Annotated in this window: 60 protein-coding genes and 1 other RNA gene (2 of these 61 running past the window's edge); 39 read left to right on the top strand and 22 right to left on the bottom strand. The window is 56.9% G+C overall.

Features of this window, described 5'->3' with window-relative positions; all coding sequences use genetic code 11:
• Positions 1-362 carry the 3' end of an enoyl-CoA hydratase-related protein gene (locus ACR0FG_RS06350; protein WP_480891198.1) on the top strand. Its footprint begins 415 nt before the window's first position, so the window shows 362 of its 777 coding nt (coding positions 416-777); its start codon lies beyond the left edge, outside the window; it ends in the stop codon at positions 360-362.
• A gap of 9 nt (positions 363-371) precedes the next feature.
• Here the strand turns inward: ACR0FG_RS06350 and bmt are convergent, their stop codons facing one another.
• Both bmt and ACR0FG_RS06340 read right to left on the bottom strand, forming a co-directional pair.
• Complete coding sequence (gene bmt, locus ACR0FG_RS06345) at positions 372-1,388, bottom strand: betaine--homocysteine S-methyltransferase (RefSeq protein ID WP_170711436.1); 1,017 nt, start codon at positions 1,386-1,388, stop codon at positions 372-374.
• A gap of 122 nt (positions 1,389-1,510) precedes the next feature.
• Positions 1,511-1,831, bottom strand: coding sequence for a DUF1476 domain-containing protein (locus ACR0FG_RS06340; RefSeq protein WP_170711437.1), 321 nt, complete (start codon positions 1,829-1,831; stop codon positions 1,511-1,513).
• Positions 1,832-2,018: 187 nt separating this feature from the next.
• On the opposite strand from ACR0FG_RS06340, the gene purC reads away from it, so the two are divergent.
• The 6 genes from purC to ACR0FG_RS06310 all read left to right on the top strand — a co-directional run bounded on the left by purC (position 2,019) and on the right by ACR0FG_RS06310 (position 10,280).
• A complete protein-coding gene (gene purC, locus ACR0FG_RS06335) occupies positions 2,019-2,774 on the top strand; it encodes a phosphoribosylaminoimidazolesuccinocarboxamide synthase (protein ID WP_170711438.1) in 756 nt (251 codons plus the stop codon).
• Between the two features lie 99 nt (positions 2,775-2,873).
• Positions 2,874-3,104, top strand: coding sequence for a phosphoribosylformylglycinamidine synthase subunit PurS (purS, locus tag ACR0FG_RS06330; RefSeq protein ID WP_170374301.1), 231 nt, complete (start codon positions 2,874-2,876; stop codon positions 3,102-3,104).
• Between the two features lie 26 nt (positions 3,105-3,130).
• Positions 3,131-3,799 (top strand): phosphoribosylformylglycinamidine synthase subunit PurQ, encoded by a 669-nt coding sequence (gene purQ, locus ACR0FG_RS06325; RefSeq protein WP_480891195.1) that lies wholly within the window; start codon positions 3,131-3,133, stop codon positions 3,797-3,799.
• Positions 3,800-3,835: 36 nt separating this feature from the next.
• Positions 3,836-5,614, top strand: a complete 1,779-nt coding sequence (locus tag ACR0FG_RS06320; RefSeq protein WP_170711440.1) for an ATP-binding protein — start codon at positions 3,836-3,838, stop codon at positions 5,612-5,614.
• Positions 5,615-5,626: 12 nt separating this feature from the next.
• Complete coding sequence (locus ACR0FG_RS06315) at positions 5,627-6,961, top strand: sigma-54-dependent transcriptional regulator (protein ID WP_170711441.1); 1,335 nt, start codon at positions 5,627-5,629, stop codon at positions 6,959-6,961.
• A 508-nt stretch (positions 6,962-7,469) separates the two neighbouring features.
• Complete coding sequence (locus ACR0FG_RS06310) at positions 7,470-10,280, top strand: Rne/Rng family ribonuclease (protein WP_480891495.1); 2,811 nt, start codon at positions 7,470-7,472, stop codon at positions 10,278-10,280.
• A gap of 56 nt (positions 10,281-10,336) precedes the next feature.
• Here the strand turns inward: ACR0FG_RS06310 and ACR0FG_RS06305 are convergent, their stop codons facing one another.
• Positions 10,337-10,570 (bottom strand): sulfurtransferase TusA family protein, encoded by a 234-nt coding sequence (locus ACR0FG_RS06305; RefSeq protein WP_170711442.1) that lies wholly within the window; start codon positions 10,568-10,570, stop codon positions 10,337-10,339.
• 106 nt (positions 10,571-10,676) lie between these two features.
• Between ACR0FG_RS06305 and ACR0FG_RS06300 the strand changes: the two genes are divergently transcribed.
• The 4 genes from ACR0FG_RS06300 (at position 10,677) to ACR0FG_RS06285 (ending at position 15,006) form a co-directional block, all read left to right on the top strand.
• Positions 10,677-11,429, top strand: a complete 753-nt coding sequence (locus ACR0FG_RS06300) for a cytochrome c biogenesis CcdA family protein (protein WP_480891190.1) — start codon at positions 10,677-10,679, stop codon at positions 11,427-11,429.
• A gap of 77 nt (positions 11,430-11,506) precedes the next feature.
• Positions 11,507-12,715, top strand: a complete 1,209-nt coding sequence (locus ACR0FG_RS06295) for a hypothetical protein (protein ID WP_480891189.1) — start codon at positions 11,507-11,509, stop codon at positions 12,713-12,715.
• Complete coding sequence (locus ACR0FG_RS06290; protein WP_480891187.1) at positions 12,712-14,052, top strand: cytochrome P450; 1,341 nt, start codon at positions 12,712-12,714, stop codon at positions 14,050-14,052. Before ACR0FG_RS06295 ends, ACR0FG_RS06290 begins: the two co-directional genes overlap by 4 nt.
• 72 nt (positions 14,053-14,124) lie before the next feature.
• Positions 14,125-15,006 carry a fructose bisphosphate aldolase gene (locus ACR0FG_RS06285; RefSeq protein WP_170711446.1) on the top strand — a complete coding sequence of 294 codons (882 nt, stop codon included), beginning with the start codon at positions 14,125-14,127 and terminating at the stop codon, positions 15,004-15,006.
• Positions 15,007-15,011: 5 nt separating this feature from the next.
• On the opposite strand, the gene ACR0FG_RS06280 is transcribed toward ACR0FG_RS06285, so the two are convergent.
• The 4 genes from ACR0FG_RS06280 to fumC are packed head-to-tail and all read right to left on the bottom strand — an operon-like array spanning position 15,012 to position 17,461.
• Complete coding sequence (locus ACR0FG_RS06280) at positions 15,012-15,614, bottom strand: DNA-3-methyladenine glycosylase I (protein ID WP_480891185.1); 603 nt, start codon at positions 15,612-15,614, stop codon at positions 15,012-15,014.
• 58 nt (positions 15,615-15,672) lie between these two features.
• The gene (locus ACR0FG_RS06275) at positions 15,673-15,894 is read right to left on the bottom strand and encodes a ribbon-helix-helix domain-containing protein (RefSeq protein WP_480891182.1); all 222 of its coding nucleotides are present in this window, start codon (positions 15,892-15,894) and stop codon (positions 15,673-15,675) included.
• Positions 15,891-16,067, bottom strand: a complete 177-nt coding sequence (locus tag ACR0FG_RS06270; protein WP_170711449.1) for a DUF4169 family protein — start codon at positions 16,065-16,067, stop codon at positions 15,891-15,893. Before ACR0FG_RS06270 ends, ACR0FG_RS06275 begins: the two co-directional genes overlap by 4 nt.
• Positions 16,064-17,461 (bottom strand): class II fumarate hydratase, encoded by a 1,398-nt coding sequence (gene fumC / locus ACR0FG_RS06265; protein WP_480891180.1) that lies wholly within the window; start codon positions 17,459-17,461, stop codon positions 16,064-16,066. The genes ACR0FG_RS06270 and fumC overlap by 4 nt, the downstream gene beginning before the upstream one ends.
• 205 nt (positions 17,462-17,666) lie before the next feature.
• On the opposite strand from fumC, the gene ACR0FG_RS06260 reads away from it, so the two are divergent.
• Positions 17,667-18,230 carry a hypothetical protein gene (locus tag ACR0FG_RS06260; protein WP_480891178.1) on the top strand — a complete coding sequence of 188 codons (564 nt, stop codon included), beginning with the start codon at positions 17,667-17,669 and terminating at the stop codon, positions 18,228-18,230.
• Between the two features lie 27 nt (positions 18,231-18,257).
• Here ACR0FG_RS06260 and ACR0FG_RS06255 read toward each other — a convergent pair whose 3' ends face one another.
• From ACR0FG_RS06255 to ACR0FG_RS06225, 7 genes are all read right to left on the bottom strand, one after another.
• Positions 18,258-18,719 carry a ClpXP protease specificity-enhancing factor SspB gene (locus ACR0FG_RS06255; protein ID WP_170711452.1) on the bottom strand — a complete coding sequence of 154 codons (462 nt, stop codon included), beginning with the start codon at positions 18,717-18,719 and terminating at the stop codon, positions 18,258-18,260.
• A 76-nt stretch (positions 18,720-18,795) separates the two neighbouring features.
• Positions 18,796-20,046 carry a chromate efflux transporter gene (gene chrA, locus ACR0FG_RS06250; RefSeq protein WP_480891176.1) on the bottom strand — a complete coding sequence of 417 codons (1,251 nt, stop codon included), beginning with the start codon at positions 20,044-20,046 and terminating at the stop codon, positions 18,796-18,798.
• Positions 20,043-20,858, bottom strand: coding sequence for a chromate resistance protein ChrB domain-containing protein (locus ACR0FG_RS06245; protein ID WP_480891175.1), 816 nt, complete (start codon positions 20,856-20,858; stop codon positions 20,043-20,045). The genes chrA and ACR0FG_RS06245 overlap by 4 nt, the downstream gene beginning before the upstream one ends.
• Before the next feature lie 129 nt (positions 20,859-20,987).
• On the bottom strand, positions 20,988-21,419 hold the full coding sequence (locus ACR0FG_RS06240; RefSeq protein ID WP_170711455.1) for an ester cyclase: 432 nt from the start codon (positions 21,417-21,419) through the stop codon (positions 20,988-20,990).
• Between the two features lie 97 nt (positions 21,420-21,516).
• Positions 21,517-21,864: a transfer-messenger RNA gene (ssrA, locus tag ACR0FG_RS06235) on the bottom strand.
• A gap of 36 nt (positions 21,865-21,900) precedes the next feature.
• Complete coding sequence (locus tag ACR0FG_RS06230; RefSeq protein ID WP_480891171.1) at positions 21,901-22,263, bottom strand: DUF4345 family protein; 363 nt, start codon at positions 22,261-22,263, stop codon at positions 21,901-21,903.
• A gap of 95 nt (positions 22,264-22,358) precedes the next feature.
• A complete protein-coding gene (locus ACR0FG_RS06225; RefSeq protein ID WP_480891168.1) occupies positions 22,359-23,090 on the bottom strand; it encodes a FadR/GntR family transcriptional regulator in 732 nt (243 codons plus the stop codon).
• Positions 23,091-23,176: 86 nt separating this feature from the next.
• On the opposite strand from ACR0FG_RS06225, the gene ACR0FG_RS06220 reads away from it, so the two are divergent.
• From ACR0FG_RS06220 to ACR0FG_RS06140, 17 genes are all read left to right on the top strand, one after another.
• Entirely contained in the window at positions 23,177-23,968 is a 792-nt protein-coding gene (locus ACR0FG_RS06220; protein WP_480891167.1) for a DUF2182 domain-containing protein, read from the top strand.
• Between the two features lie 4 nt (positions 23,969-23,972).
• Entirely contained in the window at positions 23,973-24,677 is a 705-nt protein-coding gene (locus ACR0FG_RS06215) for a DUF1326 domain-containing protein (protein WP_480891164.1), read from the top strand.
• 140 nt (positions 24,678-24,817) lie between these two features.
• Positions 24,818-25,921, top strand: a complete 1,104-nt coding sequence (locus ACR0FG_RS06210; protein ID WP_170711460.1) for a dimethylsulfoniopropionate demethylase — start codon at positions 24,818-24,820, stop codon at positions 25,919-25,921.
• Positions 25,922-26,026: 105 nt separating this feature from the next.
• Positions 26,027-27,022, top strand: a complete 996-nt coding sequence (acuI, locus tag ACR0FG_RS06205; protein WP_480891160.1) for an acryloyl-CoA reductase — start codon at positions 26,027-26,029, stop codon at positions 27,020-27,022.
• Positions 27,023-27,198: 176 nt separating this feature from the next.
• Positions 27,199-27,762 (top strand): ribosome recycling factor, encoded by a 564-nt coding sequence (gene frr / locus ACR0FG_RS06200; RefSeq protein ID WP_170711462.1) that lies wholly within the window; start codon positions 27,199-27,201, stop codon positions 27,760-27,762.
• A 9-nt stretch (positions 27,763-27,771) separates the two neighbouring features.
• Positions 27,772-28,503, top strand: coding sequence for an isoprenyl transferase (locus ACR0FG_RS06195; RefSeq protein WP_480891158.1), 732 nt, complete (start codon positions 27,772-27,774; stop codon positions 28,501-28,503).
• Positions 28,500-29,282: a phosphatidate cytidylyltransferase gene (locus ACR0FG_RS06190; protein WP_170711464.1), complete on the top strand. Its 783-nt coding sequence runs from the start codon at positions 28,500-28,502 to the stop codon at positions 29,280-29,282. Before ACR0FG_RS06195 ends, ACR0FG_RS06190 begins: the two co-directional genes overlap by 4 nt.
• Entirely contained in the window at positions 29,282-30,454 is a 1,173-nt protein-coding gene (dxr, locus tag ACR0FG_RS06185; RefSeq protein WP_480891156.1) for a 1-deoxy-D-xylulose-5-phosphate reductoisomerase, read from the top strand. Before ACR0FG_RS06190 ends, dxr begins: the two co-directional genes overlap by 1 nt.
• Before the next feature lie 5 nt (positions 30,455-30,459).
• Positions 30,460-31,812, top strand: coding sequence for an RIP metalloprotease RseP (rseP, locus tag ACR0FG_RS06180; protein WP_480891155.1), 1,353 nt, complete (start codon positions 30,460-30,462; stop codon positions 31,810-31,812).
• Positions 31,813-31,886: 74 nt separating this feature from the next.
• Entirely contained in the window at positions 31,887-32,030 is a 144-nt protein-coding gene (locus tag ACR0FG_RS06175) for a hypothetical protein (protein WP_480891152.1), read from the top strand.
• A 128-nt stretch (positions 32,031-32,158) separates the two neighbouring features.
• A complete protein-coding gene (bamA, locus tag ACR0FG_RS06170) occupies positions 32,159-34,519 on the top strand; it encodes an outer membrane protein assembly factor BamA (RefSeq protein WP_480891149.1) in 2,361 nt (786 codons plus the stop codon).
• A gap of 6 nt (positions 34,520-34,525) precedes the next feature.
• Positions 34,526-35,110: an OmpH/Skp family outer membrane protein gene (locus ACR0FG_RS06165; protein WP_480891146.1), complete on the top strand. Its 585-nt coding sequence runs from the start codon at positions 34,526-34,528 to the stop codon at positions 35,108-35,110.
• A gap of 72 nt (positions 35,111-35,182) precedes the next feature.
• Positions 35,183-35,656 (top strand): 3-hydroxyacyl-ACP dehydratase FabZ, encoded by a 474-nt coding sequence (gene fabZ / locus ACR0FG_RS06160; RefSeq protein WP_480891144.1) that lies wholly within the window; start codon positions 35,183-35,185, stop codon positions 35,654-35,656.
• Complete coding sequence (gene lpxA, locus ACR0FG_RS06155; protein ID WP_480891141.1) at positions 35,653-36,435, top strand: acyl-ACP--UDP-N-acetylglucosamine O-acyltransferase; 783 nt, start codon at positions 35,653-35,655, stop codon at positions 36,433-36,435. The genes fabZ and lpxA overlap by 4 nt, the downstream gene beginning before the upstream one ends.
• Before the next feature lie 4 nt (positions 36,436-36,439).
• A complete protein-coding gene (locus tag ACR0FG_RS06150) occupies positions 36,440-37,234 on the top strand; it encodes an LpxI family protein (RefSeq protein ID WP_480891138.1) in 795 nt (264 codons plus the stop codon).
• Positions 37,234-38,391 (top strand): lipid-A-disaccharide synthase, encoded by a 1,158-nt coding sequence (lpxB, locus tag ACR0FG_RS06145; RefSeq protein WP_480891136.1) that lies wholly within the window; start codon positions 37,234-37,236, stop codon positions 38,389-38,391. The genes ACR0FG_RS06150 and lpxB overlap by 1 nt, the downstream gene beginning before the upstream one ends.
• Complete coding sequence (locus tag ACR0FG_RS06140) at positions 38,391-38,972, top strand: hypothetical protein (protein WP_480891134.1); 582 nt, start codon at positions 38,391-38,393, stop codon at positions 38,970-38,972. The genes lpxB and ACR0FG_RS06140 overlap by 1 nt, the downstream gene beginning before the upstream one ends.
• Here ACR0FG_RS06140 and mnmA read toward each other — a convergent pair.
• Positions 38,969-40,114 (bottom strand): tRNA 2-thiouridine(34) synthase MnmA, encoded by a 1,146-nt coding sequence (gene mnmA, locus ACR0FG_RS06135; protein WP_170711473.1) that lies wholly within the window; start codon positions 40,112-40,114, stop codon positions 38,969-38,971. The genes ACR0FG_RS06140 and mnmA overlap by 4 nt on opposite strands.
• A gap of 129 nt (positions 40,115-40,243) precedes the next feature.
• Here mnmA and sciP point away from each other — a divergent pair, with 129 nt between their 5' ends.
• The 5 genes from sciP to ACR0FG_RS06110 all read left to right on the top strand — a co-directional run bounded on the left by sciP (position 40,244) and on the right by ACR0FG_RS06110 (position 46,029).
• On the top strand, positions 40,244-40,537 hold the full coding sequence (gene sciP / locus ACR0FG_RS06130; RefSeq protein WP_480891130.1) for a CtrA inhibitor SciP: 294 nt from the start codon (positions 40,244-40,246) through the stop codon (positions 40,535-40,537).
• Positions 40,538-40,619: 82 nt separating this feature from the next.
• Entirely contained in the window at positions 40,620-41,336 is a 717-nt protein-coding gene (ctrA, locus tag ACR0FG_RS06125) for a response regulator transcription factor CtrA (protein ID WP_480891126.1), read from the top strand.
• Between the two features lie 119 nt (positions 41,337-41,455).
• Positions 41,456-43,708: an NAD-dependent DNA ligase LigA gene (gene ligA / locus ACR0FG_RS06120; RefSeq protein ID WP_480891123.1), complete on the top strand. Its 2,253-nt coding sequence runs from the start codon at positions 41,456-41,458 to the stop codon at positions 43,706-43,708.
• Positions 43,705-45,795, top strand: coding sequence for an ATP-dependent DNA helicase RecG (gene recG, locus ACR0FG_RS06115; RefSeq protein ID WP_480891120.1), 2,091 nt, complete (start codon positions 43,705-43,707; stop codon positions 45,793-45,795). The genes ligA and recG overlap by 4 nt, the downstream gene beginning before the upstream one ends.
• A 111-nt stretch (positions 45,796-45,906) precedes the next feature.
• Complete coding sequence (locus ACR0FG_RS06110) at positions 45,907-46,029, top strand: hypothetical protein (RefSeq protein WP_480891119.1); 123 nt, start codon at positions 45,907-45,909, stop codon at positions 46,027-46,029.
• Positions 46,030-46,261: 232 nt separating this feature from the next.
• Here the strand turns inward: ACR0FG_RS06110 and ACR0FG_RS06105 are convergent, their stop codons facing one another.
• Positions 46,262-46,714 (bottom strand): iron-sulfur cluster assembly scaffold protein, encoded by a 453-nt coding sequence (locus tag ACR0FG_RS06105; RefSeq protein ID WP_480891117.1) that lies wholly within the window; start codon positions 46,712-46,714, stop codon positions 46,262-46,264.
• A 48-nt stretch (positions 46,715-46,762) separates the two neighbouring features.
• Here ACR0FG_RS06105 and hisI point away from each other — a divergent pair, with 48 nt between their 5' ends.
• Positions 46,763-47,152, top strand: a complete 390-nt coding sequence (gene hisI, locus ACR0FG_RS06100) for a phosphoribosyl-AMP cyclohydrolase (RefSeq protein ID WP_170711479.1) — start codon at positions 46,763-46,765, stop codon at positions 47,150-47,152.
• 56 nt (positions 47,153-47,208) lie between these two features.
• Here hisI and gluQRS read toward each other — a convergent pair whose 3' ends face one another.
• The 4 genes from gluQRS to ACR0FG_RS06080 form a co-directional block, all read right to left on the bottom strand.
• Positions 47,209-48,090: a tRNA glutamyl-Q(34) synthetase GluQRS gene (gluQRS, locus tag ACR0FG_RS06095; protein WP_480891115.1), complete on the bottom strand. Its 882-nt coding sequence runs from the start codon at positions 48,088-48,090 to the stop codon at positions 47,209-47,211.
• A complete protein-coding gene (locus ACR0FG_RS06090) occupies positions 48,087-48,701 on the bottom strand; it encodes a class I SAM-dependent DNA methyltransferase (RefSeq protein WP_480891113.1) in 615 nt (204 codons plus the stop codon). The genes gluQRS and ACR0FG_RS06090 overlap by 4 nt, the downstream gene beginning before the upstream one ends.
• A 37-nt stretch (positions 48,702-48,738) precedes the next feature.
• Positions 48,739-50,079, bottom strand: a complete 1,341-nt coding sequence (gene trmFO, locus ACR0FG_RS06085) for a methylenetetrahydrofolate--tRNA-(uracil(54)-C(5))-methyltransferase (FADH(2)-oxidizing) TrmFO (protein ID WP_480891110.1) — start codon at positions 50,077-50,079, stop codon at positions 48,739-48,741.
• 251 nt (positions 50,080-50,330) lie between these two features.
• The gene (locus ACR0FG_RS06080; protein WP_480891108.1) at positions 50,331-51,116 is read right to left on the bottom strand and encodes an enoyl-CoA hydratase; all 786 of its coding nucleotides are present in this window, start codon (positions 51,114-51,116) and stop codon (positions 50,331-50,333) included.
• 57 nt (positions 51,117-51,173) lie between these two features.
• Between ACR0FG_RS06080 and ACR0FG_RS06075 the strand changes: the two genes are divergently transcribed.
• Entirely contained in the window at positions 51,174-51,617 is a 444-nt protein-coding gene (locus tag ACR0FG_RS06075) for a PaaI family thioesterase (RefSeq protein ID WP_480891106.1), read from the top strand.
• Between the two features lie 62 nt (positions 51,618-51,679).
• Here the strand turns inward: ACR0FG_RS06075 and ACR0FG_RS06070 are convergent, their stop codons facing one another.
• Complete coding sequence (locus tag ACR0FG_RS06070; RefSeq protein ID WP_480891103.1) at positions 51,680-51,907, bottom strand: DUF1127 domain-containing protein; 228 nt, start codon at positions 51,905-51,907, stop codon at positions 51,680-51,682.
• A gap of 99 nt (positions 51,908-52,006) precedes the next feature.
• Here ACR0FG_RS06070 and ACR0FG_RS06065 point away from each other — a divergent pair, with 99 nt between their 5' ends.
• On the top strand, positions 52,007-53,410 hold the full coding sequence (locus ACR0FG_RS06065) for an aminotransferase-like domain-containing protein (RefSeq protein ID WP_480891101.1): 1,404 nt from the start codon (positions 52,007-52,009) through the stop codon (positions 53,408-53,410).
• A 4-nt stretch (positions 53,411-53,414) separates the two neighbouring features.
• Here the strand turns inward: ACR0FG_RS06065 and ACR0FG_RS06060 are convergent, their stop codons facing one another.
• The gene (locus ACR0FG_RS06060) at positions 53,415-53,777 is read right to left on the bottom strand and encodes a nuclear transport factor 2 family protein (RefSeq protein WP_480891098.1); all 363 of its coding nucleotides are present in this window, start codon (positions 53,775-53,777) and stop codon (positions 53,415-53,417) included.
• A 239-nt stretch (positions 53,778-54,016) separates the two neighbouring features.
• Between ACR0FG_RS06060 and rplM the strand changes: the two genes are divergently transcribed.
• Together rplM and rpsI are read left to right on the top strand one after the other, a co-directional pair.
• Positions 54,017-54,475 carry a 50S ribosomal protein L13 gene (gene rplM, locus ACR0FG_RS06055; RefSeq protein ID WP_039536983.1) on the top strand — a complete coding sequence of 153 codons (459 nt, stop codon included), beginning with the start codon at positions 54,017-54,019 and terminating at the stop codon, positions 54,473-54,475.
• A gap of 6 nt (positions 54,476-54,481) precedes the next feature.
• Positions 54,482-54,549: the start of a 30S ribosomal protein S9 gene (gene rpsI, locus ACR0FG_RS06050; RefSeq protein WP_480891097.1), read on the top strand. 418 nt of this gene lie beyond the right edge of the window; 68 of the gene's 486 nt are visible here — the first part of the coding sequence; its start codon is at positions 54,482-54,484; its stop codon lies beyond the right edge, outside the window.

The raw sequence follows: 54,549 nt of genomic DNA, 5'->3' as shown, positions 1-54,549 counted from the left end.
CGGACGCGGGCGGTACTTGGTTCATGCCGCGTCAGATGGGATTCGCCAAGGCGATGGGGGCAGCTTTGTTTGCCGACAAGATCAGCGCGCGTCAGGCAGATGATTGGGGTCTGATCTGGGAGGCCGTTCCCGACGAAGAATTTGAAGCGCATTGGCGCAATCGGGCGGCGTATCTGGCAAATGGGCCCACTGCAGGTTTCTCCGCGATCAAGCAGGCAATCCGGGGGTCATACGACAAAACACTGCGGCAACAGCTCGAGGTCGAGGCGGATTTGCAGGAACATTGCGGACACACACGGGATTTTGCCGAAGGCGTGGTCGCCTTTCTGGAAAAACGACCCCCGAAATTCGAGGGTCGCTAAAAGGACAGCTCAGGCGCGCCTGCGTCGCCGTGTGCGGCGCTCTGGCAGGACGCCAGCGTCTTCGGTTCCATCCGACTCGGACGAAAACGGACCAAGCGCCGCTGTGATCTGATCCAGTGTCGGTCGCAGGCCGCGGGGCATTGTGTCCAGCGCCTCGCGCATTTTGCGCAGATGGGCGGGCATTGTTCCGCAGCAGCCACCGATGATCGAGGCTCCGGCGTTTCTGGCCATGATTGCATACTGGGCCATCAAATCAGGCGTTCCGTCATAGTGGATGTGGCCATCGACGTATTTCGGAATGCCCGCGTTGCCTTTAGAGATCACAGGGCGTTCCGTGCCCTGCGCGGCAAACCCAAGGACCGTTCGCAGAATATCAGATGCGCCGGTGCCGCAATTCGCACCAAATGCAACCGGAGGGTTGGGCAGCGTTTCAACGATCATCGCAAGATCAGCTGATGTCACACCCATCATCGTGCGACCGGCTGTGTCAAAACTCATGGTTCCGCACCATGGCATGTCTGCCAGGGCAAACGCCTCGGCAGCGGCTCGGAATTCCTCGGGTGCGCTGATGGTTTCCAGCCACAGCACGTCGGCTCCGCCCTCTTTCAGGGCTTCGGCTTGTTCGTGAAACATTTCGACGGCATCGCTGTGAGTCAGGCTGCCGACTGGTTCCATGATTTCGCCGGTCGGGCCAACTGATCCGGCTACGATCACGGTGCGCCCTGCCTGATCCGCAACCTCTCGACCAAGCTCGGCACCGATCCGGTTCAATTCAGCGACCCGGTTTTGCGCATCGTGCAGTTTCAGCCGCGCAGCCGTTCCGCCAAAGGTATTGGTCAGAAACAGATCGCTGCCCGCGTCAACCGAGCCTTTATACAGGTCTCGAATCTTGTCCGGGGCCTCAACGTTCCACAATTCGGGTGCGTCGCCCGATTGCAGCCCCATGTTGAACAGGTTGGTGCCGGTTGCGCCGTCCGCCAGAATGGCATCCGTGGTTTCCAGAAGTTTGCTGAGCGCGTTTGTCATAGGAATAGTCCGAAAACAGGCCAATAAGGCCGATCAAAATAGAGATACCCCGTGTCTCACGACCGGGGCATCAAATCAAACTCATAAAACTCATGAAGATCATGAGTTTTCTATGCTAGGTATCAGGTTTCGGCTTCGGCCATGACCTGTTCTTTGGCTTCAACCAGAAGCTCAGCCATCTTTTCGCGGATTTTCTGTTCGTCAGCCAGATCGCCCAGATAGCCTTTTACGGCTTCGACCACATCGTCTTCGCTGACATTCTGCAGGTCGGTGTGCACCAGTTCCTGTCCGTATTTCCGCGCCTGTTCAACGGTTTCACCTTTCAGGGCCGACGCCCATACTGCCATGAACCGATTACGGCGCATCCGGGCGATGAATTGCATCTTTTCATCATGGGCGAATTTGTTTTCAAACGCGGCTTCACGTTCATCAAATGTGGTCATTGGTAGGGGACCCCTTGGATTACATGCTGTTTGATGAAGATATGACGACAGGAGGCGGCAGGTGCAAGGGATTTACACTGCGTCAAAGCCCCTCGGTCCGGTGAACTTGCGAGAAAGCGGGGCTTGCACTATGAGGGCGCCAACGAGAAGGGACTCATTCCCTTTCGCCTGTCTGGAAAGGTCGCTTATGGCGCGTCGCAAGAAGATATACGAAGGTAAGGCCAAGATTCTGTATGAAGGTCCCGAACCGGGCACGATCGTGCAGTACTTCAAGGATGACGCCACCGCGTTCAACGCGGAAAAGAAAGACGTGATCGACGGCAAGGGTGTGCTGAACAACCGCCTGTCCGAGTTCTTCATGACCGGCCTGACCCAGATCGGCGTGCCCAACCACTTTATCCGCCGCCTGAACATGCGCGAGCAACTGGTACGGAATTGCGAGATCGTGCCGCTGGAAGTGATCGTGCGGAATTATGCTGCCGGAACGATGTCAAAACGTCTGGGCATTGCGGAAGGCACGCAATTGCCGCGCCCGATTGTCGAATACTGCTACAAGGACGATTCCCTGGGCGATCCGCTTGTAACCGAAGAACACATCGCGGCCTTTGGCTGGGCCAGCCAGCAGGATATGGACGACATCCTAAGCCTTGCCCTGCGCGTGAATGATTTCATGAGCGGTGTGATGCTGGCGGTCGGCATTCGTCTGGTCGATTTCAAGATCGAGATTGGCCGTGTGTTCGAGGGCGACTATCAGCGCTTGATCGTCGCTGATGAGATCAGCCCGGACAGCTGTCGTCTTTGGGATATCGAGACCGGACAAAAGCTGGACAAGGATGTGTTCCGCCGCGATCTAGGGAGCCTGACGGACGCCTATTCCGAGGTTGCGCGCCGTCTTGGGGTTCTGCCGAAAACCAACGTCACAAAACCGACGCTGATCAACTGACCCTGTCCTGCTAGGGCAGGGTTGTCCGATACGTCCAAGCGGGGTATCCCGCGCACAACGAAACGGACCGGCAAGCGGTCCACGACTGGAGTTCTCAAGATGAAGGCACGTGTGCATGTGATGCTCAAGAACGGGGTGCTTGACCCGCAGGGCGAGGCGGTGCGACACGCATTGGGTGCGATGGGCTTTGATCAGGTCGAGGGTGTGCGTCAGGGCAAGGTGATCGACCTTGAACTGGCAGAAGGCGCAACCGAGGCCGATGTGACCGAGATGTGCGAAAAGCTTTTGGCCAATACGGTCATCGAACGTTACGAGATCGAACTGGTCTGAGGGTTCCAAGTCAAGGAGGGTCCGCCATGCGCGCCGCCGTCATCGTATTTCCCGGGTCCAACTGTGACCGCGATCTTGCCGTTGCTTTCGAACAGGCCGGGTTCTCGGTCGATATGGTTTGGCACAAGGATGCCACGCTGCCCGAGGGCGTTGATATCGTCGGTGTGCCAGGTGGTTTTTCATATGGTGACTATCTGCGCTGCGGTGCAATCGCCGCCCAGTCGCCGATCTGCAAAGCGGTCGCTGAGCACACCGAGCGTGGTGGATATGCCTTTGGGGTTTGCAATGGATTTCAGGTTCTGACCGAAACCGGCATTCTTCCCGGTGCGCTGCTGCGTAATGCAGGGTTGAAATACATCTGCCGCACGGTCGGTCTGAAGGTTCAGACCAGCAACAGCGCCTTCACTGCAGGGTACAACGCAGGCGAGGTAATCGATATTCCGATCGCGCACCACGACGGCAACTATTTTGCCGACGACGAAACGTTGGCCGAGTTGAAGGATCAGGATCGAATCGCATTCACCTATGCCGAGAATCCGAACGGTTCGCGCGACGATATCGCCGGAATTCTATCGCACAACCGGCGCGTGTTGGGGATGATGCCACACCCTGAACGGGCGGCGGATTCGGGCCACGGCGGCACCGATGGGGCGGCGCTCTTCCGCGCATTGTCAGGTGTCCTGACGCCGGCGTGACTTGAGGTCATCGTCGCAGGCGCGTAGCGTCAGGAAATGAGTTCAGACGTTCAATCAGACGGCCCCGGTTTCTTAAAACGGCTCCGAGGGGCGCCACTTGGCTGGCGCCTGCGTCTGGCTATTGCGGTGTTGCTTGTTGCCACTGTATCGACCGTCTGGGTGACGAACAGTCTGCTCACAAGCCGGTTTACTGAATCCACCCGTAACCGGGCCGAATTGCGTCTGGCTCTTTATTCCGGCAATTTGCTGAGCGAATTGCGCCGCAACGCCATTGTGCCTCAGTTGCTGGCGCGGGATCCGACCTTGATTTCGGCGCTACAATCCAGCGACTATACCCTGTCCAGCCAACGATTGATTTCCTTTGTCGAAGAAATTGGTGCTGCATCGCTAGTCTTGCTGGACGGTGACGGGTTGACGGTCGCTGCAACGGACCGCAATCGCCTGCAGGAAAGCCACCGCAATACGGCGTATTTCATTGATGCCATCCGGTCGAACGCCACGATTTTCTCGGTTATCCCAACTGAATCCGGGGCCTACAGTTTTGTCTACTCGCGGCGCATCGAGGCCAATTCAGAAATCCTCGGCGTGATTGTGGTCGAAGTCGACCTGCAAAAGTTCGAGCGCGCCTGGGCTGGCATTTCGGACGCAGTCATGGTCACCGACAGCACTGGCGCGATCATCCTGTCGACCGAACCTCAATGGCGTGGTTTGGATGAGCAAGCTGCAATGCTGCGGCAGCCACCTCAGGGCGCCATTCAGCGCGCGATCCGGGCGACCACCGACTGGACGGCTCTGCCGCCGGATGCCTATCTGCAGGGCGAGGCGGTGATGCGGATGGAAACGCGTATTCCTTTCCGTGGTTGGCAGATGACGTCGTTCACAACCTATTCCTCGATCCGGGAAAAGGTGAACAGCGTGCTGGCGTTGGAAATCATGGGTTTTGCGATTCTTCTGGCGCTGGCCTTCTATGCACTCAGCCGCAGGGCAACCTTGCGTATGACGTTGTTCCAGCGCGAGTCGGCGGAGCTTCGCGCACTGAATGCCCGACTACAGCGGGAAATTGCTGAGCGCGAAAGGGTTGAAAAGACGCTGGAAGTTGCTGAACAGACCCTTGCCCAAAGCTCCAAACTCGCGGCTCTTGGTGAGATGTCTGCGGCGGTCAGTCACGAACTGAATCAACCGCTGGCTGCGATGAAAACCTATCTTGCCGGCGCCCGTCTTCTGCTGCGCCGCGACAGATCCGAAGAGGCGCTTGCCAGCTTTGGCCGCATCGACGGGTTGATTGAGCGGATGGGTGCGATCACGCGGCAGCTGAAATCCTATGCTCGCAAGGGTGCGGACGCGTTTTCCCCTGTAAATCTTGGCGAAGCACTGGCTTCGAGCTTGTCGATGATGGAACCGCAGCTGAGGCAGCGCCATGTCAAGATTACGCAGATTTTACCCGAAGAACCTGTTATAGTGATGGGGGATCGGATGCGGATTGAGCAGGTGATGGTCAACCTGTTGCGTAACGCATTGGATGCCACCAAATCAGTCGCAGAACCGGATGTGGAAATCATCCTTGCGGCGGGGGACACGGCGGTATTGACCGTTCGGGACAACGGCCATGGTATCGAAGACATCGAGAACCTGTTCGAGCCGTTCTACACCACCAAGCGACCCGGTGACGGGGTCGGACTGGGGCTTGCCATCTCGTCCGGGATCGTGAACGACCATGGCGGACGGCTGACTGCGCGCAACGGCCAACACGGCGGCGCGGTGTTTGAGATGCAACTGCCGATACTGGGAAGCGACGGCCTTGAGGCCGCTGAGTAACGAGGAATGAATATGGCACAGGCCATGAAAATCGCCATCGTCGACGACGAACAGGACATGCGCCAATCGATCAGTCAGTGGCTGGCGCTGTCAGGTTACGACACCGAAACCTTTTCGAGCGCCGAAGATGCGCTCAAGGTATTGGGGCCGGAATATCCAGGAATCGTGATTTCCGACATCAAGATGCCGGGGATGGATGGCATTCAGCTGCTGAAAAAGCTGATGGGGGCCGACAGCACCTTACCGGTCATCATGATTACCGGTCACGGCGATGTTCCGATGGCGGTCGAGGCGATGCGGGTTGGGGCGTTTGATTTTCTTGAAAAGCCGTTCAACCCCGATCGTATGTCCGAACTGGCCAAACGCGCCAGCAACGCGCGTCGTTTGACGCTGGATAACCGGGCGCTGCGACGCGAACTGTCTGGCGGCACGCAGATCATGAACAAGTTGATCGGGGCCAGCCCGGTGATGGAGCGTTTGCGTGAGGATATTCTGGATCTGGGGCAGGCGGACGGTCATGTTCTGATCGACGGTGAAACCGGTACCGGAAAGACGTTGGTTGCACACGCGCTGCATGCAGTCGGCAGTCGGGCGGGTAAGAAATTCGTTTTGGTGTCCTGCGCGGCGCTGGAAGAGGACGCGCTGTCGAAACGTCTGTTCGGTCCGATGATGCCCGAAGACACGCAGCTGCCTGCGATCGAGGAAGCGCGCGGCGGCACGCTGGTGCTGGAAGACGTCGAGGCGCTGAGCGATACTCTGCAAGCCCGCTTGCTGAGCGTGATGAATGAGCAGGGAACCCCGGCGGAAACGCGGATTGTGGCGATCTCGAACCTGCAGGAGGCGGGCAAGACCAGCGAGGATGTGCTGCGCCCCGATTTGTTCTATCGTCTGGCTGCGCTGCGCATCACCATGCCGCCTTTGCGGCAGCGGGGCGAAGATATCCTGACGCTGTTTACACGGCTGAGCGAACAGTTTGCCGAGGAATACGGCTGTGATTCACCACAAGTCAGTGCACAGGAGGCGGCGCAACTGCTACAGGCACCGTGGCCGGGCAACGTGCGCCAGTTGATCAACATCGCCGAGCGCGCGGTACTGCAGTCTCGGCGCGGTTCGGGCACGATTGCGTCGCTGTTGATGTCCGATCATGAGGAGATGCAACCGGTCATGACGACCGAAGGCAAGCCGCTGAAAGAGTATGTCGAGGCGTTTGAACGGATGCTGATCGACAACACGATGCGTCGTCACAAGGGTTCAATTGCTTCGGTAATGGACGAATTGTGCCTGCCACGCCGAACGCTGAATGAGAAGATGGCAAAATACGGATTGCAGCGTTCGGATTATTTGTGAGAACAGAAGGGGGCCAGCCCCCCTTGGCCTGCGGCCAATTCCCCCCGAGGTATTTTTTGAACAGAAGAAGGCGCGGCAGTGCGCCTGATTTTGTTGTCGTGCAGTTTGCCCATTGTCTTTTCCACAGGACTGCTTTTATTGTGTCCGAACGGGCCGGGTGAATTTTATGCCCACAAGTCCCGAATCTTTGAGTTTCGCTGTGATGCCGCAGGTGGTGACCTAATCCCACGGGGCAGCGCAGACCGATTGTGCCCTGGAAAGGGCAACTGAACGCCTGACCCCGTGATTTGCGGGCGAAAGGAATAAATGGGCAGGCAGCTATGATATGCGCCTGTCGGAGAAGAACCGCGATGACGCGCGCGCAACGATTGAGTTTACGGGCAGGGGGCCATCGCGCCAGACCTTGCCGCGCGCGGTCCGATATCGCCCGTACAAGACACCACCCCAAAAGCGCCTGTCCGCCCGGACGGGTCAGGACAACGCGTTTGGCGCGGTGCACCAAGGACAAATGGCTAAGAAAATGCTTATCGATGCCACCCACGCGGAAGAAACCCGCGTCGTGGTGGTCGACGGAAACAAGGTTGAGGAATTTGACTTTGAATCCGAAAACAAACGCCAGCTTGCTGGCAACATCTATCTTGCAAAAGTAACTCGGGTTGAACCGTCGCTGCAGGCGGCCTTTGTTGACTATGGCGGTAACCGGCACGGGTTTCTGGCATTTTCCGAGATTCATCCCGACTATTACCAGATCCCCGTCGCCGACCGTGAGGCGCTGATGGAGGAGGAGCGCGCCTATGCCGAGGCGATGAAAGCGCGCGATGAGGCTGAGGAAGCAAAGCCCAAAAAACGCAGGTTGCGCTCGCGGTCGAAAGCTGCGGATGTGAAATCGGACGATCCGGTAGAAACGCTGGAAGTTTCGACTGAGCCCACCGGCATGGAAACCATCGATCTTGATGACGGCGATGAAGCGGAGGTGCCCGAGGGGACCTCTCCGATGGAGATCGTTGCCGAGACACCGGTGGAGGAACCCGACGAGGGTGATGCGCCTGCAGCTGAGGACGCGCCTGCCGAGGACCCAGCGACGGTTGAGGTCGAACAGCCTGCGGAAACATCGGTTGAAGTATCCGAAGAGGTACCTACCGAAACGGCGGAAGCGTCTGAAGACGAACCGGCTGAAGAGGCTGAGGCAAAATCTGAAGAAGAAGCAAAAACCTCCGACGACGAGCCGGACGCCGAAGGTGGTGCCGAGAGCAAGGGGGCCGATGCGTCCTCGAAAGATGATACGATCGAATCCGTGGCTGACGAGGATGACAGCGAGGATATTCGCCCGCCGCGCAAACCGCGTCCGCGCCGGTATAAGATCCAGGAAGTCATCAAGGTGCGCCAGGTGCTGTTGGTGCAGGTCGTCAAGGAAGAACGCGGCAACAAGGGTGCGGCGCTGACTACATATCTGTCGCTGGCCGGACGTTACTGTGTGTTGATGCCGAACACGGCGCGCGGTGGCGGGATCAGCCGCAAAATCACCAACGCGGCGGACCGGAAAAAGCTGAAGGACATCGCCTCGGAGATTGATGTGCCGACGGGTGCGGGCCTGATCGTGCGTACCGCCGGGGCCAAGCGGACGAAATCCGAGATCAAGCGCGACTATGAATATCTGCAACGCATGTGGGAGCAGATTCGCGAACTGACGCTGCAATCCATCGCGCCTGCGAAGATCTACGAGGAAGGCGACCTGATCAAACGGTCGATCCGAGACCTCTATAATCGCGATATCGATGAGGTTCTGGTTGAAGGTGAGGGCGGGTATCGCATCGCCAAGGACTTCATGAAAATGATCATGCCGTCCCACGCCAAAAACGTGAAACGGTACGAGGACGCGCTGCCTCTGTTCGCGCGCTATCAGGTGGAAAGCTATCTGGCGGGAATGTTCAACCCGACCGTTCAGCTTAAATCTGGCGGTTATATCGTGATTGGCGTAACCGAAGCATTGGTTGCGATCGACGTGAACTCGGGACGGGCCACAAAGGAAGGCTCGATCGAGGAAACAGCACTAAAGACCAATCTGGAGGCCGCTGAAGAGGTGGCGCGCCAGTTGCGCCTGAGGGATCTTGCCGGTCTGATTGTCATCGACTTCATCGATATGGATGAGCGCAAAAACAACTCGGCTGTTGAGAAGCGTCTGAAAGACAAGCTGAAAACGGATCGTGCGCGCATTCAGGTTGGCCGGATTTCGGGCTTTGGTCTGCTTGAGATGAGCCGCCAGCGCCTGCGCCCCGGCATGATCGAAGCGACCACGCAGCCGTGTCCGGCCTGTCATGGCACCGGTCTTATCCGGTCCGACGACAATATGGCGCTGTCGATCCTGCGTCAGATCGAAGAGGAGGGCACCCGCCGTCGCTCGCGCGAGGTTCTGGTGCGCTGCCCTGTCAGCATTGCCAACTTCCTGATGAACCAAAAGCGGGAACATATCGCGCAGATCGAAGCGCGTTATGGTCTGTCGGTGCGGATCGAAGGCGATGTGCATTTGGTCAGCCCCGATTTCTCGATGGAGAAGTTCAAGACCGCCAGCCGTGTGGTCCCCGAGGCAACTGCGCCTGTGGTGTCTGTCGATGCCTCGCTGATGGATCTGGTGGATTCGAGCGAGGAGGACGAGGCGGAGGAAGATACCGCTGTTCAGGCCGAAGAAGAGTCCAAACCAAAGCGCAAGCGCCGTCGTCGCCGCCGCAAGAAGGGCGGAGGGAACGGAGAAGCCTCCGATGCATCTTCGGAAGATGAAGCGTCGGCAGCATCGGTCGAGGATGGGGCTGCAGACGCTGGCGACGCGCAGACTGCAGATGCGCCAGATGTCGGTGAGGCGACGGAAGAGGCCGAGAAACCTGCCAACACCAAAAAACGCCGTGCCCCGCGTCGTCGAAAGAAAGACGCGGAAGTGGCAGACACGGATGCGACAGCTGAGGCCCAGACGGAAGAACCCGTTCAGGCGGCTGAAGGGCAAGTGGCCGAGTCTGCAGATGCGGGTAAGGAACAACCCTTTGCCGATGGTGACGAAGATCCGGCACAGGTGAACGATGCGCCAGCGCAAAGCGCGGAGGCCGAAGAAGGGGCCCCTGACGCAGCACCTGTGGTAGCGGAAGATGATGAGGCCATTGCAGAGCCAGAACCTGCGATTGATGCAGAGCCTGTCTCGGCTGCAGAACCTTCCCAAGAGGAAACTGTGGCTGATGAGGTCGAAGAACCCGTGCTTGAAACCGTCACGGACGAACCTGAACCAGCTCCGGCCAAGCCCAAAAGGCGCGGTTGGTGGTCTTTGGGTCAATAACAATCAAGGCGGACATTGGTCCGCCTTTTTTGTTTAAACGCAAGGGGCATGGAAGGTCAGGATGCCTTGCGGATCACATAGACTTGATGATCCGCTGCGTCTTCGCGCGAGATTAGGGTATGCCCGGCCTCGGAGCAAAAATGCGGCACATCAATGACGGCTGCCGGATCATCCGCCAACACGCGCAAAACCGCTCCGTCAGGCATGGATTTAAGACGTTTGCGTGCCTTGAGGACGGGTAAGGGGCACAACAGGCCAAGCGCATCCAGTGTTTCTGTGTTATCTGTCATGACTTTGGGGATATGTGTTGACTGCGATGCTGTCCAGTATGCAACCACGAGGATGTGACCGATTGGCCCCGTGACGGGGCGGCTTTGATGACATATGTGCTGAACCATGTTTGGAATTGATATCATCGACGCGGGCCTGCTGCCTGCCATGTTCATCGCGATGCTCGGTGGTTTGATTAGCTTCCTGTCGCCTTGCGTTTTGCCCATCGTGCCGCCTTATCTGGCGTATATGAGCGGTGTGTCAATCAACGAGATGCAGGATCAGGCGCGGGCACGACGCAAGGCAACGCTGACCGCGCTTTTCTTTGTGTTGGGGTTGTCTACCGTCTTCTTGTTACTGGGTTTCACTGCTTCGGCCTTTGGGGCCTTTGTGCTGCAGAACCAGGTGTTGTTTGCGAAACTATCCGGTGCGGTGGTGATCGTCTTTGGTCTGCACTTTCTGAACGTATTCCGCATTCCGTTCCTTGACCGCGAGGCGCGGATCGAAACAGGCGATTCAGGTGGCTCGGTCTTTGGGGCATACATTCTGGGTCTGGCTTTTGCGTTTGGCTGGACGCCCTGCATTGGCCCACAGTTGGGGGCAATCCTGTCGCTGGCCGCATCCGAGGCTTCGGTGGCGCGCGGAACGTTGTTGCTGGGCGTCTACGCCGCCGGTCTGGGCATTCCGTTTCTGCTGGCTGCGATGTTCCTTAACCGGTCGATGACGGTGATGAACCGCATCAAGCCCTATATGGGCACTATCGAGAAGGTGATGGGCGGCTTGCTGCTGTTCGTTGGGATCATGCTGATCACAGGCCTTTTCACCGAATTCAGCTGGTGGCTGTTGGAAACTTTCCCGGCACTGGCCAATTTCGGCTAACCCTCTGGTCTTTTTAGCGGATCTGATCTTACCTTGCTGGACTTGCTGCGTTACCCTGAGGCGCAGAGGGCCCGGCAATGAGCAGTCAGAAACCCCATCCCCAGATTTTCCGCCGCCGGGTGTTCTACATTCCGGGCTATGACCCGTTTCCCCCGCGCCGCTATCGCGAGCTCTATCGATCCGAGGGGCGCGCGCAGGCTGAGATTTCCGGCTATTCGGTGAGCGTTTCTCCAAAATCCGGGCAGGAGCCCTATGGCTGGCACGTCACGTCTTTACAGGATGGATTTGAAATTCAATCGGATTTCGAGGTTCTGATCTGGTCCGATATCGTGCGTAACAGCATGGCGCGATCCACTCCGGCGACCTATCTGCAATTGGGGCGAACCGCGTGGACCTACATCTCGACAGGGACACTTGCGCGTCTGATGCGGTTGCGCAAAGGCCCGGTGATCGCGGCGCTGTATCCGGTTGCGATGCTTTTGTTTCAGTTGCTGATTGCCGTACTGGTCGCATTCGCTGCTGTTGCCGTGCTTTCACCCATAATGGGGTCGCCGTCCTATGCAGTTGGCTTGGTACTAGGTTACGGCCTGTTGCTTTGGTTCCGACGCATCGACAACCGTTTGTTTGCGTATTACCTGATGCATGACTATGCGCATTCGGCCCGATGGCTGGGCGCCGTTTCCCCTGAAATGAACGCGCGACTTGTCCAGTTCAGCAATCGTGTCGAACAGGCCCTGAAAACCGATGTGGATGAGGTTCTGATCGTCGGTCACAGTTCAGGCGCGCATCTGGGTGTCATGGTGCTGGCCGAGGTTCTGCGCAATCGCACTGGGCAGGGGCCTGCTCTGTCTTTTCTGACCCTTGGTCAGGTGGTCCCGATGGTCTCTTTCCTGCCCAAGGCGCATCGATTGCGGCGCGACTTGCGTGATGTTTCAGAAAATCACGATCTGACATGGGTCGATGTTTCCGCCCCCGGAGACGGGTGTACCTTTGCCCTTTGCGACCCGGTCGCCGTAAGCGGCGTTGCGGGGCCGGTCAAGCAATGGCCTCTGATTCTGTCAGCGGCCTTTACACAGACCCTTTCTGCAGAGAAATGGAAATCGCTGAGGTGGCGGTTCTTTCGACTGCATTTTCAATATCTGTGCGCGTTCGACCGCCCTGGGGATTATGATTACTTCCGCATCACGGCGGGGCCTGTGCCTTTGGCTCGACGATACGAAGGGCGCGCGCCTTCAAAGTCCCGGATCACGCGAACGGTATCCAGATACACATCGGTGCAGCCATGACGCCGCCCAAACCAAAAGCTCGGGCAGATAAGGTATCGCTATGGCGATTTGGGAAACTGTTTCGACAGGATGTGCTGTCTGCGCAGCCTCAACGCCTGTATCGGGCTTGGATGGCCGAGTTTCGAACGCCATTCTTTCGATCTTATCTTGTCAACCAACCCGAACTGATCGATCTGGTTCTAAAGCAACGCCCAGACGACTTTCCCAAATCCAGCCGCATCAGCGAGGGATTGCGCCCATTGCTGGGTAATTCGGTCTTTTTGACCAATGGAAAGACCTGGAAGCGGCAACGGCGTATAATAGATCCCGCTTTTGAAGGCGGACGCTTGAAAGATACCTTTCCAGCCATGCTTGCAGCTGCAGAAGCATGTGTCGAACGCCTGCAGGCAAAGGTCGGCGCTGAGGTGGAATTCGAAGAGATCACCAGCCACGTTGCGGCAGATGTGATCTTTCGCACCCTGTTTTCGGTTCCGATTAACCACGAGATCGCCGCGCAGGTGTTCGAAAAATTCCGTGCATACCAGCGAGAGCAACCTCTTTTGAATATCGCAGCGTTCTTACCTTTGCCGCGCTGGATGCCAAGGTTTCATTCACGAAACACCAGAGAAACGGCGCGGGACATTCGTGACCTGATTGCGCGGTTGACTTCTGAAAGGGCCAAGTTGATTGCGGCCGGGACGGCGCCAAATGATCTGGCTACGAAGATCATGACCACTGCGGACCCTGAAACCGGGCGTTGTCTTGAGACCGAAGAGATGATCGATCAAGTCGCCATTTTCTTTCTGGCCGGTCACGAAACCAGCGCTTCGGCCTTGGCATGGGCCTTGTACCTGCTGGCGCTGTATCCCGAATGGCAAGACCGCGTGTCACAAGAAGCGCAAAGTGCGACGTTCGCATCTGTGTCTGATCTCAAAATCAGTCGCGATGTGTTTCGCGAAGCACTGCGCCTTTATCCGCCAGTCCCGATGATGGTGCGGCAAACCACCTGTCCCGAGACGTTTCGGGCGCGCAATGTGCGCAAGGGCTCTCAGATCGTGCTCAGCCCATGGCACCTGCATCGGCACGAGCGCTTGTGGGAGCGGCCGGATGAGTTTGATCCCGGGCGATGGCAAACCGAAAATGGCAGAACCTGCCAGCGATCCGCGTATATGCCGTTCTCTGCTGGGTCTCGGGTTTGTACGGGTGCAGGTTTCGCCATGGTCGAGGGACCGCTGATTCTATCACAGCTCATGCGTCAATTCAGAATTGAAACAATCCCCGACAAAACCCCGGTTCCGGTCGCGCATCTGACTGTGCGATCCAAGGATGGGATTTGGTTGCGCCTTAGTGGGCGCTAACAAACTACCATCGCAGAACGCCATGTTGTATGCGAGGGTTGAAAGCGGAATCAATTTGAACGGGAATGAGTTATGTCCAACGCAGAACAGCGCGCACAGATGACAAATGGTGCAGGTTTCATCGCGGCACTGGATCAAAGCGGTGGGTCAACGCCCAAGGCGCTGGCGCTTTATGGGGTTGAGGCATCGGACTATGGTTCGGACGAAGAGATGTTCGGCGAAATCCAGAAGATGCGCGCCCGGATCATTCTGGCCGACGATTTCACCAAGGACAAAGTAATCGGCGCCATCCTGTTTGAACGCACGTTGGGCGAACAGATCGATGGCCGCAAAGTTGCAGATTACCTGTGGTCGGTAAAAGGCATCGTTCCCTTCCTGAAGATCGACAAAGGTCTGGAAGACACCGCCAATGGTGTTCAGTTGATGAAACCAATCCCCGGTCTGGCGGATACACTGGCCAAGGCGGACGGCGTTTTCGGAACCAAGGAACGTTCAGTGATTCACGAAGCAAATGCCGAAGGCATCGCCGCTGTCGTGGCGCAGCAGTTCGACGTGGCCCGTGAAGTCACCAATGCGGGCATGGTCCCGATTGTCGAGCCCGAGGTCAACATCCACTCGGAAACCAAAGCCGAGGCCGAGGATATTCTGAAGGCTGAGATCCTGAAAAACCTCGACCAACTGACCGAGGGGCAGGAGGTTATGCTGAAACTGACCATCCCAAGCCAGCCGAACCTGTATGATGCGCTGGCCGATCATCCGCGTGTGCTGCGTGTTGTGGCGCTGTCAGGCGGATACTCGACCGAGCAGGCCTGCAAGCTGTTGGCCCAGAATGGAAAGATGATCGCATCTTTCTCGCGCGCGTTGACGGAAGGTTTGTCGAAACAGCAATCGGATGCTGATTTCAACGCGGCCCTTGGCGGCAATATCGACAAGATCCATCAGGCATCGGTCTGAGGCATTTATTCCGGCTTTTTGAATGAGCGGCGCAACTGCGCCGCTTTTTCGCGCATAACGCAGCCTTCGGCGTGGTCATTGACCAATCCCATCGCCTGCATAAAGGCAAAAACGGTGGTCGGGCCGACAAATTTCCAGCCGCGCTTTTTCAGCTCTTTTGACAGGGCGATGGATTCGGCTGAGGTGGACGCGGTCTGAGGTTCGGGCGGCGACTGTGTCTCATAGCGCCAGACAAAAGCAGCCAGTGAACCTTCGGCCTCGACCAGTTCCTGCATCCGACGAGCGTTGTTGATCACGGCTTCGATTTTACCGCGATGGCGGATGATGCCTGCGTCTTGCAACAATCTTGCAATGTCATCATCGTCAAACTCTGCAACCAGATTGTAGTCAAACCCGCAGAACGCCCTTCGAAAATTCTCGCGCTTGGACAGGATCGTGCGCCAGCTTAGGCCGGACTGAAAACTCTCAAGGCAGATTTTTTCGAACAGACGCTGATCTTCGGCGACGGGGTAGCCCCATTCGTTGTCATGATACTCAAAAAACTCGGGCGCGGCCTGACACCACGCGCAACGGTTCCGGCCATCTGGACCTACAACGGTTTCGCTCATCAATGTACCCTTTTTGTTCCCGTCAAGTTAACCTTGCCGAGATGCGTTGGGCAAGGGTTCATTCAGGATTGCGATACCAGTCTAGGATGAACACACGTATGGCCGAAGCAAGACCCGTTTCAGGATCACGCGCAACGTCAATTTCGGCAGCCAAGACATTGATTGGAAGGTTTTTTTGCTTGGCAATGTCGCGAAAGGCCTGCCAAAATTCATCCTCAAGTGACACAGAGGTTCGATGCCCTTTGAGGGTCAGAGACCGTTTGACCGGCCGACCGCTCATTCATCCAACTCGTGATTGTCGAGGTCGCGGCGCTGTCGGTCCTGCTGTAGCTTGATCACCTCTTTCTCGGCCTTGCCGCGTCCGAATTTCACCGCGTTTTCATCAGCACGGGCCTTTTTCACAGCCCGTGCTTTTTCCTTTCGGTACCGGTTCAGATTGACCGGCTTGCTCATTTGTCCTTGGGGCCGATCATGTGCTCGGGCCGAACCACTGCGTCAAATGTCGCCTCATCGACAAAGCCAAGCGCGATGGCCTCTTCCTTGAGCGTCGTGCCGTTCTTGTGTGCGGTCTTGGCGACTGCAGTGGCGTTATCGTAGCCGATGGTCGGGGCCAGTGCCGTGACCAGCATCAGCGATTCCTTCATCAGCTTGTCGATGCGCGGCTCATTGGCCTTGATGCCCAGCAACATCCGCTCGGTAAAGCTATCGGCGGCGTCGCCCAGCAACTGGATCGACTGCAGCAGGTTGTAGGACATCATCGGGTTATAGACGTTCAGCTGGAAATGGCCCTGCGACCCGGCAAACTTGATTGCCGCGTCGTTACCCATCACATGGGCAGCAACCTGCGTCAGTGCTTCGGCCTGTGTCGGATTGACCTTGCCGGGCATGATCGACGAGCCGGGTTCATTCTCAGGCAAAATCAGCTCACCCAGACCCGAGCGAGGACCAGAACCAAGGAAGCGAATGTCATTCGCAATCTTGTAGCAAGAACCGGCAATGGTCGCCAAAGCACCCGACAGGAAAACCATTGCATCATGCGCAGCCAGAGCTTCGAATTTGTTGGGCGCGGTGACAAAGGGCAGGCCGGTGATTTCGGCCATGTTCGCCGCAACGGCCTTGTCCCAGCCGTGATGGGTGTTCAGACCGGTTCCAACGGCTGTGCCTCCCTGCGCCAGTTCATAAATCCCGGGCATCGAAGTATGAACGCGCGCAATGCCCTGTCGGATTTGATGGGCATATCCGCCGAACTCTTGCTCCAGCGTCAGCGGCGTGGCGTCCTGCGTATGGGTGCGGCCGATTTTGATGATCCCAGCAAACTCTTGCGCCTTCTGTTCCAGTGCCGAGGCCAGTTTTTCCAAGCCGGGCAGCAACACGTCACGAACGCTCATCGCGGTTGCGATATGCATGGCGGTTGGAAAAGTGTCGTTTGAGGATTGGCCCATATTGCAGTGATCATTGGGGTGAACAGGGTCTTTCGAACCAATCTCGCCGCCAAGTATCTCAATCGCGCGGTTTGCGATGACCTCGTTCGAGTTCATGTTAGATTGCGTGCCCGAGCCTGTCTGCCAAACGACCAGCGGGAAATTGTCATCAAACTTGCCTTCGATCACCTCTCCCGCGGCCTGAATGATCGCGTCGGCGATTTTGTCGTCTAGCTTGCCGATGGCCTTGTTCTCCATCGCGCAGGCTTTCTTGATCACGCCCAGCGCACGCACGATTGCGACGGGCTGTTTTTCCCACCCGATGGGAAAGTTCATGATCGAGCGCTGCGTCTGCGCGCCCCAGTATTTGTCAGCGGGGACTTCGAGCGGGCCAAAACTGTCGGTTTCGGTGCGGGTAGAAGACATCAGTCACTCCGTATGGTATGCGGTTGTATGCCGTGTAGCCGCGGCTGCGCTATAACGCAATCGGCCAGTTGCGCGCACCATAAACTCTGACCCTTCAAAGGTATAGACGCCGGACGGTGCCAATTAATTCGCGTTAGCGAAAACAGTGCCATTGTGCCTGATCGGGCTAGGGTTAAGATAGACAGACAAAGCGACGGAGTCCTTCATGCACGCCCAACCCCTTAGCCGCCCTTTGCATATCATCGCGTCCGCGCTGGCTGTGTGTGCCTTGCTGCTGATTTGCACAGGGTCTTCGCAGGCTGCGGATATTACCCCGTTTATAGGGGACTACACTGGATCAGCTGAAGTTGTCGATGCCGATGGCACCGCAACCCCCAGGGATATGAGCGTTTCGATTCACGAGACACGGCAGGGGTTCAACGTCAGTTGGTCAACCACCACCTACAAGGCGGATGGCCGCATTAAGGACGAAAAGTATTCGGTCGACTTTCAACCATCAGCCCGGTCGCATGTTTTCTCAGCAGCCATGAAACGAAATGTTTTTGGCCATGAAGTACCTTTGGATCCGATGGCTGGTGAACCGTTTGTCTGGGGGCGGATCGAAGGCGACACCCTGACTGTCTTTTCTTTGTTCATTGACGAACATGGCGGTTATGAGCTGCAGCAGTTTGACCGCACTCTGGCCGAGGGTGGGCTGAACCTTTCGTTTTCCCGCTTCCGCAATGGTGAAAAATCGCGGTCCGTCGAAACTTTCCTGAAAAAAGACTAAACCCCGCGATTGGCGGGGCTTGGGTCGTTATTTGCGGAAACTGTCCAATGACACAATGTCGGCGTCATGGTGGACTTCTTCTTCCGGCTCTACTTCAATCGACTCTTCGGACGCAAAGTCGGTCTCATCCTCGTCTTCGGGGCTTTCAAAGCGCAAACCGAACTCGACCGAGGGGTCCACGAAGGTTTTGATCGCCATATAGGGAATATACAGCGGCTCGGGCGCATCGCCGAAATTCAGGGTGATAGAGAACCCCTGATCGCCAACCTCAAGATTTTCGAACCAATGCTGCATGACGATGGTCATTTCATCCGGATAGCGCTCGCGCAGCCAGTCAGCGATTTCAACACCGTCCTGCCGTGTGTCGAACGTGATGAAGAAATGATGTGCACCGGGCAGGCCGGATTCGGCGACATCCGTCAGGACGGTCTTGATCAGACCGCGCATCGCCGTGTGCATCAGGTTCCCGTAGTCGATGTCTTGCGACATGTTTAGTCCTCGAAAGTGGTTGCCCTCAGCATAAGGGATTTGAACGGAAACGAAAGGCTGCGATGCGGCTGATTGATTACAAAATCTGCAGCACGATCCCCGCCAAACTCATCGTGATCAAGGTCAACGCTAAACCGAATTTAAAACGGAATATCAACAGGCTTGCCGCAAAAGTCAGCATCAACGCCTTAAAATCAAGCGTGTGCAGAACGGGCAGGGGCAATGATACCGGCCCTGCCGAGACTCTATCCACCGTGCCAAACAGGACGTTCATGCCAAACCACACGGACAGGTTGAGAATCACGCCCACCACCGAGGCCGTGATTCCCTTCATTGCTGCGGCCAATCTTGGGCGCGCGGCGATTTTGTCCAGGTAAGGGCCGGCAAGGAATATCCAAAGGAAACACGGCACAAAGGTTGCCCAAAGTGCGACGATACCAGCTGCAATCGCCATTCCTGTGCCCGAGGCCTGCTGCGCGGTCAGCATGGCGACGAATTGCGTCACAAGAATCAACGGGCCCGGCGTTGTCTCAGCCAAACCCAGCGCGTCGATCATCTGGTCTGTGCTGATCCATTGATAGGTATCGACAACGGTCTGAGACATATAGGCAAGAACCGCGTAGGCACCTCCAAATGTCACGACAGCGAGGCGTGCAAAAAACCAGCCCAGATCTGCCAACAGCGTCGGACCGGTCAGACTGAGGAGGATCAGCGGAGCCAGCCAAAGCGCTAGCCAGAGCCCCGCAGTACGCACAGGTCGGGCAAGCGCGGGTGAGGGCGGGGCAGGCGTACCCCCGTGATGCTTAGCCGTGACGTAGCCCCAGGTTGCCGCCGCGAGGATGATCAGGGGAAACGGCAGGTTGAACACGAAAATCGCCAGAAAGCCAAGGGCGGCGATCACGCGATAATGACCATCAGTCAACGCCTTTCGCGATAGTTTGTGCAGGGCCTGAAGGACGATGACGATCACCGTTGCCTTGATCCCCAAAAACCCTGCCTGCACCAGTGGCAGATCGCCGTACGATGCGTAGAGGCCAACCAGAACCGCTATAACCACCGCACCGGGCAACACGAACAGACCGCCTGCGATCAGCCCTCCGGCAACGCCTTTCAGACGCCAGCCCGCATAGGTTGCCAATTGCATGGCTTCGGGGCCGGGCAACAACATGCAAAGGGAAAGCGCCCTCAGATAGGTTTGTTCATCCAGCCATGGCCTACGCTCGACCAATTCCTGATGCATCAGGGAAATCTGGGCAGCTGGACCGCCAAAGGACAGAAAACCGATGCGGCCAAACACGCGGAACAGCTCTGAAATAGTCGGTGTCATGCGCCGTGACCTGTCGGCCAGTCATGGCTTTCATCGAACCCGTCGCGAGCCCAGCGATAAAGCGCGTCGTAAAGGTGCAAGCCCGCCTCAAGCTGTTGATGGTCGTCTTTGAACTGCCGCGATAACCCAACCGAGATCGCCAGCAGACCCGCAGCCTCAGGCGCGGTTTCGTGCCTGTTTGTATCCGCGGCGCGGATGATGGCGGCCATACGATCCAGCGGAGTAGAGTGAATGTCGAACTCATCCAGCATTGTATCGAACGTGCAGGCATCACCCCGATGGCTCCAGAACGCATTTTCGATGTCAAAGGCGGTCGCTCCGAATTTTTCGACAACGCCCTGAACCTCGGACGGTGATACAAACAGAAACCGCGCATTGGGGTCGACAAAGCGGCGGATGAGCCAAGGGCAGGCGATGCGGTCGATTTTCGGGCGATGCCGTGTCACCCAAAGGGTTGCCCCATCAACGAATTCAGGCAGTGCGCGCGCCTTCACAAGCTGAGCCTCGCGCATCTCGCGCCATGCGAATTGCCCGCCCTCAAGATATTCAGCCATGTGGCTTTCGCTGCGTAGCCACGAGACGACGCCCTGACTTAGTTTCTTGCCTTTCTGACAAATGATCACGCAAGGCCGGGGTCCGATCAGTGATTTCAAACCCGCAATGTCCTCGTGTGGGTGGCGGACTGAACCGGGGATGAGCCGGGGATCATCTGTAAAGTCCGGGTCAGTACGGATGTCGATCAGAACGGGCCCCGAAGGCGTACCGATAAGCCTTGAGAGTTGTCGGGGTGTGATAGCGTTGGGCGCAGCCATGGCATGTCTCCTTGCATCGTTCGGATACATGCGAAACTTGGGCTGTCGCCTCACGGGGCGTTCGCAAGCTTACCCCATAAGGATTTGCTAACGCGGAACTACGGCGCGGGTCAAGTTGGCTTCGATTGGCTAGGTCCAATCAAGTCTCTGTCCGGTCATGCATACCGGAAGCGTATCCTGCGGAAACTGACCCAGCTGTTCAAATAGTGAAATAAAGTCGAACTGATTATAAGCCTCGACCATCTTATCGCCTTTGAATCGTGCCATGACCTGACCTGTCACTTCCAACGGCGCGCCATTGTCACCGCGAAAGGTGCGGACATGCAGGATGGCAGACACCCAGTCGCCGACTTCCACGATCTTTGGTAGCTCGACCTTTATCTCACCCAGAATGTGCCGGAAAGCGCCGACAAGATCTCGAAAGTCATCCGCACCAACCTGCATTTCGGGAATAAGCCCTTCAGCCATCGTGTCCGGCGCGAAATATTGGTCGATGGCGGCTACATTTCCATTTTCCCAAACTTCGGAATACCACGCGCGAAGCAATTCTGAGTTCTTCATTCCTGTTCTCCTGTCGCTTAGGCGCAGGATGCGGAACATTGATGAACAAACTCTGAATATGCACTTAAATAGCGGTGAAATGCAGACATAAAGAGAGAATGCAGGTTTCTGTTGCCAGGTACCTGCGAACCCCGCCTTACGCGGCTAGGCGCAAGGGCTTAAGTTTCGGTCTTGCTACTGCTTACGCAGCAACTGCAACCGGAGCACGATTGTCGTTTGCAATTGTACTGTTTTCGCCGATAACGGTGGCAGACAGCCGAGACAAAGCTAACCCCTTTAGACGTTCGTCGATCCTGTTTCGGCCCCAAAATCCTCAAACGAAGGATGGTTGGTGGAGCCGCCGGGTACCGCCCCCGGGTCCGATCCGCTTATTACGAGCGCGTTTATGTCCATAGTCCCGAAGGACAGTGTTTATATAGGTTAGGCAATGGCTGTTTGCAATTCCTGAATGCCGGATCAGGAGTTGTTTTCAACCAATGCTTTATGCGGTTCTGTTCAAGTTGGCTGCAATCAGCCACACGGCCAGAACAAGCTCGATTCCACCAAAAATCAGTGCCTTGGTCAGCGGCGGATTGTCCAGCACCACCGAGACGAACCGTCCCAATGCGGCACCGGCATAGACAACACCCAGCATCGCATAGGCCAGGGGATTGTTCAGCCAGATGACGGCAAGCCCGGTTACGACGAACAGACCGCCCACCGAGGCGCGCATCTCGCTAAGCCCCATATTGCTGTTCGTTGGGGCCAGATCCAGCGCATTGGCGGTGTAAGCGGGGGCCAGGAACCCGAACAGGCCGAACCCTACGGTCAAGAGCGCTGCAATGATGTTGAGTGCTGAGGTCATTCGGTTATCCTGGTGTTTGCGATCCTTATTCGAATCTAATCCAAGAGGTTGGGATGAAAAGCATTTCATGCCTTGAGTGCGGCATAGTGGCCAGATCAGGCGGGTCTGCTTCGGCGTTTGGCCACGTCTCTGGCCAATTGTCGTGTATATGCTTCCAACTCGGCAAGCGTCGCGTCCACAATATTCTCATCACGCGCTTCGAGTGCATCGGCGATTTTGCTATGCAGACCAATGATCACTTCGCGTGATCGGGCGGTGAAAGTGATCATGTTCATCAGCGGTTGCATGGCCTCAACGGCACCGGCCAGTTGGTAGGACAGTACCGGGTTACCTGCGCCGTCAACCAGTGCTCGGTGAAAGGCCACGTCCGAGGCGCAGAACGCCTCATCCGTCAGTCCCGGCTGAGCCTGTCGAAAGATTTCGGCCCGCATGGTTGCCAGTTGATCGGCGGTGCGTCGTTCTGCCGACAGCGCAGCGCAGGCGCGCTCCAGCGCGAAACGTGCCTCGCACGCCGTATCGAAACTGACCGCGTTCATTGACAGCAACAGGGTCGAGGTCGTGATCTGCTGCGAATAGGCGTCCTTGAAGTTCAATCGATTGACAAAAGCGCCGCCGCTTGCCCCGCGCTGGGTGCGGATCAATGATTGTGCTGCCAATCGTTTAAGCGCTTCGCGGACTGTCGGGCGTGAGACCTGAAACTGGTCAGCAAGTTCGGATTCTGATGGCAGGCGTTCATCGACAATCAACCGACCCGAGACAATCGCATCGCGAATGGCCTCGGCGATCTGGGCCGACAGGTCGGCTGGTTTCTGGGGGTCGATTTTCATGTTCGCGAGCCTGGAAGTCAGTTTTTATTTGTCTGACATTTAAAAGTCTGACATTTGAAAAGCAAGGACTGAGTCGGGAGGAGCGCATGAGTCGCGCAGTTCTACGCAACGGATTATGGCTTGGCTTCTACGCCGCGATCCTGTGGGCATGGTGGGTCATGTTCTCTATGAGCCGCGACATGGACCTCGACTGGATCGGCAGGCCCGGACCGATGGGACAGGCCATGGCGGCGATGGATCCGCGCATGGATATGTACATGCCGATGGCCGAGTTCGGACCGTTGTTCTGGATGTGGGCAATTATGATGGCGGCAATGATGTTGCCGACTCTGATCCCGACATTGCGCAGCTATGACGACCTGATCCGCAGTGCAAATGGAACCCGTGCTGGTTGGATCGGCGTTCTAACCGGGTATTTTCTAGTCTGGGTCGGCTTTGCAGCGCTGATTGCCGGTTTGCAACTGGCGCTGCTGTTCGGCGGGGCGGTCGATATGCTTGGTATTGCGAAATCGCCGTATCTGGCCAGTGGCCTGCTGATCGCGGTAGGGGCGTTTCAATTCACCCGCGTGAAAGAGGTGTGTCATGGCGTCTGCCATGCTCCGATGACCTATTTTCTGGGTCATTGGAAAACCGGCTATTCCGGCGGCGTTCGTATGGGTCTTGGACTTGGCGCATTCTGTGTCGGTTGCTGCTGGGGGTTCATGGCGCTGGGGTTTGTCGGCGGCGTCATGAGCTTGCTTTGGATGGGTTTGGCAACCTTGTTCATGGTTCTGGAAAAGCTCCCTCAGATCGGTCACGCGGTGACACGACCGATGGGATTTGCATTAATCGCGGGCGGGATAATCTTGCTCGGGCATCACATTGTCTACGGAGGATAACCCTATGGCTAAAAATAGAAAACCCGAGGCAGACAGATTGCCGATCAGCCAGCGGATCGACAGCCGGATGCCAAACCCAAAACGGCGCGAGATGAGCCCGACAGACTGGGCCGTCAAAGGGGAACTGATCCTTAACTGTTCGTGCGACGTGTTCTGCCCGTGCGTCGTGTCGCTTGGTGCTCATCCCCCAACCGAGGGTCATTGCCACGCCTGGATGGGTGTCATCATCGACGAGGGTCATTATGAAGGCGAAGATCTTTCGGGGCTGAACGTTGGCCTGCTGGTCGACATTCCGGGTCGAATGGGCGAGGGGCAGTGGAAGGTTGCGGCCTATGTTGATGAGCGCGCCAGCGGCAAGGCCTATAACGGGCTTCTTCAGATTTTCAGCGGTCAGGCAGGAGGAACGACGGGCTTGTTCACCATGCTGGTAAGCGAAATCATTGGAGCCGAACGCGCTCCGGTTCAGATCGAACGGGATGGAACCAAGCGCCGGATCATGATCGGCCGCAAGATTCAGGGCGAGATCGAGATGCTGGCAGGGAAAGACCCTGAACATCCCGTGATGGTATCGAACTCAAAATATTGGATGGGCCCCGACATTATCGTCGCCCGAGGCACCAAGTCCAAAGTTCGCGACTATGGTCGGGTTTGGGATTTCGGTGGCAAATCAGCCGAGATTTGCCCGATCGACTGGCACGGACCAAAGTGATGATCATAGGTGGTGCCACAAAGATAATGCTGCCCCAAAGCAGTATCGAAAACAGTCAGTTGGCTGGTTTTCTTGAAGGGCATCATATGGTGTTCCGGCACCACTCGTGTGTAACGGTTCAATTGCTGCAGGAGACTTGAATGCCCCAGATTTCGTTGTCCCGAAGGTTGCGGCGAACCCCGTTTTCGGACGGAGTCGAGGCTGCTGGCGTCAAGGCATACACTGTTTATAACCGCATGTTGTTGCCGACCGTTTTTGAGAGCGTCGAGGCGGATTATCGGCATCTCAAAGAGCATGTTCAGGTCTGGGACGTATCTTGTGAACGACAGGTCGAACTGCGCGGCCCGGATGCCGCGCGTCTGATGCAGATGCTGACCCCCCGCGACCTGCGCGGTATGCTGCCGGGCCAGTGCTACTATGTACCCATTGTGGATGAAACCGGAGGGATGCTGAACGATCCTGTGGCGGTCAAGCTGTCCGAAGACAGATGGTGGGTATCTATTGCCGATAGCGATTTGCTGTTATGGATCAAAGGGTTGGCAAACGGGTACCGGTTGGATGTCTTAGTGGATGAGCCGGATGTGTCGCCTCTGGCGGTACAGGGCCCCAAGTCAGAAACGCTTATGGCCCGTGTGTTCGGAGACCGGGTGCGCGATATCCGGTTCTTCAAATTCGATATGTTCCAGTTCCAGGGACACGATTTGGCGGTCGCACGTTCGGGGTATTCGAAACAGGGCGGTTTCGAGATTTATGTCGAAGGCAGCGAATTGGGTATGCCCTTGTGGAACGCATTGTTTGAGGCCGGGGTCGATCTGAATGTACGGGCGGGTTGCCCGAACCTGATTGAACGGATTGAAGGCGGGTTGTTGTCATTTGGCAACGACATGACCGACGACAATACGCCCCATGAATGCGGGTTGGGCAAGTTCTGTAATACGCATACCGCAATCGGCTGTGTCGGGCGCGATGCCTTGTTGCGAGTCGCCAAGGAAGGTCCTGTTCAGCAGATTCGCCCTATCGCCATTGACGGTGATCCGGTTCCCGCCTGCGACCGGCCTTGGCCGGTCTATTCGGAAGGCAACCGCGTCGGGCAGGTGACATCGGCAGTCTGGTCGCCCGATTTCTGTACTAATGTCTCAATCGGGATGCTGCGGCTAAGCCATTGGGATGCAGGAACTGTGTTGGAGGTTGAAACGCCAGGCGGGACGCGCAGTGCGACGGTGCAGGCGGCGTTCTGGGTTTGAAGGTGGGGCCTGGGGGCTCTGCCTCCGTCGCTGCGCGACTCCCCCGGGATATTTTTGGACAGATGAAGAGCGGATTTGGTCGCTCGAAATGGAAAGGATGATTGGATGTTTAATGCGTTGTTGATGGTCAGAGACGAAGAAAGCGGTTTGGCCAGCCCTGAGATCAGGCAGATATCCGACAGCGATTTGCCGAACGGAGAGGTCACAGTCGCGGTCGAATATTCGACCGTAAACTACAAGGACGGTTTGTGCATATCGCCCAAAGGGGGCGGGTTGGTGCGCAACTATCCGCACGTTCCGGGTGTCGATTACGCAGGAACGGTCGAAGCTTCGTCTGACGCACGTTATAAACCCGGCGACAAAGTTGTTCTGACCGGCTGGCGCGTCGGAGAAGCGCATTGGGGCGGCTATTCGCAAAAGGCAAATGCGCTGGCGGACTGGCTGGTTCCGCTGCCTGACGGATTGACCACGCAGCAGGCCATGGCTGTTGGCACCGCCGGTTTCACGGCGATGCTGGCGGTTATGGCGCTGGAGGATCGAGGGATGGTTCCCGGCCACGGTCCGGTTTTGGTGACGGGGGCCGCGGGCGGCGTTGGTTCGGTAGCGACAGCCATTCTGGCCAATTTGGGGTACGAGGTCGCCGCGGTAACTGGGCGACCAGAAACCGAAGACTACCTGAAATCCCTTGGGGCAACGACGATTGTGCCCCGCGAAGAACTGAACGAAACCACTAAGCGCCCGCTGGAAAGCGAGACCTGGGCAGGGTGCGTCGACGCAGTAGGTGGCGCGATGCTGGCGCGGGTATTAGGGCAGATGAAATATGGCGCATCTGTCGCAGCAGTTGGCTTGGCTGGGGGCGCCGGATTGCCTGCATCTGTCATTCCGTTTCTGCTGCGGGGTGTAAACCTTTTGGGGATCGACAGTGTAATGCAGCCCTATGACAACCGGGTCCGCGCCTGGCAACGGGTGGCGACAGATTTGCCGATGGACAAGCTTGAGGCGATGATTCAGCCCGCAACCTTGCACGATCTGCCAAAACTCGGGGCAGACATTCTGCAAGGTCAGGTCAAGGGCCGGGTTGTTGTTGATGTAAACGCCTGAGACTGCGCAGATTGGCGGTCGGGCAGGACCTGACCGCCGGTCGAAAGCCCGCGACGGGAAAAAAGAGACCTAAGGCTCTGGCATTCGCCACAATTCGCAATCATGATTGCTATACAACCCATTTCCGATGGCTTATGACCCACCGGAACAGCACTTGAAGACGGGGAGTGAGCAGCATGTCTGACGATTTCGAACTGGACACCGACGATCTGAAACGCCGCATGGACGGCGCGATGGCCAATCTCAGAACCGAATTTGCGTCGTTGCGAACAGGTCGGGCGTCGGCTTCTATGTTAGAGCCGGTGATGGTGGATGCCTATGGCTCGATGACACCGATCAACCAGGTTGGCACCGTAAACGTACCCGAGCCGCGAATGGTGACGGTAAATGTTTGGGACAAATCGCTGGTCGGCAAAGTGGAGAAGGCGATTCGCGAGAGCGGGCTGGGGATTAACCCTCAGCTTAATGGCACGATCATCATGCTACCTATCCCTGAACTGAACGAAGAACGCCGCCGCGAATTGGGTAAAGTTGCCGGTCAGTACGCTGAAAGTGCCCGTGTTTCGATCCGAAATGTACGCCGGGACGGGATGGACCAGATCAAGAAGGGCAAGGCGGATGGCCTATCCGAAGACGATCAGAAACTGTGGGAGGCCGAAGTTCAGGACCTGACCGACGCGATGATCAAATCGGTAGACGAGGCGCTTGAAACCAAGCAAGCCGAGATCATGCAGGTCTGAGGACGTCTGATGCCCAAAGATCCCCATAGCGAGGTTACGCACGGCCCGAACCATGTCGCGATCATCATGGATGGCAATGGTCGCTGGGCGCAGGCGCGTGGGCGGCCTCGGTTGTTCGGCCATCATGCCGGTGCACGTAAAGTGCGCGAAGTGGTCGAGGCTTGTCCGAGGCTGGGGATCAAGTACCTGACGATTTTTGCGTTTTCGACCGAGAATTGGAAACGCACACAGGTCGAGGTGGCCGGATTGATGAGCCTGTTCAAGCGCTATATTGTCAAGGAAACCAAGACGTTGAAGGCCAATGGCATTCGGGTTCGGTTCATTGGCGACCGGGTGCGGTTGGACAAAAAGCTGACCGAGTTGATGGATACTCTGGAACAGGAAACCGAAGACAACGATCTGGTACACCTGACCGTGGCCCTGAACTATGGCGGCCGGGATGAGGTTGCGCGGGCCACAAAACGGCTTGCCCGTGATGTGGCCGAGGGGCGCTTGCATCCCGATGACGTGGATGAGGAAACGCTGCCGAAATACCTCGATACTCGTGTCTTGCCTGACCCGGACCTGGTCATTCGAACCAGTGGTGAAGCACGGATTTCGAACTTTCTTTTGTGGCAATCCGCCTATTCCGAATACGAATTCATCGATACGCTCTGGCCTGATTTTACGGCGGCGGAACTGGAGCGTCTGTGCCGCAATTTTGGTGCCCGCGACCGGCGTTTTGGGGCGGTTCCGGCATGAGCGATGGCCGATGGTCTGACCTGACCGCTCGGGTTTTTTCAGCAGCGGTTCTTGTAGTATTGGGCGCGGTCGAGGTCTGGCTGGGTGGACTGTGGTTCGAGGCATTCGTTGCCGCTGCGTGCGCCATCATGACATGGGAACTTGTGCGGATGGTCGACCCGCAGCGCAGCGGGGTTGCGTTGCAGCTGGCCATTCTGACAGGTGTCGCCGTCGTGGTCAGCTATCACTTGCCGCCGCTTTACAAACTACCGTTCCTTTTAGCCCCCGCTTTGGTCGGGGCCGGTCAGATCACCCGGAACCGAGGCCTTTATGTCTGGTTCGTGATCTGGATCGCTGCAGCGGGCCTTGGATTTATCACCATTCGCGAAAACATGGGCTTTGCGTGGATGGTTTGGCTGATCGCAGTCGTCGTGGCCACCGATGTCGCGGGGTATTTTGTCGGTAAATCCATCGGCGGGCCCAAGTTCTGGCCCCGGATCAGCCCCAAGAAAACATGGTCAGGCACTGCCGGTGGGTGGGCCGCCGCCGCTGTAGTTGGTGCGATTTTTGCGTCCTATGTCGGATACGGGGTTCCGTTGGTATTGTTGTCGGTGCTGACTTCAATGGCCAGCCAATTGGGTGACATCGTCGAAAGCGCCACCAAGCGCAAGATGGGTGTAAAGGACAGCTCGGCCCTGATCCCCGGGCATGGTGGCTTTCTTGATCGGTTCGACGGGATGATGGGCGCGGCCTTGTTTGTTCTGATCGCAGGGCTGTTTTTCGCACCCGGAGAGATGTGATGCGTAAGATCTCGGTCTTTGGCGCCACAGGGTCCATTGGACAAAACACAATCGATCTGATCGCACGGGACCCATCTGCATATGACGTTGTGGCACTTACCGGGGGTGCAAACATCGCGCAGTTGGCAAGTGATGCCCGCAAGGTTGGCGCCCAGCTTGCCGTCACCGCGTACGAGGACTGTCTGGAAGACCTGCGCGACGCTCTGTCTAGCAGCGGGATCGAAGTTGCGGCGGGTAAGGCGGCTCTGGTCGAGGCGGCGACGCGGCCTGCCGACTGGGTCATGTCGGCCATTGTCGGTTCAGCAGGGCTTGCGCCGGGGCTCGAAGCGTTGAAACAGGGGGCGACGCTGGCGCTGGCCAACAAGGAAACGCTGGTTTGTGCCGGGCCTTTGGTGCTTGAAACCTCACGAGCGCATAATGCGCAGCTGTTGCCGGTAGACAGTGAACATTCGGCAGTTTTTCAGGCTTTGGTCGGCGAGGACATGGCCGCGGTCGAGCGGATTGTTATCACAGCCAGCGGCGGCGCATTTCGCGACTGGCCGCTACAGGATCTGGCCCGAGCAACGGTCGAACAGGCTTCAAGCCATCCGAACTGGAACATGGGGCAACGGATCACAATCGATAGTGCCTCGATGTTCAACAAAGCTTTGGAACTCATAGAAACAAAAGAGTATTTTGGTGTTGCCCCAGAGCGTATCGAAGTTCTCGTACATCCTGAATCCGTTGTTCATGCGTTGGTCGGGTTCAACGATGGTGCCCTAATGGCGCATCTTGGTGCCCCCGATATGCGGCACGCGATTGGCTATGCGCTGCACTGGCCCGAACGCTGCGATTTACCCGTGCAGCGGCTGGATCTGGCGGCGCTTGGACAATTACGTTTTACCACCCCGGATGAGGCGCGCTATCCCGCGCTGCGACTGGCGCGCGAGGTGATGGAGCGGGGCGGGCTTTCGGGGGCTATTTTCAACGCTGCAAAGGAGCGGGCGCTGGACTTGTTCATCCAGCGCAGGATCGGTTTTCTGGACATGGCCGATATCGTTTCAACGGTTCTTGAACGGTTTGAAGGCACTGATGGCCTTATTGATGCCGCTTTGACCCTTGATAACGTCCAGCAAACGGACCATCTGGCACGTCACTGGGTCGATGAAGTCGTACTGAAACGAGCAGGATAGGTTTTTTGGATATTTTCTCTCTGATCCCACAGTTTGGTGGTCTGCTTTATACCGTGGCCGCATTTGTTGTGGCGCTTTCGGCAATTGTCGCAGTTCATGAATATGGTCATTACATCGTGGGTCGCTTGTCCGGCATTCATGCCGAGGTGTTTTCGATCGGGTTCGGCCCCGTCTTATGGAGCCGTGTCGACAAGTGGGGCACCAAATGGCAAATCGCGCTGTTGCCTTTCGGCGGGTATGTCAAATTCCTTGGCGATGCCAACGCGGCGTCCGGCAAGGACGAAGACGCGATGAATGAAATATCCGAACAGAGCCCGGAAGAGTTGCGTCGCACCATGCATGGGGCACCTCTATGGGCGAGGGCCGCGACGGTGGCTGCCGGGCCCATCTTCAACTTTGTCATGTCAATTCTCGTGTTTGGCCTGATCTTCTGGTCCCAGGGCGTTACCCGAGAGCCTTTGACCGTTGGAGCATTGAACCCGCTGCCCGGGACCGTTCAGGGATTGCAGGATGGTGATGAGATTGTCGCCATCGCGGGCATTCCGACCCCGGACATTGACGACCAACGTACCTGGTCCGAATTCACAGACGCACTGCCGATCGAACCGGTTCTTGACTACACCGTCATCCGTGATGGCCAGACGCTTGATGTTGCAGCGCCTTGGCTGTTTCCACCATTGATCCAGCAGGTCGCTCCGCGCAGTGCTGCGATGGATATTCAGTTGCAGGCGGGCGACGTCATCACCTCGGTGGATGGAGAGCCGATATTTGCCTTTGAACAACTCAAGGAAAAGGTCGAAGGATCAAACGGTCGCGCGCTGTTGTTGAACGTTTGGCGTGATGGCGCGGATCTGGAATTCGCGCTTGCACCGAGGCGGACGGACGAGCCCCAGGCTGACGGTGGCTTTGTTACCCATTGGCGCATCGGGATTGTCGGCGGGATGATGTTGGAACCGGCGACGGTGCCCGCAGGTATCTGGGATTCGTTCACCGGTGGCATCAATCAGACCATCCGCATCATTGATGGCTCACTATCGGGCATGTGGCATATGATCACCGGCGCGATCAGTACCTGCAATATTTCCGGCCCCATCGGCATTGCGGAAACTTCCGGAGCAATGGCAAGCCAAGGTGCACAAAGCTTTGTATTTTTCATCGCAGTGCTGTCTACCGCAGTGGGCCTACTAAACCTGTTCCCAATCCCTGCGCTGGATGGTGGGCATCTGGTGTTCTATGCCTATGAGGCGGTTGCCGGAAAACCTCCCAGTGACAAGGCTCTGCGCGTACTGATGGGGATTGGTGTGACCTTGATCCTGTCGCTTATGGTATTTGCGCTCAGCAATGATCTGTTCTGCTGAATAAGGCAGGGCTGGCACGCCAAGGACGCAAAATCGCCTTATTTCAGGTCTATCATCTTAGGTGAATTCCAAAGATGGACACGCCTGAGATGACCAAAACGCTGCGCAAATCCTATCAGAGTTTCAGCACCCTGTTCGTACTGAACTGGGATACCATGCTTAGCTTTGGGCTTACGGCGCTGGCGCTGGCGCTTGGCGCATATCTGGTTGGTTTGTGATTCTTCCCAACAGCCTTGAGTTTATATCTGGCGGCCCACGTGGCCGCTTTGATGTTTTGGGCTTTTGACATCATCCTCCAATCCCGCTACTCAGCAGCTAAAGTCTGAAAAATCTGGGTAGTGAAAAAATGACTTACAGCAGGGGCACGGGCACATTCTGCGGCTCTGATCGGCGGCAAGCCAATATTTTGTGGCAGGCACTAACGTTCTTTTTTCTCTTTGCAACATTTGGTTTTGTGACGGCACCTCAGGTTGCGCAGGCGCAATCCTACACGATCAACGCGTTCGAAGTTGAGGGTAATCGCCGTATCGAAACATCGACCATCATCGCGCGGACGGGAATCGAACCGGGGCAAACGGTAACCGCTGGTCAGTTGAACGACAGCTTCCAACGTTTGCTTGACAGTGGTGTTTTTGAAACAGTCGAGCTGACACCGCGCGGCAATACCCTTGTCATCTCTGTTGAAGAATACCCGACGATCAACCAGATCAGCATCGAAGGAAACCGTCGCGTCAAGGATGATCTGCTGCTCGAAGCGATCTCATCCCAGCCTCGGCGGGTGTTCACGCCCCAGGTCGCGGAAACGGATGCGGATTTGATCGCAGACATCTATTCAGCGCAAGGCCGTGTCGCGGCGACCGTTATCCCGCGCATCATCCGCCGCAGCGACAATCGCGTCGATCTGGTGTTCGAAGTGGCCGAGGGATCGGTGATCGAGATTGAGCGCGTCAGCTTCGTCGGCAACCGCGCCTATTCGGACCGACGCCTGCGCCGAGTCCTTGAGACCAAGCAAGCCAACATCCTTCGGACCTTCTTGCGAGGCGATACTTTCATCGCCGACCGTATTGAGTTCGACAAGCAGGTGATCCGAGATTTTTACCTGTCGCGTGGTTATGTCGATTTTCGTGTAAATAGCGCCAATGTGGAATTCACCCGGGAAAGGGATGCGTTCTTTCTGGTGATGAACATCACCGAGGGACAGAAGTTCTCGTTCGGCAATATTTCGACCGTAAGCGAAATCCCGGGTGTCAATGCGGCCGAGTATCAGGCGGCCCTAAAGATCAAGCCCGGCGTAACCTACTCACCGTCGCTGGTGGAAAACTCGATCGCGCGATTGGAGCGGTTGGGTGTCCGGCAGGGTGTCGATTTTCTTCGGGTTGAGCCGCGCGTGACGCGAAATGACCGCGATCTGACGCTGGATGTTCAGTTCGTCCTGACCCGCGGCCCCCGCATCTTTGTCGAACGTATCGATATCGAAGGCAACACAACAACGCTGGACCGAGTGATCCGTCGCCAGTTCGATACTGTCGAAGGTGACCCGTTCAACCCGCGCGAAATTCGTCAAAGCGCCGAGCGCATTCGCGCCCTCGGGTTCTTTGCCGTGGCCGATGTCGAGCCACGCGAAGGATCGACGCCCAGTCAGGTCATCGTCGATGTGGATGTTGAAGAACAGCCCACAGGCTCGCTGAACATCGGCGGTAGCTACTCGATCTCGGATGGTTTCGGGGTCGCGATCGGGCTGAGCGAAAGCAACTTTCTGGGTCGGGGTCAGACCCTTGGCCTGTCGCTGTCAACCGCTCAGGATTCCGAGCGGTACACCATCAACTTTACCGAACCCTATCTGCTGGGCCGCCGGTTGCAGTTCGATGTGGGCCTTGGCTTGACCACTACAAACTCGAGCTTTGCCAGCTATGACACCAAAACAGTGTTCTTTAATCCACAGCTGAGCTATCGCATTGGCGAACTGTCGTCGTTGCGCCTGCGCTACGGTTGGGATCGCAGCGAAATGACGCAGCAGAACAACGATGTGAACGGTGCGGTGATTGCCTCGGAAATCGATCAGGGTAAGCGGACGTCAAGCTCGCTTGGGGTGTCATACATCTACGACAGCCGGATCGGAGGTCTGAACCCCAACGCAGGTGTCCTGTTCGAGATTGGCGTCGATGCCGCTGGGCTTGGTGGTGATAACGAGTTCATCAAAACCACCGCGCGCGCCATCGCCCAGCAACGGGTTTGGAACGAAGAAGTTGTTTTGCGCGCGACATTCGAGGCAGGATCGCTCAACTGGACGGGTGATGATTTCAGCCGCACAATTGACCGCTTTGTTCTGGGGCCCAGCACCTTCCGTGGATTTGAACCCGCCGGTCTTGGCCCACGCGACCTGTCCAACGGCCAGAACGACGCGATCGGTGGCAACCTGTACTGGGTTGCAAAGTTCGAATCCGACTTCCCGCTGGGTCTGCCGGAAGAGTTCGGCCTACGTGGCGGCGTGTTCTATGACGTTGGCAACCTCTACAACATCGATAATGTGAATACCGCCGGTGCTGACATTGTGGGTGCCGGAGGTTCGATCCGCCACGTGTTGGGTGTTTCAGTTCTGTGGACCACGCCGTTCGGGCCGCTTCGTTTCAATTTCTCGAAAGCGCTCAAGAAAGAAGATTTCGACCGAGAGCAGAACTTTGACCTGACCATTCAGGCCCGGTTCTGATCCCCTATGGGTGAACGGTTCAAGACTTTGAAACAGGGCCCTTTGTGGGCCCTGTGTGCTTTTCTGGTTCTTTGCGGCGCTTTTCCTGCGGTGGCGCAGCAATTGGGGCTGCCACAGGCAAACATCCTGACCATTTCCAGCGACAGGTTGTTTTCCGAATCCCGATTTGGGCAACGCATTTTTCGTGAGATCGAGGCGGAAAGCACGCTTCTGGCTCAGGAAAATGAGCGCATCGTCGAAGAACTGAGCAATGAAGAAAGAGAACTGACCGAGAAACGGGCCGAGCTTACTGCCGAAGAGTTCCGCCCTTTGGCGGATGCGTTTGATGAAAAGGTGCAATCCCACCGCGAAAGCCAACGCGCCAAACTGGACGCTTTGGCTCGGCGTAGTGAAGAGGCTCAGGCCATATTTACCAAAATGGCCGAACCGGTTCTGATTGATCTACTTCGGGCGTCCGGTGCGTCGATGATCCTCGAGCGGTCCAACGTATTTCTCAGCTCGGACGCGTTGGATATTACCGATGCCGCGATTGCCAGGATCAACGCCGCAATTGGTGACGGGCGTGATCTGCAGGACAAGGGCGGCGACTAGGTTGGCTTGCCCTTGAGAGGCTGTATTGCTAACCACGCCTATAAGAAACATCTGACACAGGACTTCTGACACATGACCACGGAAACCAAGAGTGCCGACATTCAGCTGATTCAGCGGATATTGCCGCATCGCTACCCGTTTCTTCTGGTCGATAAAGTGGTGGATATCACTGGTTATCAATCGGCGGTTGGCATCAAGAATGTCACCATGAATGAGCCTCATTTCCAGGGCCATTTCCCGGGCACGCCGATCATGCCCGGTGTAACCATTGTCGAGGCGATGGCACAGACCGCCGGCGTTATGCTGGGTGTCGGCATGGATGTCATCGACAGTGAGTTGCTGATCTACTTCATGAACATCGACAAGTGCAAATTCCGCCGCAAGGTTGTTCCAGGCGACGTTCTGGAAATGCATGTCGAAACTGTTCGGGGGAAAAAGGGCGGCAAGATTTTCAAATTCAGTGGTCGTGCCACCGTTGATGGAGAGGTTGCCGCCGAAGCCGAGTTTTCGGCCTATGTCGATTGGGACATGGAAAAAACAACATGAGCGACATTCACCCCAGCGCAATTATCGAAGACGGGGCGCAGATCGGAGCGGAATGCAAAATCGGTCCGTTCTGTTATGTCGGACCAAAGGTACGTCTTGCCGATCGGGTAGAGCTGAAATCTCATGTCGTTGTGACCGGTGAAACTTCGATTGACGAAGACAGCGTCGTGTTCAATTTCTCGGTCATTGGTGAGATCCCACAAGACCTGAAATTCGGCGGCGAGAACACTCGGCTTGAGATTGGTAAGCGCAACCGTATTCGTGAGCATGTGACCATCAACACCGGAACCGATGGCGGCGGTGGCGTGACCCGGATCGGGGACGATTGCTTGCTGATGGCTGGCGTTCACGTGGCTCATGATGTGCAGATTGGAAACCGTGTCATCATGGTCAACCATGCTGGTGCTGCGGGTCATTGCATCGTCGAAGACGACGCCATCATTGGCGGTATTTCGGGTCTACATCAATTCGTGCGCGTTGGTCGTGGCGCGATTATCGGCGCGCTGACCATGGTGCCAAAGGATGTCATTCCCTATGGGCTGGTGCAGGCTCCGCGCGGTGAGCTGGACGGGTTGAACCTCGTAGGGCTAAAGCGCCGCGGCGTGTCCCGCGAGGATATCTCGGCCCTGCGGGCTGCGTTCCGGGAATTGTCTGAGGGAGATGGCACATTCATGGATCGCGCCAAACGTCTGGAAAACGACAACAGCGACTATGTGCGCGAAATCATGGAATTTGTCACGGGCAGGTCAGACCGGTCTTTCCTGACACCGGGGAACTGAAGACATGCTGGTCCTGATTGCTGGTACAGGCGTGTTGCCAGATGAAGTGGTGGCGCAGCTTGATACCCCACCGTTGATTTGCGCGCTTGAAGGGTTCGCACCGGACAATTTGACCGTGGATATCGAGTTTCCGCTGGAAAAACTCGGCAGTTTCATTGCCGAGGCCAAAGCCAGGGGCGTTACCGAAATTTGCATGGCGGGCGCCATTCGTCGTCCCCCGGTCGATCCTTCACGCATTGACTCGGAAACGATGCCACTGGTTCCGATCCTGCAAAAAGCTATGACTTCCGGGGATGATGGTGCGCTGCGGGCAGTGATTGGTATTTTTGAACAGGCCGGGTTCACGGTGCGCGCCGCCCATGAGATCGCCCCGAGCATCTTGCCGCCGCTGGGATGCCTGACGCAGGCACATCCATCCGAGGCCGATTTGGCTGACGCTGATCGAGCTGCAGGCATCCTTCGCGCCATGGGGGCTGCGGATATCGGTCAAGCCTGCGCTGTGTCCAAAGGGCAAGCGCTGGCTGTCGAAGGTATTTTCGGCACAGCATGGATGCTGCAATCCCTCACGCAGCGCCCAGATGCGGGTGGGGGTGTTTTGTTCAAAGGTCCAAAGCCTGATCAGGACAGACGGGTGGACCTGCCTGCAATCGGGCCGGATACAATCGCCGCGACAGTCGCAGCTGGTTTGACGGGGATCGTCATAGAAAAAGGCGGTGTCATTGTTCTGAACCGCGCTCGGGTGGTCGAAGAATGTGATCGTTTGGGCATCTTCCTGTTCGTGCGCGAGCGGGCCGTCTGATGCGCGTCTTTCTGGTCGCTGGTGAACCCTCTGGCGACCGGCTGGGTGGCGCACTGATGGAGGGGCTTAAGACACTGCTGCCGAATGTGGAATTCGACGGTGTCGGGGGGCCAATGATGCAGGCGCAGGGTCTGGTCAGCCGATTTCCGATGTCTGAGCTCAGCGTCATGGGGTTGGTCGAGGTTCTGCCCAAGTTCTTTCACCTCAAACGCCGGATTTCGGAAACCGCGCAGGCGGTATTGGAGACTGCACCAGACGTTCTGATCACCATAGACAGTCCGGATTTTTCGTTGCGTGTCGCCAAGCTGGTCAAAGCTGGCAGCGATATTCGCACCGTTCACTATGTCGCCCCCAGCGTTTGGGCGTGGCGGCCGGGCAGGGCGGACAAGATGGCAAAAGTCATTGACCACGTGCTTGCCTTACTGCCATTCGAGCCGCCCTATATGGAGCGTGCCGGGATGGAGTGCGACTTTGTCGGCCACCCGGTCGTGAACGAACCTGTAGCCACAGAACAGGACATTGCACAGTTTCGCAGAGATCACGATTTGGGTGATGCTCCACTTGTGCTTGCTTTGCCCGGTTCCCGGAGGGGAGAGGTCGAACGGTTGGCCCCGATTTTCGGCGCGGCGCTGCGGCGGTTTCTGCAAGACCGCCCCGGTACGCGCGTCGTGGTTCCGGCCGTTGCACATATGGTCGATGCCGTGACCGAGCAGGTCAGGGATTGGCCGGGTCAGCCGGTTGTTGTCGATCCGCGCAAACTCCCCTCGGCTCAGGCGCAGGCGCAGAAAAGGGCTGCGTTTGCCGCAGCAGAACTTGCGCTGGCGGCGTCGGGTACAGTCTCGTTAGAGTTGGCCGCGCAGGCGACACCGATGGTGATCGCCTATAACCTGAACTGGCTCACCACGCTGATCGCGAAGCGGATGGTGAAACTGGACACGGTGACCCTGGTCAATCTGGTTTCGGACACCCGCGCTGTGCCTGAATGTCTACTCGAGGATTGCGAGCCCGGGGAAATTGCTGACGCCTTGCGACAGGTCGCGGCGACACCGGGCACCCAGCAGGACGCCATGCGTCTGACCATGAATCGCTTGGGTCGGGGCGGCGAAGCCCCCGGTCTACGTGCGGCAAAGGTAGTTCTTCAAAGGATGAACGGTTGATGCTGGATCACGTGATTTTTGCGGCTTCGGCCTTCATGGCGCAGGTGCTGACAAATCTCGACAACCTTGCTGCTCTGGTCGCGCTGATGATGGTATCAGGCCCGCGCCGGACCGTGGCTGGGTTTCTGCTGGCGCAGCTATTGGTGATCACCGCCGCGCTGCTGCTGGCAATCGGCGTTGATGACGTGATCCCACATTGGGCCGGGTATCTGGGGGTGATCCCTCTGGCGCTCGGCCTGATTGGAGTCTTTCGGCAGTTCAAAGGGTCACAAAGCAATGAAGCGCCGCGCCTGTCATCCGGTGCATCGACGCTTGTCACTATGATGCTGTTCATCAGCCTGTCGATGGACACTTTTGCCGTGCTTGCCCCATTGCTGGCGGATTCGGCCCCAAGCTATCGGATCGCAGGCTTTGTCGGCGCGATCATGGCTGCGTTCACTCTGACCATATTGGGGCTGTTAGGTGGTCGTGCGCCTATCATGACCGGCGGCTTCGCGCGTCGATTGGAAACCCTGGTACCATATGTGATGGTCTGCGCGGGGCTCTATATCCTCAGCAACTCTTGGACTGACGCGATTTAGTAGCCGCGCCAAATCCAGCCTCCGCCAAAGATGCGACTGCCCTCATTTGCGTAGAACACGCAGGCCTGACCCGGGGAAATCCCTTCCTCGGGCGTTAGCAATTCGACTTCGGCAGTCGTATCCGACAGGGGCCGAACAATCGCTTCGCGCGGCGGACGGGTCGAGCGGACCTTGACGGACAGGTGCCATTCGTCACGAGATGCGAACGGCTCATCCCCTAACCAGTTGATTTCGCGCACCGGAACGGTGCGGGTGGCCAGCAGTTCCTTGGGACCAACAACAACCTGTTTCTTGTCCACATCCAGCTTCACAACATAGAGCGGCTCGCTCAGACCACCGATACCAAGGCCACGGCGCTGTCCGATGGTGTAGTGGATCACGCCGTTATGCTGCGCCAATACGCGACCATCGGCGTGCACGATCTCGCCGGGCTCAGCTGCACCAGGGCGCAGCTTTTCGATGACGCTGGCATAATTGCCATTGGGCACGAAACAGATGTCCTGACTGTCGGGCTTATCCGCCACGGCTAACCCATATTGTGCCGCCATCTCACGCGTGGCGTCTTTCGAGGGCAAATGGCCCAAAGGGAAGCGCAGGTAATCCAACTGCTCGGGCGTGGTCGAGAACAGGAAATAGGACTGGTCGCGGTTGGCATCCTCGGCGCTGTGCAACTCGGGGCCGTTTTCACCCATCTTGCGCTGGATGTAATGGCCGGTTGCCATGCAATCAGCCTCAAGGTCTTTTGCAGTTTCCAGTAGGTCCTTGAACTTCACCCGCTCGTTACAGCGGATACAAGGCACTGGAGTCGCGCCGGCCAGATAGCTGTCGGCGAACTCGTCGATCACCGCGTCCTTAAAGATGTTCTCATAGTCCAGAACATAGTGTGGGAAACCGCGTTCCTCGGCTACACGCCGCGCGTCATGGATGTCGATCCCGGCGCAACATGCACCTTTCTTGGCCAGGGCCGCGCCGTGGTCGTAAAGCTGCAGCGTTACCCCCACCACATCATAGCCTTGATCGGCCAGATAAGCCGCGACAACCGAGCTGTCCACACCGCCGGACATGGCAACAACCACCCGCGTTTCCGAGGGCGGTTTGGCAAAGCCAAGCGAATTGAGTTCGGTCTCGGCAACGAGGGCCATGGCGATTCCAGTCCGGGTTAAGAAAGACCGGCAGAATATAGGAAAATTCTACACACTCTCAAGGGGTGGTTTCACGTCCTTTTAAGTAGGCTGGGGGCAGCTTTGTTGCAGTAAGCAAAGGGGCGAATGATGTATTTGCACAAAGTGGAAGGGCCGCGATCGGTCACTTTGCCGGACGGGACGATTCTGACGCGCGCAGATTTGCCTCCCAACGAAACCACGCGCTGGGTCGCGTCCCGAAAGGCCGTAGTGGTTCGGGGGGTTTTGTACGGGCTCATCAGCCTGTCTGATGCCAAGAAACGCTATGGCATCAGCGATGAGGAGTTCAACTCCTGGGTATCTGCAGTTGCGGAACACGGTTTGGACGCGCTAAAGGTGACGAGCCTAAAAAAATATCGACAACCTAAAGGAGAAAGTGAATAACTGATTCAACGGTAACGTCAGATTAACCATTTTTATTCAGGCTCAAATCAGTTGAAGAATTTGACCTAATTGGAGCAGTTAAATGCGAATACTTCTTGTCGAGGATGATCCGACCACGTCCAAAAGCATCGAATTGATGCTGACACATGCGAATTTGAATGTTTATGCAACGGACCTTGGCGAAGAAGGCATCGATCTGGCCAAACTGTATGACTACGATTTGATCCTTCTGGATCTGAATCTGCCCGATATGAACGGGCATGAGGTACTGCGCCAATTGCGGATTGCACGCGTTGAAACGCCCATCCTGATCCTTTCGGGCGCTGATGACACCGAAAGCAAGATCAAGGGGTTTGGCTTTGGCGCCGATGATTACCTGACCAAACCGTTCCACCGCGAGGAATTGGTGGCGCGAATTCATGCGATCATTCGCCGGTCCAAAGGGCACTCGCAATCGGTCATTCATACAGGTCAGGTTGCCGTCAATCTCGATGCAAAAATCGTTGAGGTCAAAGGAAAGACCGTGCATCTGACTGGCAAGGAATATCAGATGCTAGAGCTTTTGAGTTTGCGCAAGGGAACGACGCTGACCAAAGAAATGTTCCTGAACCATCTATATGGCGGCATGGACGAGCCTGAACTGAAAATCATTGATGTGTTTATCTGCAAGCTGCGCAAAAAACTTAGCAATGCGACGGGCGGAGAGAACTATATCGAAACGGTTTGGGGGCGCGGATATGTCTTGCGGGACCCACAGGCCAGTTCGAATACGGAAACACGTATCGCTGTTGGCGCCTGATTTACCACTGCCGTCGTTGGTCCGGGGCGGCACCCTCACTCACGGCACAGCAGGACACTGGACCTCGCAATGGCCTCGCCCTATCACTGGGTTTCAGAACGACGTGACAGGGCGAGGCCATGAGCGAAACAATTGCCGTATCCAAGCTGACCGAGGCTGAGGCGCGTGAGGAACTGGAGCGACTTGCACGTGAATTGCAACGGGCCAATCAGCTGTATCACGCAGAAGACGCACCTGAGCTTTCTGATGCGGATTACGATGTGCTCAAACGCCGCAACGCCGAGATTGAGGCGCGGTTCCCGGCGTTGAAGCGACCCGACAGCCCGACCGAGCAAGTCGGCGCAAAGCCAGCGGACGGGTTTGCCAAAGTTTCGCACGCGGTGCGGATGATGTCGCTGGGCAACGGGTTCGACGACAGTGATATCACGGACTTTGATCGCTCGATTCGCAAATATTTGGGGCAGAGCGACGACGCCCCTTTAGCATTTACCGCTGAACCTAAGATCGATGGCTTGTCTCTGTCATTACGTTATGAGCGAGGCCAGTTGGTTCAGGCCGCGACCAGAGGCGATGGCGAAGTGGGTGAGAATGTCACAGCCAACGCGCGAACCGTCGGTGACATTCCGCAGCAGATCGAAAGCGCCCCGGATATCCTTGAGGTGCGCGGCGAGATTTACATGTCTCATGCCGATTTCGACGATCTCAACGCGCGGCAAAGGGCGTCGGGAGGCAAGACCTTTGCCAACCCACGCAATGCGGCGGCAGGATCTTTGCGGCAATTGGATCCTGCGATCACGAAATCCCGACCTCTGCGGTTCTTCGCATATGCTTGGGGTGAATTGTCGGAACGCTTGGCAGAAACGCAGATGGGTGCGATCAAGCGTTTGCGGTCCTTCGGGTTTCAAACGAACGATCTGACGCGGCTTTGCGCCTCGGTTTCCGAAATGTTGGATCACTACCGGGATATCGAAACCCAGCGATCTACCTTGGGTTACGATATCGACGGTGTGGTTTACAAAGTGAACGATTTGGCCCTGCAGGCGCGGCTTGGGTTCCGGTCAACCACGCCACGTTGGGCTATCGCACATAAATTTCCGGCTGAGCTTGCCTGGACCCGCCTTGAGGCGATTGACATTCAGGTCGGGCGCACCGGTGCTCTCAGCCCCGTGGCGCGGTTACATCCTGTGACTGTGGGCGGGGTCGTAGTCTCGAACGCGACGCTGCACAACGAAGACTACATCTCTGGTCGCGATGCCAAGGGTGGAGAGATCCGAGGCGGAAAAGATATCCGTATCGGCGATTGGGTGCAGGTTTATCGTGCAGGCGATGTGATTCCGAAAGTGGCCGATGTAGACCTGTCGAAACGACCAGATTGTAGTGTTCCTTATGATTTTCCGACACGATGCCCCGAATGCCAAAGTGCAGCGATCCGCGAAGATGGCGATGCGGTCAGGCGATGCACGGGCGGGTTGATATGTCCGGCGCAAGCCGTTGAAAAACTGAAACACTTTGTATCGCGCAAGGCATTCGATATCGAAGGATTGGGCACCAAGCAGATTGAAATGTTTCATGACGATCCGGATTTGCCGATCAACACTCCAGCAGATATTTTTACGCTACAGGATCGAGACGCGAAGAACCTCGCGCGCCTGAAAAACAGGGATGGATGGGGCGAAACATCGGCCAGCAACCTGTTTGCAGCCATTGATGAAAAACGCAGGATCGAATTGGGTCGTCTGCTGTTTGCTCTGGGCATACGGCATGTCGGAGAGGTCAGCGCACGCGATCTTGCGCTTTATTATCTAGATTGGGACGCGATGGCACAGGCGCTTGATGTCGCGCATCCCGCTGCTCTTGCTCAGCGAAGCGCTGATGAGGCGGAAGAATCTGAACGCCTCGCTGCAGCAGAAGAAGGCCGCCGCGCGCGGGTGAAAGAGGCCCGAGAGGCGGCGATTTCCATCGCTGAAGTTCCCAAGGATGCGGCAGCGGCCTGGTCCGAACTGATCGGCATCGACGGCATCGGCGTGACCCTAGGACTTTCTCTGTCGGATGCCTTTGCGAACACGGATGAGCGGCGGGCGTTTGATGACCTCAGACAGCACCTTACGGTCGTGGCTCCGGACGCACCCGCCTCGGACAGTCCGGTTGCCGGGAAAACCGTTGTTTTCACCGGGACGCTCGAAAAGATGACTCGCGCCGAAGCCAAGGCCCGGGCCGAGGCTTTGGGGGCCAAGGTTTCGGGGTCGGTCAGTCAGAAAACCGATCTGCTGGTTGCGGGACCTGGCGCAGGTTCCAAGGCCAAGAAAGCTGCGGATCTGGGGATCACGACGCTGGACGAAGACGGCTGGTTGCAGCTGATCGGGGATGCATGAGCGGTCGTCCCGAAGTTCTGTTCCCGCTTTTCGCCGGGCTAGAAACGCTTGATGGCGTTGGCCCCAAAACAGCGCAATTGCTGGGGCAGCTTGGGATCGAAACGCCCCGGGACGTACTGTTTGCACTGCCTTACGCGGTAATCGACCGGCGGCGGCGAGGAACGATTCAGGGTGCGAATTTGCCCACGACTCTGACGGTCGAGATTACGGTCGGCGCGCATCGTCCACCGCGAAATCGTGGTGGGGCGTATCGCATTCATGTGGAAGACAGTCAGGCGGACTTCCAACTGGTGTTTTTCCATGCGCGTGGAGATTACCTTAAGAAGATCCTGCCTCAAGGGGCGCGGCGGGTTGTTTCGGGAAAGCTTGAACTATTTGATGGGATGGCGCAGATGGTGCATCCTGATCATGTGGTTGCACCGACGGACGCAAGCGATCTGCCAGAGTTTGAGCCTGTCTATCATTTGACACAAGGCGTGACTCAAAAGACCGCGTATAAGGCTGCACAAAGCGCCTTGGCACGTATACCAGCGCTGAAAGAATGGGCCGATCCAAACCAGATCTCTCAGAAAAGCTGGCCAGATTGGGATGTTGCGATGCGCGCAGCTCATCACCCGCAGGGGACAGATGATGTTGCCGCCTTTGCGCCTGCGCGCGAGAGGCTGGCATACGATGAGTTGCTGGCGCATCAATTGACGTTGGCCCTTGCGCGGCAGCGCGAGAAAAAGGCGCGCGGACTTATCAGCGCGGGCACCGGAGCCCTGCAGAAACGGGTTTTGAACGCTTTGCCGTATCGCCCGACAGACGCGCAGCAAAGGGCGATAGCAGACATTGCCGCCGACATGGCATCAGGCGCGCGCATGAACCGTCTGCTACAGGGCGATGTGGGCGCGGGTAAGACGCTTGTGGCGTTCATGGCGCTATTGATCGCGGTCGAAGCAGGTGGGCAGGGCGTCATGATGGCCCCGACCGAGATCCTGGCGCGGCAACATCTGGAAGGGTTGCGACCGCTGGCCGAAGACGCAGGCGTCGTGCTTGAATTGCTGACCGGTCGCGACAAAGGGGCCGAGCGCAAAGCCAAACTGGCTGCGTTGTCCCGGGGTGACATTCACATACTGGTCGGTACACATGCGGTGTTCCAAAGCGACGTCGCGTTTCATGATTTAAGACTGGCTATTGTTGATGAACAGCACCGGTTCGGCGTGCGGCAAAGGATGGAGCTTTCGGAAAAAGGGCAGGGTGCCGACGTTCTGGTCATGACGGCGACGCCCATTCCGCGCAGCCTTGCTTTGGCGCAGTATGGCGATATGGATGTATCGGTTCTGGATGAAAAGCCGCCAGGGCGCAAACCGATAAAAACCGCGATACTCAGCACGCAGCGCATGGACGAGGTGGTGGATCACCTGCGGCGCGCTATTGATGACGGCAGGCAATGTTATTGGGTCTGCCCATTGGTCGACGAATCCGAAGTCTCTGACCTGACGGCGGCGGAAGAGCGGTTCAAACGGCTGCGAGCATTGCTGGGTGATGGCATTGTCGGGTTGGTCCATGGGCAGATGCCACCAGCCGAGAAAGACGCTGCCATGGCAGCGTTTCAGGTCGGACAAACCAAAGTCCTTGTTGCGACTACCGTCATCGAGGTTGGCGTCAACGTTCCCAATGCCACGATTATGGTAATCGAACGTGCCGAAATCTTCGGCCTCGCGCAACTTCATCAATTGCGAGGGCGCGTTGGGCGGGGTGAAGACGCATCAACTTGTTTGCTGATGTATCAGCCACCCATCAGCGAGGGCGGGCGCAGACGTCTGGAAGTGTTACGTGAAACCGAGGACGGGTTCCGTATCGCGGAAACCGATCTGCAGATGCGTGGGGCGGGCGATCTGATCGGAACCGCTCAATCCGGCTTGCCAAAGTTTCGCATTGCCGATCTGGAACGCCAGGCTGGGTTGATGGCGGTCGCTCAATCAGATGCACGTGCCCTGCTGTCTTCCGATCCGAAACTGTCCTCGGACCGGGGGCAGGCGGCACGCGTTCTTTTGTGGCTCATGAAGCAGGATCAGGCCATCCGTTTGATTTCAGTGGGTTAGATGAGAAATTCCGATTAGTTCACAAATGTTCTCAAAAAGTTCTTTACCGACTCGGCGAAATATGAGAACAAAAGGTCAACAAAGGATTAAGCCCAGACCGGAGGTGAGACCATGCTGACCCAGATTAAGACCGCTTTCAGCCGTTCGCAGGCGACTATTTTGCAGGACGCTGTTGGTGCGGTTTCACTGGTTGTCATGCTGGTCGTTGCCCTTCACCTGCCTATGGGGTTCTAAGCCTTTCTGCCTGCGATCTCGTGCCGTTAACACGCGTATGTCATCCCCATTTCAGTCAAGGGTGACCTGCCTGTCCCAAACCCCTTGAGGGGCCTGCCTCGGCCCCGCGCGGTGTTCCGGATCCCACGCGAGAGACGCAATACCTGCCGCCGCCCTTTCGCCCGGAAGGAGCGGCGGTTTTTTCCCTGAAGACTTTGTAAATCGGCCCGGCAGCCAAGTGGAATAAGAGCGATTAGGCGCAGTGGGCCTGTTCGGCCTGCCCCATCGCCTCGGCTGTTGCTTCAAGTGCAAGCAGGATCGAGGCGTGGCGGTTCTTGTAGTCCCGAGCGGGCATCAGCACTTCGAGTCCGTCAAAAGGTGCGTCCGGTGCGGGGCCGTCTTTCTTGAGCATCTCCGCCAGTTGATCCCGCGCCGTTTCAACCTGCGCCCTCGTGGTTCCGATGATTGCGTCTCCGACAACCGAAGCCGAGGCCTGACCCAAGGCACAGGCTTTTACATCCTGACCAAATTCAGCGACTTTGCCATTGCGTACAACAACATCAACCGTAACGGTAGAGCCGCAAAGCGGTGCGCGTTTCTTGACGGTTGCATCCGGGTTGTCCAGGCGATCCAGATGCGGAATGTCCGCTGCCAGCGCAAGAATTCGGCCGGAGTACAGCTTGATCAGGTCGGTTTCGCCGGACATGGGTTTCCCTCGTAGACTGTTCCTCATACATAGTAGGCAAACCCGGGGATGCAAAAGGTTTTTACCATGGTGCAAACTGTCACCTTCGATCCATCGACGCTCAGATATAACGAGGCCGGATTGATCCCGGCCATTGCTCAGGATGAATCTTCCGGCGAAGTTCTTATGATGGCCTGGATGAATGCCGAGGCCGTCACACGAACTCTGGCAACCCGACGCGTGACGTATTGGTCGCGTTCGAGGCAGTCGTTTTGGATCAAAGGGGAAAGTTCGGGTCATGTGCAGGAACTGGTGGATTTGCGGGTGGATTGCGACCGGGATTGCCTTTTGGTCATAGTACGTCAGACGGGTGCCGCATGTCACACAAACCGGCGGACTTGTTTTTACACCGCCGTACGGGATGGCGAGGAAGTCGAGTTGATGTCACCGATGGAATAATAGTCCCCATGGGGCTATGCCTTCGGCGAGAGTATTTGGGAAAAGATGAAGTTCGGTCAGAGACCGACAATGCGTCGGATATCTGCGGGGGTTGCGCCTTCGCTGCGGTATTTAGTGATGGCGCGGGCATCGTCGCGCTTTGCGAGGCGCTTTCCAGTTTCGTCGCGGATCAGGTGGTGGTGCATATACTGTGGGGTCGGCAGATTCAGCAGGACCTGTAAAAGAACATGTATTCTTGTCGCCTCAAACAGGTCCTGACCGCGTATGACGTGCGTGATGCCTTGGTCGGCATCATCCAGAACTACGGAAAGATGATAAGATGTGCCCATGTCGCGACGCGACAGGACGACATCACCGATTGTTTGCGCTAGTTCCTGCGCTGTAACGGCAAGCAACCCCGCTTCACCGTTTGGTCCCTGGCCGAGTTCGTTGAAGCTGGTGAGGTTCTTGGTTTTCTGCGCTTCCAAAATTTCTCGTGCCGCCTTGGCGATGTCCAGTCTGAGCGGTATGTCCTGCGGCCTGTGTCCGGTGCGCGATGATCGATCGCGGCAGGTTCCGGTGTAGATGAGCCCGTCCGGACCATGCAGTGGTGCGCCTTCCTGCGGGGCGCTGGCAGCGGCGGCAATGTCTTTTCGGTTACATGTGCATGGATACAGCAACCCGCGCGCCCAGAGCTGATCCAGAGCCGCCTGATAGGCGTACAAACGGTCCGATTGGCGCATCACCGGTTCTGGCCAACGCAATCCGAGCCAGCTCAGATCATCGTATATCTGAGCCTCCCAATGCGGCCGGGCGCGGGATTGATCGATGTCTTCGATCCGTAAAAGGAACTCGCCTTCATTCGCCGTTGCCTGACGATAGGCCAGCAACGCGGAATAGGCGTGGCCCAAATGCAGCGGGCCGGTTGGAGATGGGGCGAAACGGGTTTTGAAAGTCACGCTTTTTCAATTACGTAAACGTCAGATTTCATGTCCATGCCCTGCAAATGAGGGCCATTTTCGCGAAACAGTAGACGCGCGTGGCCCATGTCCAGCCAATCGCCGAGGCGGGCGGTATAGTTGCGGTCAGACAATGTCAGATCATTGAACGAAAACGCCAGCAATCCGTTCTTTGGCAGCGCGTTCATCAACATGTCGAAGGTCTCAGGCGGGGCGGCTCCGGTGCTGATCACACCGATGGCGGTGATAACTTGGTAGGCACCAGCCTTCAGCGGATTGGGATCGGTGATCTCGAAATCTGTAAGGGCGCGATAGATGCCTTTGGCACCGGCCTCTTGCAGCATTTCGGGTGTGGGGTCCATGCCGTCGATCACGCGATACCCGGCACTGCGCAAGGCCTCTCCGGACAGGCCGGTACCGCATCCATAGTCCAGTATAGGTGTGTCGGCGTCCGGCCTGATCGACCAGAGCGCATGGGCAACACGCTTTGGTGTCACGTATCCTTGGCCGCCGACCTCATCATCATAAGAGGTTGCCCATTTCTTGTAGTGATCCTGCGTCTCTTGCAAAGAGCCGAGCCCGTAGACGTTTTTGAAGAACTTTTCACTCATGCAAACATGTTAGGCGCTGCGCATGGGCTGCGTCCAGTCAGCAATGTGAAAGCCACTGTGTCCACTCGGCCTTGGCGCGGTCTGTATAGGCCTTGTACCGGTCCTTGCGCCCGCGACGCCCACCTTTGAGACCATCGACAGGGCGGAACAGCCCGAAGTTCACGTTCATCGGCTGAAACGTCTTGGCTTCGGCGCCACCCGTTATGTGATGGATGAGCGCCCCCATCGCGCTGTCTTGCGGCACCGGGGGCAGGGCGCGGTCCAGAATCTCAGCCGCAGCAAGCCGACCCGCCAAAAGACCCATCGCAGCACTTTCCACATAGCCTTCGACGCCGGTGATCTGACCCGCGAAACGGATGTTTGGGCGCGATTTCAAGCGCATCTGCGCATCCAGAAGCGTTGGCGAGTTGATGAACGTATTGCGATGAATACCACCCAATCGCGCAAAGCTGGCATTTTTCAGACCCGGGATCATCCGGAACACATCTGTCTGCGCCCCATACTTCATCTTGGTCTGGAAGCCCACGATGTTGAACAGCGTGCCAAGCGCATTGTCCCGGCGCAATTGCACAACTGCATGGGGTTTGATGTCTGGTTGATGAGGGTTGGTCAGTCCAACGGGTTTCATTGGCCCGTGACGCAATGTTTCGCGCCCGCGCTCGGCCATGATCTCGATAGGAAGACAACCGTCAAAATAGCCTGCGGTCTCACCTTCGTGGAATTCGGTCTTATCAGCTGCCAGCAGGGCATCAATGAATGCCTCGTATTGATCGCGATCCATCGGGCAGTTGAGATAGGCGGTCCGCTCTTCCTCGGTCTCGCCCTTGTCATAGCGCGATTGCATCCAAGCCTGACTCATATCGATGCTATCGGCATAGACAATTGGTGCGATTGCATCGAAGAAAGCCAAGGCTTCTGCGCCGGTTTCGGATTGGATCGCAGCCCCTAAATCGGGCGAGGTCAGCGGGCCCGTGGCAAAGATCCAGTGGCCGTCATCGGGCAGGGCGGTTACCTCTTCTGAGGTGACGGAAACGCGTGGGTGTGCTCGCAGTTTTGAGGTGACGGATTCGGCAAAAGGATCGCGGTCGACCGCCAGCGCCCCACCAGCCGGCAGTCGGTGTGCATCCGCCGTGGACATGATCAAACCATTGGCCGCTCGCATTTCCCAGTGCAGCAGACCGACAGCGTTTTGTTCGTCGTCATCGGAACGGAACGAATTTGAACATACCATCTCGGCCAGATTGCCGGTCTGGTGGGCAAATGTGCCCACTTTGGGCCGCATTTCATGGATAACGACATCCACGCCCATTTCTGCAGCCTGCCAGGCAGCCTCGGACCCGGCCATGCCGCCGCCCACGATATGCAATTTGTGTGTCATGACCAGCCACATAGGGCACTGCATACACATGCGCAACGCGTGATTTGCTGCTATCTTAGAGGGAAAGTCTTGGGGTCGCCGCTGCGGGAATGTCTGCGCCGGTGAGAGAAACCAGCTTGGAGGGACCTTCCGCCCACGGCGACCCAAAAGTGTTCTTCAGGCCACGGCCTTGACCCACCATTGCCACAGTGTCGCCCATTTGAAAAGTGAAAAATTGCGAACAGTCGGTAAAATTGTGTCAAACAATTGCGTTATTGCTGCCAATTTGGGGGGCGTTTTTCGATAAAGGCGTTAATTCCTTCCTCGGTATCCCGATGCAGCATATTCTGCGCCATTACCTCGGCGGCATAGGAATAAGCCTGCTCCGTTGGCATCTGAAGTTGCTGATAAAACGCCTCTTTTCCGATCTTTACAGCTGATCCCAACTTTTCGGCCAGCTGTTCAGCCAGCGCGTTTGTTTCGTGCTCCAACAGCATTTCCGGGACAACACGGTTAATCAGGCCCAAATCAACCGCGCGCTCTGCAGATATGAAATCGCCGGTCGTCAGCATTTCGAACGCCTGTTTCCGCGGGATGTTACGGCTGAGCGCTACCATCGGGGTCGAGCAGAAAAGTCCGATGTTGACACCGTTTACACCGAACCGGGTACCTTCTGCCGCGACCGCCAGATCACATGTGGCAACTAACTGGCATCCTGCAGCGGTCGCGATACCGTGTGTCTGTGCGACGACCGGCTGGGGCAGGGACTGGATCGACATCATCATTCTGGCGCAACGGTCAAAAAGGTACTGGAAATAGGCCAGACCGCCGTCTTCGGCCTGACGGCCCGCAGTCATCTGCTTTAGATCATGACCTGCGCAAAAGGCTTTGCCCGCGCCGGAAAGGATCACAACTCGGATTGTCTGATCTTCACGCAAGGCATCAAACTCGGACTGCAGCGCTGCAAGCATCTCATCGCTCAGGGCATTCAGCCGCTCGGGCGCGTTCATGATCAGCCGCGCGATCGCGCCAGTGTCGTTACGTTCCAGAATTGCCATCTTGCCCTCCCCCAAAGTGTTCGCCAACTCTAGGGCGGCACGGCAAGGAGGGAAAGCATGTCATTGGCGCTGAACAAAAAAGAATTATCTGACTATATGGCGCAGGTTTTCCCGCAGGTTCACAAGGATTTCGTGGTTGAGGATTTGACCGAGACTACGATCACCATGCGTCTTGTCGTGGCCGATCGTCACCTGCGACCGGGCGGAACTGTTTCAGGCCCATCCATGTTCGGGCTGGCTGATGTAAGTGTCTACGCCTTGGTACTTGCGAGGAAAGGGCGGCAATCGTTGGCCGTAACCACCAGCAGCTCGATGGATTTTCTGCGCAAACCTGTCGGAGGTCGGGACATGATAGCCAAATGCAGCTTGCTGAAACTCGGGCGCAGTCTGGCAGTGGGGGATGTCCTTATGTATTCCGAAGGATCTGCCGAGCCGGTTGCCCGCGCCAGCATGACCTATTCGATTCCGCCTGATGGATCGGCTGCTGCGAAGTTTGGATAAAAAAGGGCCGGGGACAAGCCCCGGCCAGGGAAGAGGTCCCATAAAATGGGACTGGGGATAACTCAATTCATCCAGAACTGGCGGTTCGCCTCTTTGCGGGCCTGATACCGCGTCAATCCGACGTCGCGCAGCAAGTGATCATCCAGCTTGCCAAGGTTCAGGCGACTGCGGCGGCGTTGTTCCCATTTTGTGACCGTCGCGGCAAACTGCACGGCCAGCGCTGCGATCAGCGGCAGCCGGGGACTGTCGGTCAGCAAGATCAGGGCGGGTGTGTGCGTTGCGCGTGTCATCTTGGGTATCCTTTCAAATTGTATTGACACAAAGCATAGATGTTCGGTACATATGATTGATACATTCTGGATTGTGTCAAAATCAAAGGAAGAATTGTAATGGATACAATTTGGCCAGAGGCGCTGCCGAAATCAAAGGGGCCAAAGTACACTCTGGTCGCCGATACGATCCGAAAAGCAATTGATAACAAGCTGCTGGAGGTCGGCACAAAACTGCCTCCGGTCCGTGAACTGGCGTATCGGTTACAAATCACACCAGGGACAGTAGCGCGGGCTTATACGATTCTAACGGATGAAGGGTTGTTACAGGCCGAGGTCGGGCGTGGTACATTCGTCGCCCCGCCGAAATCGCCGATACTGGATGACGTATGGGCGCGGCAACTTCACCTGAAGGAAGACGCGCGCAATGCCAATGTCAGTCTGTTCAGTCCGCGATTACCGGATGTGGGGCAGGTGGCGTTGATCCGGGAATGCCTGACAAAGGTGTCTCAATGCGATCCCGGCCTGTTCATGAATTACCCAACCCGCGACGCCTATAGACCGATGCGGCAATCTGTTGTCGATTGGTTGTCTGATCTGCCCCTTGGCCATGTGACCCATGACGATATTGTGTTGACCCATGGGGGCCAGAACGGGCTGTGTCTGGTGTTTCAAACCATCCTACGCGGCCCAAAGCCCGTCGTACTGGTTGAAGACCTGTCATATGCCGGGTTTCGCCGTGCTGGCGAGCTGATGCGCGCCGAGGTGATTGGCATCAAGATGGACAGTTGGGGCGTAGATCCGATGGCGATGGAGCATGTTCTGCGCCAGACACCGGCACAAGCCATTTGTGTCTCGCCCGAAGTGCAGAACCCAACCGGAATGCACACACCGCTGGAGCGCAGAAAAGAGATCGTCGAAGTTGCCCGGCGTTTTGATCTGCAAATCATCGAAGACGATTGTTACCGCATCGGTGACGCACGCGAGCCCAGCTTTCGCGCGCTTGCACCCGAGCGGGGCTGGCACGTGTCCTCAATCTCCAAAATCCTGACGCCTGCGCTGCGTGTTGGGTTCGCTATTGCTCCGCGCGAACGCAGCGTCGATTTGCGCCGATCCGCCGAATATGGGTATTTCGGTCTTGCGCAACCGCTGGCGGAACTGACCCGGTTGCTCTTGACCGACCCCCGAACCCGGCAGGTGACGCGCGATGTCCGAGCGCGAATGCGCGAATACGTGCAGGTGGCGGTTAACGCGCTTGGTGGGTTTGAACTCAACTGGGCGCCGGATGTTCCATTTGTATGGCTCAGCCTGCCATCTGGCTGGCGCGCCGCTGCCTTTAGCCGTGCCGCCGAGCGCGAAGGGATTCAATTGCGATCCGCAGATGAGTTTGCCCTGCGTGACGGGCGCGCACCCAATGCTGTGCGCATCGCGATGAACGGGCACGTATCGTTGGACCGGTTTGAGGATGCCATGCAAAGGCTGCGCGCATTGCTGGACAATCCGCCAGAGCAAATCAGCGTCTGACCCGTTAACTCAAAGCCTCAGGGTCGCCGAAAAATCCGGCCAGATGAGAGATTTTTCCCTCAGCATCTAAGCGAACAAAGTCATGGCCTGCAACATAGACGCTACCTTCCGGGCCAACCATGTGCCAGGTGAAGTGAATGACATCGTGATGATTGGATGGCTTACTGGTCAGTTCAACTTTACCATCCGAGCCTTTCAATACTTCACCGATATGTTCACTCAGCTCCTTGCGACCTGTCACATCCGCCGTTGGATCGACATAGCGCCCGTCTTTGGCAAAACAACTATCCAAGAGTTCAAGTCGTTTGTCTGCATCACGCTCTTGCCAGGCCGCGCCATAATTGGCGATGGTGTTGTGCCACGTCATTGATCCACGCTCCGTCCGGTACGAAATGTTCCTTCAGTATAGCGGATTTATGCGATACGCGTTTGAAAGGGTCGAAATACTTGGGGTAAAATAATACCTATTTTGTAAAGCGTTGTTATTGCAGATATTATTTCACTTTCATGCGCTTGACGCGCATCACGGCTGCCTCTAAATACGCTCCATCGAATTCGGGCCGCCTCGTTGGGGCGGTCTTTCACATCAAACAGGACTATCCTGCCATGAAAACCTTTTCTGCAACACCTGCAGACATCGACAAGAAATGGATCCTGATCGACGCCGAGGGCGTTGTTCTGGGCCGTCTTGCCTCGATCGTCGCCATGCGCCTGCGTGGCAAGCACAAAGCGTCGTTCACCCCGAACATGGACATGGGCGACAATGTCATCGTCATCAACGCTGACAAAATCCAGATGACCGGCAAGAAGCGCGAAGAAAACTTCTACTGGCACACTGGCCACCCGGGCGGCATCAAGTCGCGCACCAAGCAGCAGATCCTGGAAGGTGCACACCCGGAGCGCGTTGTGACCCAAGCGGTCAAGCGCATGCTGCCGGGCAACCGTCTGGCGCGTCAGCAGATGACCAACCTGCGCGTTTACGCCGGTGCCGAGCATCCCCACGAGGCGCAAGCGCCCGAAGTTCTGGACGTGAAGTCCATGAACAAGAAAAACACCCGGAGCTAATGACCGATGGCTGATCAGATCAATACTCTCGAAGAGCTGAGCGCCGTCGCAGGCGTTGAAACCGTGACTGAGGA

The organism is Ruegeria sp. E1, assembly GCF_056534225.1.
The sequence above is the reverse complement of the archived record's forward strand: the minus strand, read 5'-3'. Positions and strand labels throughout refer to the sequence as shown.

Bases quoted from the DNA above. Each gene is read 5' to 3' on its own strand.
- bmt (WP_170711436.1), bottom strand. From the start codon at position 1,388: ATGACAAACGCGCTCAGCAAACTTCTGGAAACCACGGATGCCATTCTG.
- ACR0FG_RS06340 (WP_170711437.1), bottom strand. From the start codon at position 1,831: ATGACCACATTTGATGAACGTGAAGCCGCGTTTGAAAACAAATTCGCC.
- purC (WP_170711438.1), top strand. From the start codon at position 2,019: ATGGCGCGTCGCAAGAAGATATACGAAGGTAAGGCCAAGATTCTGTAT.
- purS (WP_170374301.1), top strand. From the start codon at position 2,874: ATGAAGGCACGTGTGCATGTGATGCTCAAGAACGGGGTGCTTGACCCG.
- purQ (WP_480891195.1), top strand. From the start codon at position 3,131: ATGCGCGCCGCCGTCATCGTATTTCCCGGGTCCAACTGTGACCGCGAT.
- ACR0FG_RS06320 (WP_170711440.1), top strand. From the start codon at position 3,836: ATGAGTTCAGACGTTCAATCAGACGGCCCCGGTTTCTTAAAACGGCTC.
- ACR0FG_RS06315 (WP_170711441.1), top strand. From the start codon at position 5,627: ATGGCACAGGCCATGAAAATCGCCATCGTCGACGACGAACAGGACATG.
- ACR0FG_RS06310 (WP_480891495.1), top strand. From the start codon at position 7,470: ATGGCTAAGAAAATGCTTATCGATGCCACCCACGCGGAAGAAACCCGC.
- ACR0FG_RS06305 (WP_170711442.1), bottom strand. From the start codon at position 10,570: ATGACAGATAACACAGAAACACTGGATGCGCTTGGCCTGTTGTGCCCC.
- ACR0FG_RS06300 (WP_480891190.1), top strand. From the start codon at position 10,677: ATGTTTGGAATTGATATCATCGACGCGGGCCTGCTGCCTGCCATGTTC.
- ACR0FG_RS06295 (WP_480891189.1), top strand. From the start codon at position 11,507: ATGAGCAGTCAGAAACCCCATCCCCAGATTTTCCGCCGCCGGGTGTTC.
- ACR0FG_RS06290 (WP_480891187.1), top strand. From the start codon at position 12,712: ATGACGCCGCCCAAACCAAAAGCTCGGGCAGATAAGGTATCGCTATGG.
- ACR0FG_RS06285 (WP_170711446.1), top strand. From the start codon at position 14,125: ATGTCCAACGCAGAACAGCGCGCACAGATGACAAATGGTGCAGGTTTC.
- ACR0FG_RS06280 (WP_480891185.1), bottom strand. From the start codon at position 15,614: ATGAGCGAAACCGTTGTAGGTCCAGATGGCCGGAACCGTTGCGCGTGG.
- ACR0FG_RS06275 (WP_480891182.1), bottom strand. From the start codon at position 15,894: ATGAGCGGTCGGCCGGTCAAACGGTCTCTGACCCTCAAAGGGCATCGA.
- ACR0FG_RS06270 (WP_170711449.1), bottom strand. From the start codon at position 16,067: ATGAGCAAGCCGGTCAATCTGAACCGGTACCGAAAGGAAAAAGCACGG.
- fumC (WP_480891180.1), bottom strand. From the start codon at position 17,461: ATGTCTTCTACCCGCACCGAAACCGACAGTTTTGGCCCGCTCGAAGTC.
- ACR0FG_RS06260 (WP_480891178.1), top strand. From the start codon at position 17,667: ATGCACGCCCAACCCCTTAGCCGCCCTTTGCATATCATCGCGTCCGCG.
- ACR0FG_RS06255 (WP_170711452.1), bottom strand. From the start codon at position 18,719: ATGTCGCAAGACATCGACTACGGGAACCTGATGCACACGGCGATGCGC.
- chrA (WP_480891176.1), bottom strand. From the start codon at position 20,046: ATGACACCGACTATTTCAGAGCTGTTCCGCGTGTTTGGCCGCATCGGT.
- ACR0FG_RS06245 (WP_480891175.1), bottom strand. From the start codon at position 20,858: ATGGCTGCGCCCAACGCTATCACACCCCGACAACTCTCAAGGCTTATC.
- ACR0FG_RS06240 (WP_170711455.1), bottom strand. From the start codon at position 21,419: ATGAAGAACTCAGAATTGCTTCGCGCGTGGTATTCCGAAGTTTGGGAA.
- ACR0FG_RS06230 (WP_480891171.1), bottom strand. From the start codon at position 22,263: ATGACCTCAGCACTCAACATCATTGCAGCGCTCTTGACCGTAGGGTTC.
- ACR0FG_RS06225 (WP_480891168.1), bottom strand. From the start codon at position 23,090: ATGAAAATCGACCCCCAGAAACCAGCCGACCTGTCGGCCCAGATCGCC.
- ACR0FG_RS06220 (WP_480891167.1), top strand. From the start codon at position 23,177: ATGAGTCGCGCAGTTCTACGCAACGGATTATGGCTTGGCTTCTACGCC.
- ACR0FG_RS06215 (WP_480891164.1), top strand. From the start codon at position 23,973: ATGGCTAAAAATAGAAAACCCGAGGCAGACAGATTGCCGATCAGCCAG.
- ACR0FG_RS06210 (WP_170711460.1), top strand. From the start codon at position 24,818: ATGCCCCAGATTTCGTTGTCCCGAAGGTTGCGGCGAACCCCGTTTTCG.
- acuI (WP_480891160.1), top strand. From the start codon at position 26,027: ATGTTTAATGCGTTGTTGATGGTCAGAGACGAAGAAAGCGGTTTGGCC.
- frr (WP_170711462.1), top strand. From the start codon at position 27,199: ATGTCTGACGATTTCGAACTGGACACCGACGATCTGAAACGCCGCATG.
- ACR0FG_RS06195 (WP_480891158.1), top strand. From the start codon at position 27,772: ATGCCCAAAGATCCCCATAGCGAGGTTACGCACGGCCCGAACCATGTC.
- ACR0FG_RS06190 (WP_170711464.1), top strand. From the start codon at position 28,500: ATGAGCGATGGCCGATGGTCTGACCTGACCGCTCGGGTTTTTTCAGCA.
- dxr (WP_480891156.1), top strand. From the start codon at position 29,282: ATGCGTAAGATCTCGGTCTTTGGCGCCACAGGGTCCATTGGACAAAAC.
- ACR0FG_RS06175 (WP_480891152.1), top strand. From the start codon at position 31,887: ATGGACACGCCTGAGATGACCAAAACGCTGCGCAAATCCTATCAGAGT.
- bamA (WP_480891149.1), top strand. From the start codon at position 32,159: ATGACTTACAGCAGGGGCACGGGCACATTCTGCGGCTCTGATCGGCGG.
- ACR0FG_RS06165 (WP_480891146.1), top strand. From the start codon at position 34,526: ATGGGTGAACGGTTCAAGACTTTGAAACAGGGCCCTTTGTGGGCCCTG.
- fabZ (WP_480891144.1), top strand. From the start codon at position 35,183: ATGACCACGGAAACCAAGAGTGCCGACATTCAGCTGATTCAGCGGATA.
- lpxA (WP_480891141.1), top strand. From the start codon at position 35,653: ATGAGCGACATTCACCCCAGCGCAATTATCGAAGACGGGGCGCAGATC.
- ACR0FG_RS06150 (WP_480891138.1), top strand. From the start codon at position 36,440: ATGCTGGTCCTGATTGCTGGTACAGGCGTGTTGCCAGATGAAGTGGTG.
- lpxB (WP_480891136.1), top strand. From the start codon at position 37,234: ATGCGCGTCTTTCTGGTCGCTGGTGAACCCTCTGGCGACCGGCTGGGT.
- ACR0FG_RS06140 (WP_480891134.1), top strand. From the start codon at position 38,391: ATGCTGGATCACGTGATTTTTGCGGCTTCGGCCTTCATGGCGCAGGTG.
- mnmA (WP_170711473.1), bottom strand. From the start codon at position 40,114: ATGGCCCTCGTTGCCGAGACCGAACTCAATTCGCTTGGCTTTGCCAAA.
- sciP (WP_480891130.1), top strand. From the start codon at position 40,244: ATGTATTTGCACAAAGTGGAAGGGCCGCGATCGGTCACTTTGCCGGAC.
- ctrA (WP_480891126.1), top strand. From the start codon at position 40,620: ATGCGAATACTTCTTGTCGAGGATGATCCGACCACGTCCAAAAGCATC.
- ligA (WP_480891123.1), top strand. From the start codon at position 41,456: ATGAGCGAAACAATTGCCGTATCCAAGCTGACCGAGGCTGAGGCGCGT.
- recG (WP_480891120.1), top strand. From the start codon at position 43,705: ATGAGCGGTCGTCCCGAAGTTCTGTTCCCGCTTTTCGCCGGGCTAGAA.
- ACR0FG_RS06110 (WP_480891119.1), top strand. From the start codon at position 45,907: ATGCTGACCCAGATTAAGACCGCTTTCAGCCGTTCGCAGGCGACTATT.
- ACR0FG_RS06105 (WP_480891117.1), bottom strand. From the start codon at position 46,714: ATGTCCGGCGAAACCGACCTGATCAAGCTGTACTCCGGCCGAATTCTT.
- hisI (WP_170711479.1), top strand. From the start codon at position 46,763: ATGCAAAAGGTTTTTACCATGGTGCAAACTGTCACCTTCGATCCATCG.
- ACR0FG_RS06090 (WP_480891113.1), bottom strand. From the start codon at position 48,701: ATGAGTGAAAAGTTCTTCAAAAACGTCTACGGGCTCGGCTCTTTGCAA.
- trmFO (WP_480891110.1), bottom strand. From the start codon at position 50,079: ATGACACACAAATTGCATATCGTGGGCGGCGGCATGGCCGGGTCCGAG.
- ACR0FG_RS06080 (WP_480891108.1), bottom strand. From the start codon at position 51,116: ATGGCAATTCTGGAACGTAACGACACTGGCGCGATCGCGCGGCTGATC.
- ACR0FG_RS06075 (WP_480891106.1), top strand. From the start codon at position 51,174: ATGTCATTGGCGCTGAACAAAAAAGAATTATCTGACTATATGGCGCAG.
- ACR0FG_RS06070 (WP_480891103.1), bottom strand. From the start codon at position 51,907: ATGACACGCGCAACGCACACACCCGCCCTGATCTTGCTGACCGACAGT.
- ACR0FG_RS06065 (WP_480891101.1), top strand. From the start codon at position 52,007: ATGGATACAATTTGGCCAGAGGCGCTGCCGAAATCAAAGGGGCCAAAG.
- ACR0FG_RS06060 (WP_480891098.1), bottom strand. From the start codon at position 53,777: ATGACGTGGCACAACACCATCGCCAATTATGGCGCGGCCTGGCAAGAG.
- rplM (WP_039536983.1), top strand. From the start codon at position 54,017: ATGAAAACCTTTTCTGCAACACCTGCAGACATCGACAAGAAATGGATC.